Below are 57,671 nucleotides of genomic sequence, written 5' to 3' on the forward strand. Positions count from 1 at the left end.
TCGATCGACACCATACGTGCCTCTGTTCTTTGCTGCTTGGCGCGTTGTTGGGGCTATATATAGCTGGAATGGATTCTGCTTGTTCACAGTGGTGGCGGGAAAGCGGCTGATTAACGTCGATAAAGTGTAAGGGTTACACGGTGCGCTATAAAAAGTTGCAGTAATGAGAATACCCCGACCATGGCGATGCTCGTTGTGATGTGCCTCGACACATCGTAGCTTGTTTTAATGAGAAGTGAATAGTAAGGCTTATATGGCCTTTTACGTCAGAGTCGGCATAGCTGTAATTATGCTTGGCTTTTGTGTTGATGAGCGGCTGATCATGACATTGCAGAAGATGGTGTTGCAACGTCAAAGCAATGGGTGGCGGCGCGCGCCGCCCCCGAATTGCAAGACCAATAATATAGCTTAGGCTGTGTTGACGGCTGTGCAGCATTTTGCCTCAGAGGTGATGATACGTGGATAATCAGACGGAAGTTGCGAACCTGGAGCAGGTGATGGATCGCGTAGTGGAGACCGCGAGGGAGCACGACACCGTAACGGTCGAGGTGATTCTTGGTGCTATCGGCCAGCGCTCTTATGGCCCCGTGCTACTGTTAGTTGGCTTGTTGGTGCTAGCGCCACTGATCGGTGATATTCCGGGGGTGCCAACCTTATGTGCCATTATTGTTTTGTTGTTTTCGGTACAGCTTATGTTGCAGCGGGAGCGCTTTTGGCTGCCCAAGTGGCTGCTCAACCGCTCGGTTAAAAGCAGCAGCTTAACCAAGGCGGTAGAGCTTTCGCGCAAACCTGCGCGCTTTATTGATCGCTTAGTAAAGCCCCGGCTAACGTTTTTAATTCGCGGCTATATTCCCGCCCGCTGTGTGGCACTTTGCAGTATCGTCATAGCGTTAATGATGCCCGCGATGGAGTTTATTCCCTTCAGTGCCAATCTCGCCGGCGCTGTATTAACGTGCTTTGGCCTTGCCCTAATTGCTCGCGATGGCCTGTTGGTACTGCTGGCATTTTTGCTAACCACGGCCGCTGCCGGTTTGGTGCTGTACGGGCTGTGGGGGTAGGGCGGCTGGGTGCGGACGTCTTCACGCTGGCGTCTCGCACCTGTAAGATAAGTGATATAGAAGAGAGCGCATCAGAAGTATAAAAATAACGGTTGTTACGAGTCTATTGTTTCCAAGCCTTTAACCAAGGAGGGTGAAAGTATGCACAATTATCGAGCGCTTTTTAAGTTAACTACCTGCATGGGCTTGTTTGCCGGAATTGTGGTGGGTGTTTTTTACGCGGCCGTGGAGTTCATAAAGGGCAATCTAGTTGATGCGGTGGTGATTTTATTGGTGTCTCCTGTCCTCCATGTGCTTATGTTCGGTTTTTATTTTTTACTGGCTATTCCGGGTTACCGGCTGGCAATTAAAAAATCATTGTTTGGGCTGGATAAAATAGTAATCTCTCAGGAGGACTGATTATGAGCCTTGATAGTAGGCGTACCGCCGGAATATATCTAACAGCCGTGAATGTTGATTGGCTCGTAACCCAGTAATGCAGTAAACAATAAGGAGTGTTGAATGATGTTTAAACCGATGATGGTAGCTGATGTGGCGCTGGCGTTAGCCGCGTGTTCGGGATCTTCAGATACGGGGATCCCCGACATTGAGGAAGATGTTAGCATTTATCAGGGGTTTATGGGCAGGCGGTTATTTATAACGACGTTGCGGGCGAGGATCACTCGGTTGATGACGACTTGGGTATTCGCGCGTTTTACTTTACTCAGTACCACGAGGGTGATTACGACACCCCGATTCTGAGCACTAACACCAATAATCGCGGTTTTTATGAGTTGCCGCTTGAAACGGATACCGAATATTGCGTGTGCGATGATGTGGCGCGATCGTGTGCCAAGGTGAGCGTGGCTGAGGATGAATTGCTAAGGCTTGATTACAGCGTCAACCAAGAGGGTGGCCGCTGGGCTCAAGAGCATGCTCGTTGTGACTAGGGTGTTTGTAGCCAGAGTGGATGTTGGGCGCGAGTGAAAAGACCTAAACTGCCCGGGGTGCGATGGGCTCGAGTTCTGAGTGCTAACAGAGTGACAGCCAGTCTATACGGTGCAGCTTGGCATGGCCGCAATAAAGAAGTTTCCGGTGCTACTCGACACAGAAAAAAGCCGCTCAAAAGAGCGGCTTTTTTGCGTCAAGCTAAGCTGTTTTTACTTAGGCAGCTCGGTGCTGACAACCGCTTTACGATCGGCTGGGTTAGGTGATTGGCTGCTTGCCTCACTTTCACCTTTCCAATCCAGAGTAATGCGGCTTGCTGCTACGCCTTTAGAAACCAAGTATGCTTTAACGGCTTCTGCACGCTCTTTAGACAGACCCATGTTGTACTCTTCAGAGCCCGCGCCATCGGCGTGGCCGGTAACGGTGATCTGAGCGTCAGAGTCGCCCATTTCGCTGAGCAGTTGATCCAGCGCACCGGTGTTGCTGACGGTTGAAGAGTCAAAGTCAAACTGGCTAAGCACGTTAACTGGTTTGGTTTCGGGCTCTGGCTCTACCGGTGCAGCAACGGCTGCTGCCACAGGCTCAGCTACCGGCTCTTGCACGGGGCGGCCTTCAACGTTACCGAATTGCCACAACAGGCCAAGGGTAACGGATTGCACGTCTGGCTCGCGGTTCCAGTCGCTGTTGCCGTAGTCGCTTACGTATTGATACTGCAGGCGAGTTTGCAGGTGCTCAGTTGCGCGGAACACGATACCGGCGCCGGCGGTTGGAGCCCAGCCAGTTTCGTTTTGTGACTGCTCCATAAACAGGTCACCACCTTCTACCATGCTGGCATCGTAATACAGGCCGCCACCACGCACGTAGGCCATCCAGCGATCAGACAGAGGCAAGCCTACCAAAACAGACAGGTCGTAGCCTTCGGCCCAGGTTTTTTCTTTTTTGCCGTTGTTGCCAACGGCGTACCAAGAGGTTGCTTCGCCCAATTCGCGATAGCTACCTTCCAGGGCAAAGTAATCGTTGAAGCGATAGCCGGCAAACCAGTTGTAGGCATCGTCGTCGTCTTCACAGCTAATGGTCATGTCGCGACAGCCTGAACCGTACTCGCTCATGCCGTATTCGCCACCGAGATAGAGCCCCGATTTAGCGTGGGGAAAGTCATCGGCCTGAGCCGCACTGGTCAGAGCCAGCAAAATGCTTAAAATTCCGGACAACCCGTGTTTAATGTTCATGTCTAACTCCTGTAATACTCCAAAAATCGCTATCAAGGCTCAGCTTACCATAGAGCTCTTGCCAGTAAGTGTAGGCCACTTTACTAACATCGGCGATTCATTATGGTAATTATGATGTTGGCCGCTAGGACTAGCGGTGTTGAGGTGCCAGCGAAACCATTTGTGTGGGTATTCGCCCCCTCAGTAATGAACCTACACTAACGGGCCACCACTAACGGCGGATTATACAGTTATATTGAACTTACCACCATCATCGTAACTATAAATTTTACGCCGGCGTAACCAAGTCGGTAAAGACGTAAGCTAGGCTGGGCTGTTACCCCATCAGTGCACCACTGTTGTACGTGTCGTGACGGGCTTTGGATTCGCTCAGTTGCTTGAATATCCGACGCTAGGTTCACTGTGCGACGGGAATAACGGTACCTGTGGTTCGCACCCGGTTAAAAATTAGCCATGGTAAGATGCGCATTTTTCCACAGGCTGTTGGGTATGTTGACTGTCTTTCGTTTATCGCCGTTGTTGGTGTTGTGTTTGGTAACCATCATCTGGGCGTTTAGCTTCTCGCTGATTGGTGTTTATTTAAGCGGTGAGGTGGATAGTTATTTGGCGGTTTTGATTCGAGTATCGCTGGCATTGGCGGTACTGTTGCCATTTTTTAGGCCGAAGCAGGTGCCTGGCCGGGTGATGGTGGCGTTAATTGCGGTGGGCGCTGTTCAGGTGGGGATGACTTACCAATTTCTCTATCATGCGTTTGCTTACTTAAGCGTACCCGAGGTGCTGCTTTTTACTATTTTTACCCCGCTTTGGATCACCTTAATAGATGAAGTGCTTTTGGGTAAACGGCACTTACCGTTGCGCTGGTGGTTGGGATCGGCGTTAGCGGTTGTGGGGGCTGGGATTATTCGTTATCAGGGCATTAGTGGTGATGTGCTCACCGGTTTTTTATTGATTCAGGCTGCCAACCTTTGTTTTGCTTTAGGGCAGGTGGCGTATAAAAGGTTGCCGATTGATAAACCGCAGCAGCAGTTAAACACCTTTGCCTGTTTCTTTTTAGGCGCGGCGCTGGTGTCGGGCATCGGCTGTGTTTTGTTTACGAATTGGCACCAGGTGCCAGATACCAGCGTCGAATGGGCGGTACTGATTTGGCTGGGGCTCGGAGCGTCGGGAGTAGGTTATTTAAGTTGGGCGATGGCGAGTAAGCGCGTGAATACGGGGCAATTAGCCACCATGAACAACCTGCTGATTCCGGTAGGGCTACTGGTTAATGTTATTTTTTGGGGGCAGGGGACGGATTTGCTGCGGCTAGCGTTGGGCGGCGCGGTTATCGGTTTATCTGTGTGGGTGTGCAGTGTCCGGCAAGCGCAGGGGTAAGCTGGATGATGCGCGTCAATGTGGTTAACAACGGGGGTTTATAGTTTTTTCTCTAGGTGCTCTCTAAGCAGCCGGGTATTGCGGGTATTGGCTTTAAAAAATGCGTCAAACACGTCGCCCACCAGGGGGATCAGCCCACCGAGAAAATCGATGCCCATATTGGCCAGTATGCGCAGTTTTACCCAACGGCTGGCGCCGGCGCGGTGCGCCTCAAACAATACATAGCTTGAGAGCAGCAGGCCGGCGGCATCGCCGACGATGGGTAATATGCCAATAATCGCTTCGGTACCGATCCTAAAATTGGTCAGGGGGATGGGTATGCTGCTGTCAGTAAGCCGGCTGAATTTATCCAGCCGCGCTAATATTGCTCGCTGCTCAGCGGTAATTGATGTGGTTGTGTCCTGGGTTTGATTGCTCACTCGGCCTCTGCTGCAATATCCTGAAACGCTTGTACCAGTGTATCGGCTTCCTGTGCGCCGGATATCAGGTACTTGTTGTTGACGATGAACGCCGGTACAGCGCTAACGCCGGCTTGCTGATAAGTGGCCTCGTCGTCGCGCACGGTTTGGGCGTATTCGTCTGAGTTTAATACGGCCCGGGCTTGGGTTGCTTCTAAGCCCACGGTGGCGGCGCACTGAATTAATACATCGTGATTGGATACGTCGTCGGCTCTACCAAAGTAAGCGTCGAACAGTGCTAGCTTCATTTGGGTTTGCAGGCCCTGTTCTCCGGCCCATTTTACCAGCCGGTGGGCATCAAACGTATTACAGGTAAACCGTTCCTGGAGCTTGTCGAAGTTGACGCCCAGCGCGTTGGCAATCTGTATCATTTGATCTTGGTTGGCACGCATTTCGGCCTCGGTGCTGCCGTACTTACGCACCAGTGCCGGTAAAATGGGCTCACCCTCGCCGCTGTGATCCGGGTCTAGCTCAAATGCGCGCCATTGCACGCTAAAATTGTATTCCGGTGCCAGTTGCTCCATGGCCTGTGTCAGGCGCGCATAGCCGATCGCGCACCAGGGGCAAGCAATATCGGAGACGATGTCGATTTGAATATTGTGCATAGAGTGTCCTGTTGCCTGGTCGTGCCGCTTTGGGCCGTGTATGGCTGATCTGTGTATTGCAGAGCACTGTAACATGAAGTCAGTGTTGTGCTCTCAGATTCACCTGTGACTGGTGAGTTCCGTTGTTGGCGGGGCAGGTTGCAGGGCAGTGGTGGCCGGCGCCTTGACACCCTCCGCGCCATCTACGACCCTAGCGCCCCAACGTTTCAAATAAGCAAGCACCGTCATGACCGCCACGTTACCGATTTTATACTCGTTTCGCCGCTGCCCCTATGCTATGCGCGCCCGCCTTGGGTTGCTATTTGCCGGACTACAGGTGGAGCTGCGCGAGGTGGTGTTAAAAAACAAACCGCGCGAGATGCTGGATATTAGCCCCAAGGGCACTGTGCCGGTCTTACAATTAACCAATGGTGCGGTGATTGAAGAGAGCCGGGATATTATGCTGTGGGCGCTTGAGCAAAGTGACCCACAGGGGCTACTGCCAGAGGGGGCCTTGCCCGAGGTCAACAGTCTGATCGAGCAAAACGATACCGAGTTTAAGTACTGGCTGGACCGTTATAAGTACTTCGAACGCCACCCGGGCATGACACAGTCCGAGTACCGCCAGCGTGGGGAAGGTTTTTTGCAGGAACTAGAAGGTCGGCTAAACAAAAGTCGTTTCTTGCTGGGCGAAACCGTGAGTGTCGCCGATATCGGCATTATGCCGTTTGTGCGTCAGTTTGCTCATGTCGATCGCGAGATGTTTTACCGCCTACCGTATCCGCAGGTGCAGCGGTGGCTACAAGACTGGCTAAAGCACCCGACTTTTGTGCAAGCGATGATCAAATACCAGCCATGGCAAGCGGGGGATGAGAGCGTGGTGTTTCCTTTACCGGAATTTCTTGTTCGGGCAAGCCTATAAGCGGGGTGTCAACCAATCTGTAGATCGGCTTGTGTGGCACCTAAAGTTGCACCATAATCAATACAGCCTCTGGGCATCGTGGGGCTAATGGATTTTGTTGTCGCTATAGGATTTGCAACCTAATGCACCGCGTCGCTTTTGATAGATGGTTTGCCAAGGGGCTGTTATTGCTGGCCCTTAGCTTGTTTAGTGGTTTGCTCGGCGCCCAGCCTGTGCCATTAAGTGCCTTGCAAGGTCAGGATGTGTACAGTGTGTTTCCCTCGCAACCTATGCGGTACAGCGCTAATGCTAACCTGGATAACCCTGCCTCATACTCGCCCAGCCCTCCCGCTGCCCCCGGCTATTTCGGCGGTGCTTATAAAATTGAGTTTACGGCTATTAACGATCTGGCTAGCGATACCATAGTGCTCGAACCGGGCGGCAGTATCGTCGAGCGGGTGTTGTTACAGTTTGGCCAAAAGCCTCTTAGCGGTGCCCCCGCGCCTGTGTTGCTGCGCCAGGGCGAGCTCTTCCCCAACGCGTACCCTTTTAGCTACGGCTTTTATCTGCATTGGCCCCAAGGGGAGGTACGACACGTCAGTATTATTGTACAGAGCGATTATATTTATGCCCCCATGCGTCTATGGGTCAACTCCCAGGCGCGTTTTGAGTCGCTATCGCGCCAGGAGTTGGCGGTACAATGGTTGTGCTTAGGGGCGGGGATAGCGCTTAGTATTTACAACTTAATTATCTATTTTGCCAGCCGCCGGCCCATGCACCTTTATTATGCTCTGTTCGCCATCTCTTGGGTGTTTGGTTGGGCGCAAGTGCTACAAGTACCTAAAGAGCTGTTGGGCTGGCAGTGGCCCGGTTTGCATTGGGTTGGGTTTTTGCTGCTACCGCTGACCAGCGCGCTGTTTTTTAGTGATTTCTTAAGCTTAAAGCACTATCTCCCCAAGCTTTATAAGCTCGCTATATACAATGGTACTGTGAGTGCGCTTTTGATTCCGGTGGCAATCAAAGTACCAGGGGCGGGAGTGTTGTTTGCCAGTGTATTTACCGGCCTGATGATGGTGTTGGCGATAACCGCCGGTGTAATCCGCTTGCGGGCAGGCTATAAACCGGCGTGTTATTTTTTGTTGGCGTATTTGATGTTGTTGTTGCCAAATTTAATGTCCAACTTAGTTAACCTTGGGCTTTTACCACCGCCGGCTTTTAATCTTTACCTGTTTGGTTTGATGGGCACCGCGCTCGATGCTTTGCTGCTTGCGTTTGCTATGGCTTATACGCTCCAGCTTATTAACCAAGAGAATATCCGCTTAAAAAACAATTTGGGTGAGGTGGTATCTGCCAGAACCGAGGCGCTTGAGCTGGCACAACATGAGCTGCAAAAGAGCAATGCCCAATTGCGCGCGATGGCCTATACCGACCCGTTAACCGGGTTGATGAACCGACGTTATTTTGAAGAGCGGCTCGCGCAAGAAACCGAACGAAGTTCTAGGTACAAAGATAACTTTTGCTTGCTACTAATAGACTTGGATTACTTTAAAAAAATAAACGATCAGTTTGGTCACAAGGTCGGTGATGAATGCTTGGTTAAAGTGGCTGGCTTGTTAAGGGGTCACGTACGTACGTTAGATGTTGTGAGCCGGTTAGGCGGCGAAGAGTTTTGCGTGTTAATGCCAGGCGCGGATAGGCAAAACGCCATCCAGCTGGCCGAGCGAATCCGTATTACTTTGGCTAATACCCACTTCCCGGGCTGCGACGGATTGAGTTTAACCTGCAGCATTGGTATCTCGAGCTCGGCAAGTTTTGCAAAAGATACGGATCTGATTGATAAAGCCGATAAAGCCCTGTATCAGGCCAAAGCCCACGGGCGGAATAAAGTGATCTTTGCCTAGCAGGTTGTTGTAAAACCCCTCGCCCTACGGGGCGTTCAGGCTGGCCCGTACTCGGCGTTAGCACTTTTCGATGGGTGGACACACACCTTCACAATGGCGCCTAGATTATGACTCAGCCTGAAAATCTGAGCACGTAAGGTTTTTTCAAAAGCCTGCTAGGGGCCGGCCGCCGAAATAGGTGGTTGGTTTATGGCGCCTTTACCCTAACGCCGGCTCCGCACCAAAACGCTTTTCTAAATACGCAATAATATCCGAAGACTCGTACATCCAGGTGGTTGTGCCGTTCTCATCAATCCGCAAGCAGGGCACTTTAACCCGGCCGCCACCTTGCGCTAATTCATTGCGGTAGGGCTTGCCCTGTTGCGCGTCTCGCAATTGAATAGGTAGGTTTAGGCGGTGCAGCGCACGACGGGTTTTAATACAAAAGGGGCAGGCAAAAAACTGATATAGCGACATATTTTTAAGCTCGTTTTCTACCTTGGCCTGCGCTTCTGGGCTGCGTTTTACTTTGGCCGGGCGAGTGAGCCAGCTAATAAAAGCGATGATACTACCAAGGCCTTCACGCAGTATTTTGATGATTAGTTTCATGTTTGTTCCTAAGTTTAGTCTTCGCCGCCACGCAAGGGGTAAATCGCCGGGGAGTTACGCTTGCTTGCCGGTATTCATTGGGGTGGCCGTCGTGTCAGGGCGGCTACCATACCGCATTAGGCCTACCGGTTTCTACCGGGGCTGCTTAAAGACGGCTACCAGAGGGTGCCGCGCGCTAGACGCATTATAGTCATAAGGACTATAATGTTTTGGGTAGCCCCATTCCCACCTGAACCCAATAGCCAATAATAGAATTAGGTGATCATTATGAAGAGCATGCATGTCAAAGCGTTTTGTCAGCTGATAGCGTTTAGTTTACTGGGCGTTAGTGCGTTAGCACTGGCGCAAGACGGCAAGATGTATCCCATCGCTGCGCCGGACGAGCCCACAGCAATAGCCCTGAATACCGGGGGTGTAGATGGGCAGGAGGCCGAAGAATCCTGGTTTCGTCAGTGGGGCGATCCTATGGCGCGCAATATCTCTAAGGCGACTTTGACCCCCGTACTGGCGGACCCGGAAAAAGCCAATGGTGTGTCAGTCATTGTTGCACCCGGTGGCGGCTTTATGTGGTTGTCGATGGGTAATGAGGGTTGGGAAGTGGCCGAGGCATTAGCCGCCGAGGGCATTAATGCCTTTGTTTTAAAGTATCGCCTGCAGCCCACAGCGCCAACTCTGGAGGCCTTTGAAACACAAATGAACCAGCGGTTTGCGCAGGCGGAAAACATCACCGACGATGAAGGTGGCTCCGGGCGACCACGCTGGGATCTCTCTGATCAAATTGCAGACGTAGAAGCGGCGTACGCCATGATATTAAAGCGTGCTGATGAGTGGCAGGTAGATCCGGCGCGCATTGGTATGATTGGGTTTTCGGCCGGAGCCGGCTTAACCATGGCCACCACGCTAGAGTCCGACAAAGTCGACTTAGCCTTTATCGGCCCTATTTATGGTGGGCTTAACGCCGTCGATGTACCGGCAGATGCGCCACCCATGTTTGCCGCGATTGCCAGCGATGACTTTTTATTTCACGGTCAGTTTGGTTTGGTCAGCGCCTGGCATGAGGCGGGGATACCCGTTGAGTTTCATTTGTATCAAAATGGTGGACACGGTTTTGGCCTGGGTAACCCTGATCGCACCAGTAATAAATGGTTCGAATCGTTTATTTACTGGTTAGAGGTGAATGGTTTTTAAGCCGTGTGCGGCACCAGAGCCCCTTAGCCGATAGCCTCTATGAGTAATTTATTGCAGCAGCCTGAGTCTTTGGGGTGTATGTATAAAAGAAAGAAGGGGGAAGGCGTTGTCATAGCGCAGCCGGAAATCCCGCACGTAATGCTGGGCGTATTGAAATGTGCCCGGCTAATCGAGGGTACAGCAAGCTAAACAGCAGAGCTCTTTAACGTTTAAGCAGCGGGCAGTTAGCCGGTAGTATTACCGGAATTGCGGCTGGGCAAACGCTAAAGCGGATATTGTTGCTTTTGATCGGCTCGCCATCCAAATTAATAGGCATCGGCATTTGCGACTGCCACTCGATCCATTCGCAGCTGAAAGCTTTGACGTATTCGTTATCGCTGGCAGGCTGCTGAAGCTCTTTAAGAACTTGCGTAAATGCCTCGGCCGGAAAGCGACGAATTGCCACTGTATTGAGCAGTCCGTCGTCGATTTTGGCGTGCTCTGCCAGCACTTGTCCGCCGCCGGCTTGCGAGCCGTTACATACCGCACTGACGATAATCTCATCATGCCATTCGTTATCGGCGTATTTTATACGGCCTTTGTGAGGTGTAAAACGCAGAGCCTGAACCAAGCCGGACAGTGTATATGCGCCACCGCCCAAACAGTTTTTAAGTGCGGTCGGGGTCGATGCCGTTACCTGTGCGCCAAAGCCGCCGCTGGCTACGTTGATAAAGTACCCCTGGTTAGCCTGAATCACATCAATATCGGTTGGCTCGCCGGTTTGCGCGAGGGTGAGTGCGTGGGCGTAATCGCCCGGGACTTTAGCGGCCGTCGCAAAATCGTTGGCGGTACCCATGGGGATAATGGCAAAGGGGAGGCGCTGCTCGGGGGGCAGTAACATCTGGGCGTTGACCATTTCATTCACGGTGCCGTCACCGCCGGCAATCACTAGGCGTCGGACTCCGTCGGCGCAGGCTTCGCGGACGAGACGCGCTACATCGCCGTGCTCCCAAGTGACGCGGAGCTCCACGGCGGTTTTTCTTCGCGCGCTATATATCGCTGTGCGAAACGCTTCTAGTCCAGCTTTTTTGCCGTTTACAATAACGCGAATAGGGTGCATGTTGTGTCCTTACAAAGTCTTTTACGGCCGTTACCGAGTTTTGCGTTGTGACACGCCCAGGCAAATTGCCAGTTTCCGTGTCAGTGGCGGGTTGCTCGCGCTGATTTGCGCCGTATTTGCCCATCATTGTAGCCGATAAAAAGTGCGTGTGGCTGGCGCGGATGAGTGTTGCCAGCGCGATCGCGTTGCACGCCTCTAACATACCACTGTGAAAAGCGGTATGCTGGTGTGTATCGGTTTTACCATTCTCACTGTTTTTCAACAGGTCAATAGGTCTCTCTCATGTGGTTGCGCGCCAGTTGTGAACTAAGTTTTGATATCTCGGTGCCCACGCCTTTTATTTTAATGTTGCGCCCGCGCAGTGGTGCGCAACAGTGGATAGCGCGTGAGGAGTACAATATCGCGCCCAGTGTGCCGGTTTACGAGTTTACCGATTTATACGGCAACTTGTGCCAGCGCCTGGTGGCGCCGCCTGGGCGATTCTCTGTGAATACCGTGGCGGAGGTAAAAACTGCCGACTCTGTCGATCAAGCCCCTGGGGCGGAGTTTATTGAGGTGCAGTACCTGCCAGACGCGGTGCTGGGTTACTTGTTGCCCAGCCGCTATTGCGAGTCGGAATTGTTTTGCCAAATGGCCACCGAAATTACCGCCGGCTGCAACTTGGGCTACGATCAGGTGGCGGCGATACAGACGTGGCTACGCGAGCGAATCCGTTACGAGCCGGGCAGCAGCAATACTCCGATGTCGGCGGTCGATGTCAACCTCAGACAGGTTGGTGTGTGCCGCGACTTAGCCCACTTAGGGATCGCGTTATGTCGCAGTTTGAGTATTCCGGCGCGTTTGGTGGTGGGCTATTTGCACAACCTTGAGCCTATGGATTTACACGCCTGGTTTGAGGCTTATGTTGGAGGGCGCTGGTATACCTTTGATGCCACTCAGCAAGTGCTGAATGGCGGTTACATCACCGTGGGCTACGGTCGCGATGCCGCCGATGTGGCGGTTTACAGTCAGTTTGGGCCACCGGTGTACCCTCTTGAACAGCGTATTGCAGTGACCGATGTGAGTCATTCTCGCGCTTAATAGACGTGTTTAGTGTTCCGTGCTGCCACTGATCGAATCCAGTTTATTACGTTAAATATTGCCTTTGCTGGCTTTGTATCACTGCAAGAGTCTCGTGATACACCTTGACGCCCCCTTGCCGGATCTTAACGATTCAATACTCTAGTTGCTCGCCAGCCGGTCGATAGTATGTGGTCACCCCACATTCGCGGTACCGGCGGGTGCCTTTTGCATGCTTTTAAGTGTCTGATATTTTGTATAAGATATATACTGGTGGCGCGTAAATCATCCTAGGTTGTGGTGTTTTGGCGGGTGCTCCGCTGTTTTGTGATTATTGGGGGGCGTCAATGCTTTCGGACTTTTTCTTTACTCATCATGACCCGAGCTTGTTATTAAGTGGGGTTTATAACTACAAGCTGGTGGCGCTTTCGGTTTTTACGGCTGTATTCGCCGGCTATTTTACGTTGCATCTGTTGGATCTGGCCCGGTTAACGCCGATCAATAAATACCGCCACATTGCCCGTGGCATGGCCGCGCTTATTATGGCCGGCGGTATTTGGAGCATGCATTTTATTGGTATGCTGGCGTTTTCGTTGTGCCGGCAGATTGAGTACGATCCGCTTGTTACACTGCTTTCTTTTATCCCCGCATTTGTTTCGTGTTTGTACGCCATTTTTCTGTTAAGTCGCGACGGCTCTTTTAAGAACCTTCTGATCGCCTCGGTATTGTTGGGTGCGGGTATTGGCACTATGCATTACAGTGGCATGGCGGCCATGGAGCTGGCTCCTTTGTTGCGATACGACCCCTTAATGTTTGCCTTGTCGATCGTGGTGGCGGTCACGCTATCGTTTATTGGTTTGCTTTCACGATTCTATTTGCACCGGGTTATGCCCGGGTTGAGCAGTGTCCAGAGCCGGTTGATTGGGGCCGTGGTGCTCGGGTGTGGGGTGTCGGGCATGCACTATATGGGTATGGTGGCGACTCGTTTTATCGATACCAGTGCCGCGGCGCCACGCAATGCACTGGTGCAATCTGATTTGTCGTTTATCGCCATTAGTGTTGCCTGTATCACAATAGGCCTAACCTTGGCGGTCGCTGTCATCAACGGCTTGCTGCGTTTTCAGCTGTTGCTTGCCGAAAAAACCGAGCAAGAGTCGCGCCTCAGTGCGATCTTGTCTACCGCGGTGGATGGCATTGTTACTATTGGTGAAGCCGGCGATATTCTTAGTGCCAACGGAGCCGCCGAAGCGATTCTTGGCTATCGTGAAGAGGAACTTATAGGGCAGAGCGCATTGCGCTTAACCGATGATCATCAAGAGCCTCTATCCGTGTGCCCGATAGGTGCTGTGGCGGTAGATTTGTCGGGCTTTGTGGGGCGAAATAAATTTGTGCAAACGCGCCATAAGGATGGGCACAGTGTGCCTATTCGCTTAGGCGTGGGTGAGGTGCGCCTGTCATTACGCCAGCGTATGTATGTGGCATTTTTAACGGATTTAACCGAACAGCACAAATTGCAACAAGAGCTGCTAGAGAAAGAGCGGCAGTATCGCTCGCTGGTGAACAATATTCCTGGGGTGGCATTTCGCTGTGAGGCGACACAACAGTGGCCGGTGATATTTGCAAGCCCCAGTATTCAAGACCTTACAGGCTACAATCTGAGCCAATTTCTGAAGCGAGAGATAACCTTAGCTGACTTAGTTCTCTCGGACGATTTACCCGAGATTGAACGCTCACTGCAGCAGGCGATATCACGTCGAGCGAGTTATTCGATCGAGTACCGTATTCGGCATCGCACCGGTGAGGTTCGCTGGGTGTGGGAGCAAGCCAGTCATCACCTGGACGGGGATGACAAGCCGCTTTGGATTGACGGTGTGCTAATGGATATTACCGAACGTCACGCCTATGAAAACCAACTGAAAGCGGCAAAACAACAAGCCGAACAGGCGGCTCAATCAAAACAGGCATTTTTGGCCAATATGAGCCACGAGATTCGCACGCCGATGAATTCGATTATCGGCTTTAGCGAGGTGATGTTGGAGTCTGAGCTACCTGATGATCAGCGCAAACACCTCAGTACGATTCACTCGTCGGCACGATCGTTGATGCATTTGCTTAACGATATTCTCGACTCAGCCAAACTAGAGAAAGGTAAAGTGGATATTGAGCTTGAGCACTTTTCTCTGTCGGCTTTGCTTGATGGCGTGATTTCGACGTTCTGGCTACTGGCAAAACAAAAAGGCATAGACCTTAATTTGGAGTTGGACGATGATCTGGCCCATGTGTATGTGGGAGACCCAAACCGGATTCGGCAAGTGTTAACCAACCTCTTGGGCAACGCCGTTAAATTTACCGATACCGGATTTGTAACGGCCCGTGTTACTCCGGCGGCTAACAACGACATACTGTTTGAAGTGATTGACACGGGAATTGGTATAGAGGCCGATAGAGCCGAATCGATTTTTCAGGCTTTTGAGCAGGCCGATAGCACCACAACCCGCCGCTTTGGTGGTACGGGTTTAGGTACGACGATCAGTAAGCAACTGGTCGAATTAATGGGCGGGCGCATTGGTGTAACCAGCGAGCCCAACAAAGGCAGCCACTTTTATTTTAGTTTGCCATTACAGGTGGGTGACGAAGCGGAATTACAACGTGATACCCGACGAGCGAATGTTGAGCTGCCACCGCTGAATATTTTGGTGGCCGATGATATTGATACCAATATTGAGCTTTTATTCTTAATGTTGTCCCGTCAGGGGCATCGCGTTATCTCGGCGAGTAATGGGGAGGAGGCGTTTCAACGCTATCGCAACGGTCAGTTTGATATTGTGCTGATGGATGTGCATATGCCCATCTGTGATGGGATTTGTGCCACTGAGAAAATTCGTCAACATGAGCGGGAAAACAGTTTGCCTAAAACGCCCATTATTGCGTTAACGGCAAGTGTTCTTCAGCAGGATCGAGCCACGGCCTATAACGCCGGGATGGACGGATTTGCCAATAAACCGATTAATGTCGATCAGCTTTACAGCGAGATCGGGTGCGCCCTTGGCTTGTCCGATAGACAGATCTTGCCAGAGGAAAATCTCGGGGGGGGCGCCTGTATAGATTTTGAGCATGGCGAGCTGCTGTGGGGCAGCAGGGATCGTCAGTGCCGGGAGATTAATACCTTTTTAGAAAAGAACCGAACTTCCTTTAAAGCACTGGAAGAACCGGGTGTCTATCAAAGCGACCAGAATGCCAAGCTGCTCCATACCTTAAAAGGAGTGGCGGGTAATTTGGGTTTGGCGCAACTTGCACGGTTGTTGCGACTGATGGAGCAGGCGAGCTCGGAGGCTGAATACGAAGCTTTCTGCAGGTGTCTTGCTGATAATGTCAATTCCATTCACGAGTTGCTTGAATTGACGGAGAATGGAGACGATGTATCAACGGGGAGTGCGACGGCAGCTGTGCTAACGCTGGATGAAACGGTAACCATTTTGCAACGACTGAATACGTTAGCCTCGACGTTTGAAACAGATGTAGCGTTGTTAGAATCCTTAAGAGCGGGTGCGAACCTGACTCTGCGAGCTGACATCGATAGGTTGATGAGTGCTTTTGATGACTTTGAGTTCGATCAGGCGAGCGCTATTCTCACTCAGCTGGTCAAGCGAGTTTCGACAATGATAGCCGATATGGACCCCGAAAAGTCATGATGAATACGCCTAGAATATTAGTGGTAGATGACGAACCGACGAACCTAAAAGTTATGCAGACAGTTCTGTCGGGTGAGTATCGGTTAGCGTTTGCTAAATCTGGTGCGGCAGCGCTCGAAGCGGTTAAACAGAACCCACCAAACTTGATTCTGTTAGACGTAATGATGCCTGAGATGAGCGGGTTTGACGTATGTCAGGCACTCAAAGCCGACGTTAGCACGCAACACATACCGATTATATTTGTTACGGCACTGAACGAAGACGATGATGAATACAATGGCTTTTCACTCGGCGCGGTTGATTATATAACCAAGCCTATAACCCCGGCGCTGGTGAGGGCCCGGGTGCGAACTCACCTGTCGTTGGTGCAGGCGAAGCAGCTAAAAAAAGCGCATATTGATTTGGTACAACGGTTAGGTGCGGCGGCCGAATACAAAGACACGGATACTGGCGAGCATATTATCCGTATGAGTTTGTACAGTAAGCGCTTAGCGCTGGCTTATGGTGTAAGTGAAGATCACGCCGAGTTAGTGCGTCAAGCCGCACCTATGCACGATATTGGGAAAATCGGTATTCCCGACGCGATTTTGCTTAAGCCCGGTAAGTTAACTGCAGAAGAGTTTGCCACTATGCGCGAGCATACAACAATAGGCGCAAAGATACTGGAGGGTTCTGAGTCTCCCCTGATTCAACTGGCTAAGGTACTGGCTATGGAGCACCATGAAAAGTGGGATGGTAGCGGTTATCCGCGCGGGCTCAAGGCCGAGGAGATTTCATTAGAGGCGCGCATCGTCGCTATCGCGGATGTGTTTGATGCTTTGACCTCCAGACGCCCCTATAAAGAGGCTTGGACGGCTGAAGAAGCTTTTACACTGATTGAAGATCAGGCAGGGCGTCATTTTGATCCGACATTGGCGCCATTATTTTTGTCGATAAAAAATGAAATTTTAGAGGTCAAAAGCAACTACAGTCGGTAGTTTGAGCTAATAATAGATCGTTAAACCGGGGCTTATGGTGGTTTGCCTGATGTACAGGTGGGCGGTATCTTTGATAGGTAAGATGGATCTGCAGCAATGAGCTCGGGTATAATTTTGGTAAATTCTTACTCAATGCGTAAGGTGATACCGATTAACCTTTTGATCGCAGTCCGGTTGCACGGCCTATTAGGTAGCGCTATTGTTGATGGTCCCGCCCCCTACCAATGGGTTGTTGGGTGCTAACTCGTATGGCGTGGCGCGCGCTCGCTTTATTGTTTGTGGGGTTGGGGCTGATAGGGGCATTGGTGCCAGGTTTGCCCACCACTGTTTTTTTGTTGCTCGGGGCCTGGGCTTCAGGCCATGGCTGGCCGGCACTTAATCGTTGGCTGTTAACACACCCCAAGTTTGGCCCGTCTATAAATCAATGGCAGCAGCACCGCGCCGTTCCCCGGCGGGCAAAATATGCTGCGGCGACGATGATGAGTATCAGCGCACTGTTAATTTGTTTTTCTGGAATGCTCGTTTGGGCAAAGCTGCTGCTAATTGCTGTTATGTTGAGTGTTTTGCTTTGGTTGTGCTTGCGCCCTGAGGTGGGGGATGACGCTAGACGGAGCCATTAAGAACGTATCGTTTTAGGTTGCGAAGGCGGTTGTAAAAGTCTCTGACGGTTGCCCTGATCAGAGACTTTTAGGGGATGTATAAGTGGCCGTTACCACCAGTACGTGCTTAGCTAACGTTATCCAGTGCCTGATCAATATCCGCTAAGATATCGTCGATATGTTCAATCCCTACCGACAAGCGCACGAGATCCTCAGAAACACCCGCTGATTTTAATTCATCTTCATTGAGCTGGCGGTGCGTAGTGCTGGCTGGATGACAGGCGAGTGATTTGGCATCCCCAATGTTGACCAAACGCAAAATCATTTGCAGCGCGTCGATAAAGGTTTCACCTGACTTTTTGCCGCCTTTAATGCCAAAACTTAAAATTCCCGAGGCGTGCCCTGCAGTAATTTTTTTGCACATCGCTTGGTGCGAGCTGTCGGGTAGGGCGGCGTAGTTAACCCAGGTTACTTTGGGGTGCGCCTGTAGGTGTTTGGCAACAGCCAGTGCGTTTTCGCAATGACGCTCCATGCGGATGCCCAAAGTTTCCAGCCCCTGCATAATTAAAAATGCACTGTGAGCCGCGAGGGCTGAACCAGTATTACGCAGTGGTACAACCCGGCAGCGACCAATAAAGGCCGCCTCTCCCAGCGCTTCGGTATAAATAACATTGTGGTATGAAGGGTCCGGCTCATTGAGCATAGGGTAGCGTGTTTTATTGGCGACCCAGTCAAACTTTCCGGAATCAACGATAATGCCACCCACAGTAGTACCGTGTCCGCCAATGTATTTGGTGAGTGAGTGCACAACAATGTCAGCACCATACGCAAAAGGTTTACATAAGAAGGGTGTGGCCACTGTGTTATCGACGATTAAGGCCACGCCGTGCTTATGAGCGATGTTGGCGAGCTTTTCAATGTCTACGATATTACCCGCCGGGTTGCCAATGGACTCACAAAACACAGCTTTTGTGTTGCGGTCTATTAAGCTCTCGAGTTTGTCATAGTCGTCAAATGAGGCCATGCGTACTTCAATGCCCTGGCGGGGAAAGCTATGGGCAAATAAATTGTAAGTGCCGCCATAGAGTTGACTCGTGCTGACGATGTTGTCCCCGGTGCCGGCAATGCACTGAATCGCGTAGGTGATGGCCGCCATGCCGGAAGCTAGGGCAAGGGCGCCAATGCCACCTTCCATGGCCGCTACCCGAGCCTCCAGCACCGCATTGGTGGGGTTCATAATGCGGGAGTAGATGTTGCCTTCTACTTTTAAATCGAATAAGTCGGCACCGTGTTGGGTGTCATCAAAAGTAAAAGACGTAGTCTGATAAATAGGGGTTGTCGCGGCTTTGGTTGTGGGGTCTGAGCTATACCCACAGTGTAGTGCTAAAGATTCGAGTTTCATGTTGGTCTCCTACCGAGAATTAGGTGCGTCGATAAAATGTAGCACACAACGTGGGCGCTAGAGCGTGGCTGGCGGGGCCACTTTATTGACTTGCACGATGGTTTTTTTGCTGGTTGATAGCGGCCAGTCAATCTCAGCCCCTTCTTGCATGCCAATTAGCGCGCTTCCCACAGGCGTTAAAATTGATAATTTGTGCTCACTATCGTCGAGCTCTGAAGGGTAGACGAGTTGATAGGTAAATGTTTTTTGCGTGGATTGCACCGTAAAGGTCACCGTAGAGTGCATGGTAACGACATTGGCGGGTAGCTTCTGTGGTGAAACGATCTTTGCGCGTTCCAGCTCATCCAAAAGTTGCTCGGTGATGTCGTCTTCTGGCACCGAATCAACCAGTGCGGATAAGCTGTTGTAGATTTTTCGAGTAAGTATAATTTTAGGTTTGACGCCCATGACGGTGCCTCCTGATGTTTGGAATAGGGAAGTATAGAAAGCCCTTAAAGCGCAGCTTTAAAAGGCGGGTTGTTTTAGCTTCGGGATAATAAGAGTGGCTTTTGCCTGCATAGACGCTGACAAAAAGCCGACGCTAGCGTGCCGAGTGCTAGAGCAGCACTCTTTAAAGGGGGAAGAGAGGTGTAAGCCTCCACATAAGAAACTGCAAAATACTGCTCACAAAGGCTGCCGCTAAACAGGGAATATGAGCTTGAGATTACCGCAACAGTGTATAAAGTCAATCGCTTAAAGCGCCTATTGCAGGCGTGCCACGCTCTAGCTTGCTATAGTTGACTATTTTAGTCGGGTATTTTTTGTCTTTGCCTGCAGTGGTATAATGACGTTTTGCTGACTCTTCGATTATTAGGACGCTCTATGCCGCCCAAGCTACAAATCTCCGACGCCGCCCGCGACTACTTGATTGACCTGCTGCACGGGCGAGGGGTCGAGGCTGTACGCGTTTTTGTTAACCAACCGGGAACACCACGAGCCGAAACCTGTTTGGCTTATTGCCGCCCTGGTGAAGAGGTGGCTACCGACGTTACGATAGAAAAAGGCGACCTCATCTTGCGCTTAGATAAGCCAAGTTTGCCCTATTTAGAGGGGTTAGATATTGACCTTAATGAGGTTGGAAGCCGCAGTCAGTTGGTGATGCGTGCCCCGAATGCAAAAAAATCATCCAGCGTGCAGGGCCGTGAGGTGGTGTTTGAACGTGAGTGCCCCGTTAAAGTTGTGCCGGCGGGGGATGATTTAATGGTGCCAAAAGGTGCTGAAGCGGTTATAACCCAGGCGTTAGGGGCGAGTTATACGTTGTTGTATCACGGTAACTTGATTCGTATAGATGGCAAAGATGCCGATGCTATTGGGCTTAGCACCAATGCACTGGAGTTTGAGGCCAGAGCCGATGGCTTGATCGATGAGGATCAAGTGTGGGAGGCGCTTGGCATGGTGTACGACCCCGAAATTCCGGTCAATATTGTCAGCCTGGGGCTGGTGTATAAAATGAATATCGAGCAAGCCGCCCAGCGGGTGGATGTGGTAATGACATTAACGGCGCCGGGTTGTGGGATGGGCGATGTGTTGGTCAACGATGTAAAGCGTCGACTTGATGAAGTGCCTAACGTTAAGAGTCATGATGTTGAGTTAGTGTTTGACCCCGCGTGGGACCGCTCGATGATGAGTGAAGAGGCCCAGCTCGAAACAGGTATGTTTTTTTAGTAGAGGCGCATGTGTGCAGCAGCCAATAGTGGGTTATCACCTCGACACAGAGAGTCATTGGGTTGCCGAGCTAGGGTGTGGGCACTATCAGCATGTGCGTCACAATCCGCCTTGGGTGGTGCGCCACTGGGTGACTACCGAGATGGGGCGTGCGGCCATGCTGGGGTGCCCGTTACGCTGTAAAAAGTGCGATGACAAAGCCCCTCGGGATGATCTCCATTAGCGGTTCCTGATGAGTGTCGTTGAGTCAGTTAGCCGCGGCTAAAGCCCACTTTGTTGTCATGCAATTAAGTTGTGTCAGTTACTGCCCCCTCTCGGGGCCGTTGCAGCTTTAAAGTCCATAATCGCAATTCCTTATTTGCGTACGATGCAATTTCTCCTGCCATAAACGCTTGGTTATCTGGGTATTTGCTGACGCCCCCATACCAAATTTCGTTGTTTTTACACCGCATGGCAGCAAAATAAACTTATTTTTTCGTTTAATATTATGAGCTGTAATCGGTTACATTAGCGTTTTGTGACAGCGCTGTCTCTTGTTGGTCATGCGATAGCCCAGCTGGCAGGCGGCTAAGCGGCGAGAGTTGTATATATATACATGTTAAAGGTGCGGTGTATCGAGGCTCTGGTAGCGATAACATAAAATTTACCTGTTTTTTTTAGTTTTCTCTTATTCCGCGCAATCATAAGGGCTTTATGAGGATGATAGCGTGATCATTTTGTCTTGGTGGACTATAACGTTGGTTTTTAATCGAAGGGCTTGGTTAATAAAATAGCTATAAAAAACAATTAATTAGAGTTTTTTATGTTGGTCTCAGGGCGACGCCTGAATTTACCAATGGTTTTGATTTTATTTATGGCCGACAAAAGGTGGGCCATCAATTAGAAAAATGCGTTACTTTCACGTTAATGTTAACAGCGGGGTTGTAACCGTATACATTTTTGGCTTAATAAAATAGCAGTTGAATCCTTAAATTGGTTACCGTAAATTTCTGTAATGCCTGCTGGCGATTGATAATAAATTTTGCGATTCAAATTTTGCGATTAAGCGTCGCGGGACTTCTCTACAACATATTGTCCACTAGGTGCCATTGACTCTGAGGTAAAGGACTATGCTTAGAAAGACCCTGCTGTGTTCTCTAGGTTGCTAAGCGCTATTTCGTTATGAGTGCGGAACTTTTTCGCTGTATGAAAAAAGTCGTTGAAACATCACATTTATTAACGTAAATTTAGCAGATACTTAAAGTCAATAAGACTAAAACGGTGTCGGTGTGACTATGTGTGTCTACGCTGGCATGCACTAGGCGAAGCCCAACGCCTTGAAATTGGCGGTTAATACCCGCTAGCTCTTCTGCCGAATCGGTTGCTAAAACGATTGGGAAAGAAGGCACGCGCTGTACCGGAAATTGATTCCGAATGATAATAAAAGGAGAGACCCATGTATAACAAAGTAAGCTTTAAGCGAAAGTTGATCGCGACCGCGGTCGCGTCTTGTGCGTTGTCAGGCGCTAGTGGCCTGACTTTCGCGCAAGACGATCAAATGCTGGAAGAAGTGGTTGTTACTGGTATCCGCGCATCGCTCGAGCGCTCAATGGATATCAAGCGAGATTCATCGGGCGTTGTCGATGCGATCTCTGCAGAAGATATTGGTAAATTCCCTGACAGTAACCTTGCAGAATCGCTGCAACGTATCACGGGTGTGTCGATCGACCGTCGTAACGGCGAGGGCTCCAACGTAACTATCCGCGGCTTTGGCGGTGAGAATAACCTGGTTACTTTGAATGGGCGTCACATGCCAGCGGCCAGCGCCTATGGTGGCGGTAGTGGCTCTGGTGGTACCCGTAACTTTGGCTCTCGTTCGTTCGACTTTGCAAACCTTGCTTCCGAGGCGGTACGGGGTATTCAAGTTTATAAAACCGGTAAGGCTAATGTGTCTACTGGTGGTATCGGTGGTACGGTCAATATTCAGACTACGCGTCCACTCGACAATCCTGGTCTCTCCCTTAGTGTTGGTGCCAAAGCGCTGCACGACACTACTGTTAGCGACTCTCAAGATGACATCACCCCGGAACTCTCCGGTTTGGTGAGCTGGACGGACGACAACGAAATGTTTGGCGTGTCCTTGTCAGCCAGTTACCAAGAGCGTGATTTTAGCTTTGCCGGTGCGGGTCTTAACGACTGGAATATCGCGACCTGGGATGGTCCTGAAGGTAGCTTGTACTCGTTTGCTGATGACTACGAGCTGGTTAATGCACCAGATCAGGGTCAGCTTTACGCCCGCCCGAACGACATTCGATTAAGCTACTCGGAAAGCCACCGTGAGCGTACCAATGCTCAGCTGACTCTGCAGTTCCGTCCGGTAGATGACATTACCATGACGGCTGACTACACATTTGCCGAGAACCATATTCAAGAGCACCGCGGCGAACAAACCTTTTGGTTTGCAAATGGCCAGAGTGTGGATTATTTAGAATTCGACGATTCAGGCGTGGCAACACCTCTAATCTATTCTGAAGTTCTCACTAACAAAGACAACGGCTACGAGCAGCAGTATCGAGATCAAACCAATACGTTAGAGTCGCTTGGCTTTAATGTTGAGTGGAACGTAACTGATAACTTCTCGGTACGTTTAGATGCTCACGACTCATCTATGGAGAGTCTGCCCACTGCTCCGGGCGGAACGGGCTCGCTTGATGTGAGTGTGGCTGCACCTATTCACGCGTCTCAGCGGGCTTATTTTGGTGCCGATTTGCCAACAGTGGCAACCACCATCAATGATTCTAATACCAATAACAATGGTATGTGGGATCTGAACGACTTTGGTACCCAAATGGGACGTATCTGGTACGCTGACCAGGTAACTGATATTTCTCAGGTTAAGTTAGAAGGTACCTTAGAGTTTGATAATGGACGCTTTGATTTTGGTGTTGAGTCTCGCTCCATGGAAACCACCAGTAAGCAATCTAACAATCAGCTAGTGTTGGGTAACTGGGGGGTGAATGATGCGGGCCAAATCGATGATGGTCTGCTGCGTGAATTTGATATGCGTAGTAAGTTTGAAGATTACGACATGTCAAACCATCAGGCATATGCGGTGCGAGCAACCGACCCCGTTGCCTTGATGACTTGGGCGACCGACACGTATAACTATCCATTTGAAGTGGCTCAGCCATTTACCACCAATAACGACCTTAAAGAAGACACTCAGGCTGTGTTCTTACAAGCATCCTTTGATGGTGCTTTGGGTGATATGACCACCAAGTTAACCGCTGGTGTTCGTTATGAAACTACAGATGTCGATTCGTCGTCACTGGTAGCCGCGCCATTATGGCTGACCTGGAACGATAACAATGATTTCTTGACTGAGACTGATGGTGTAGAGGCGCAGCCTTACTCCGTAGAGGCGAGTTACGACAACTTGTTGCCTAGCCTGGACTTCAGTATCGACCTAACTGATGACGTTGTGAGTCGTTTCTCGTACAGCAAAACGATTGCGCGCGCCGGCTACGGGTCATTGGCGGTGTCCGCCAGTAACTTTGCTACCGTTGGTTCTACTTATTTAGGTACCCAGCCAACTGCACAAGCCTCTAATCCAGGGTTGTTACCACTTGAGTCGGATAACTTTGACGTGTCGTTTGAGTGGTATTACAACGATGCAAGCTATGCGTCTGTTGCGTTCTTTGAGAAGCGGGTAGCTAACTTTATTGGGCAAGAGCAGGTATTGACGACTCACTTTGGCATTAAGGATCAGACCAATGGCCCGCGGATTCGTGCTGCAGCGGACGCGTTGGAAGCCGAAGGTATGGCATTGAACGATACCAACTTGTTCGTGATGATGGGTGTGCTAGAGCATCCCGGTGAGTTTGGTACTCCTTCGGACATTGAGCGTGATGGCAACCAGGTAACCCCTGAATATCAAGGTCAAGTCGTTGATTATGTAGCCGGTTTGACGCCTTATGAGGGGATTATTCCCGCTGATGGCGATCCAGAAATGGAGTTTCTAACGGCAACACCAACCAACAACCGTGAAGCAAAGTTGTATGGTTCTGAGCTTGCTATTCAGCACTTCTTTGGTGAGACTGGCTTTGGTGTGCAGGCAAACTACACCATCGTACGCGGTGATGTAGGCTTTGATGATCTGGCTGACCCCAGTGAATCGCAGTTTGCATTGACAGGTCTGAGTGACTCCGCCAACTTGATTCTGATGTATGAGAATTACGGTGTTTCCGCTCGCTTGGCCTATAACTGGCGTGACGAATTCTTGAATGAAACCAACCGTGGTAACGGCAATAACCCGACTTACGTCGAAGCCTACAGCCAAGTTGATATGAATGTAAGCTATGACATTTCGGATAACTTTACCGTGTTCTTAGAGGGCATCAATATCACGGAAGAAAATACTCGACATCACGGCCGCTCTGAAGCCCAGTTGTGGTACTTGGAGGATATGGGTGCTCGCTACGCTCTGGGTGGTCGTTACACCTTCTAAAGCTAGTTTTTTGCAGTACTCTAAAGCCGCTGATTTTTCAGCGGCTTTTTTATTTTCGCCTCTTTTGTTGCCGCGCTCTGTGTGGTTCAATAAAGGAAAGCATTAATCAATTATTATAATAAGTTTGACTGGAGCGCTTATGACGAAGCATGTAGTGCTGAATAATATTGAACACAAGGACCTTAGAATCATCGAAGATTACTCGGAAAAATACGGAGATGATGTCAATAGCGTCCTTACTTTTCCTACCGAGTTTTCGGATATTCAGCGGAATTACCCAATTTTGTTTAAAAAGAGCGCTGATGCTGGTGTGTATCAGCCTATTGCTTTGCTGGGGCTGGAAAAAAACGAGAATTTATTTTTACATGAGCCGGATTGGCGCGCTAGCTATGTGCCGAGCGTTCAGTCTAGAGGGCCATTTCTTATTGGTTTTCAAGAACGGGAGGCAGATGGCGAAATACGTCGCGAGCCGATTATTCATGTGGATATTGAAGACCCTAGGGTAAATGAAAAATATGGTTCATCTGTTTTTAAAGAGCATGGTGGGAATACCGCTTACCTTGAAAAAATGGTTGGTACTTTACAGAGAATTCATCAGGGGCTGTCAGCCAATAAAGTCATGTCGGCAGAGTTCGAGCGTTTAGAGTTGTTCGAGCCTGTGAGTTTGGAAATTGAGGTTCACAAAGAACATGTTTATAAGATTTCTAACTTTTATACGATTAATACAGATAAGTTGGCGGCGCTACGGGGCGAGACGCTAGAGCGCTTGCACCAATCAGGGTTCTTGCAGTGCGCAACCTTTGCCGTGGCGTCGTTGGCAAATATTAATTCACTCATTGAGTTAAAGCGGAGTAGACTGCTTGAGCAATAAGCTCAAATAGAGGAAGTAATGATGAAGCCGGTTACAGATAAGAGGGCGCGTACGCTAAACGGTGTTGAGTGGGACGCCATCCCTTTTGCTGAGCTTATTGCAGGGCAGCAGCCGGTCGTGTTAAAGGGCGCGGTGCGTGATTGGGAGTTGGTTAAAGCGGCCGGGCATTCATCCGGCAGGGTGGTGGAATATTTAAAGTCATTTTATAACGGGAAAACCGTGGCGACGTATTTGGCGGATGCGTCAGAAAAAGGTCGGTATGCTTATACGCACGATCTTGCGGCCCTCAATTTTTCGACAAAGCGACTGCCTCTGGATGCTGTGCTAGACGAAATTCTGACCCATAAAAATGATCCCGCTCCTCCAGGAATCTATGTTGGATCAACGACGATTGATGCTTGCTTGCCGGGCCTGCGCAAAGAGAATGACTTACTGTTTGATGACATAATGTTTGCAGAGCACTCGCCTTTAGCAAGTATTTGGCTGGGTAATGCCTCACTAATATCGGCCCATTATGATGCGCCTAATAATATTGCTTGTTGTGCAGTGGGTAAACGCCGGTTTACTCTGTTCCCACCTTCACAAATTCACAACCTTTATCCCGGCCCTTTGGAGCCCACGCCGGGCGGACAGGCTATTAGTATGGTGGACTTCGCCAACCCCGACTTTACTAAGCATCCCAGGTTTAAGAGGGCACTTGAGACGGCCCTGGTGGCAGAGCTTGAGCCAGGGGATGCCTTGTTTTATCCGAGTATGTGGTGGCACCAAGTTGAAGCATTAGAGTCACTAAATGTATTAATTAATTATTGGTGGAGTACATCACCTAAATATATGGGCACGCCCATGAACGTTTTGATGCATAGCCTTTTGAGCCTTCGGGACAGGCCGAAAGAGGAGAAGCAAGCCTGGAGGGATGTGTTTGATTATTACATTTTCGGCGACTCCGAAAGTCCTGTGGAACACTTGCCGGAGCATGCCTGGGGGGATCTTGGCCCATTGGATGATGTGAAAGCTCGTAAGTTACGTGCCTACTTATTAAACCGTCTCAACCGTTAATGTTTGCCATAATTAAGAGAGATTACTTTTGCACTCTAAGCCTGTAAGAAAAGTCGTAATTGCCGGTGGTGGAACTGCTGGTTGGATCGCTGCTGCAGCATTGTCTCGCCAGCTTGGTGAGTTGCTGGACATTACGCTAGTCGAATCTGATGATATTGGCACTGTGGGTGTTGGTGAAGCGTCCATACCGACAATGAAGACTTTTCATAAGCTACTGAAAATTAGCGAGCAGGAGTTTATGAGATGTACCGAGGCGACATTCAAGCTCGGAATATCTTTTGAAAACTGGAAAGATGTGGGCAAGTCTTATATTCACTCGTTTGGTAAAACTGGTAAAGAAACCTGGCTCGGAGAGTTTCATCATTTTTGGTTGCGTGCACGTGAGCTTGGCTTTGGTGAGGATTTTGGCGATTATTGTTTAGAGTTGCAAGCCGCCCGCGAGGGTCGCTTTGCAACATCGGAACAATCGGACATTAATTATGCGTATCACCTGGATGCCAGCCGCTATGCCAAGTTTTTACGGGGTATAGCAGAAAAAGAAGGCGTGCACCGTGTTGAGGGTAAAATTTCGCAGGTACAGCAGGATCACGAGACCGGCGACATCGTGGCGTTGCAGTTGGACTCGGGCGAGCGGCTGGAAGGTGATTTATTTATCGACTGCACAGGCTTTCGCGGGTTACTGATCGAGCAAACCCTACACACTGGCTACGAAGATTGGAGTCATTGGCTCCCGTGCGATAGGGCGGTGGCTGTTCAAACAAGCAGCACTCAAGCGGCTGTGCCTTATACAAGGTCCATTGCCCAGGATTCTGGTTGGCAGTGGCAAATACCTTTGCAGCATCGAATGGGAAATGGTCTGGTCTACTGCAGTGCTTACATGTCTGATGAGCAGGCTCAGGCGGCGTTGTTGGCTAACATTTCCGGGGATCGCTTAACGGAGCCCCGATTGATTAAATTTCGTACCGGTCGCCGCCGTAAAGTGTGGAATAAAAACTGTGTTGCGCTTGGGTTGGCGGCGGGCTTCTTGGAGCCCTTAGAGTCGACGAGTATTCATCTGATTATGATTGGCGTGACCCGATTGTTGCAGTTGTTCCCATTTAATGGCTGTCATACGAGCTTGGTGAATCAATTTAATCAGGTTTCAGCCGATGAAATGGAAAAGATTCGTGATTTCATTGTGCTGCACTACAAAGTCACGCAGCGCGCCGATTCGGCTTTTTGGCGTCAGTGTGCTCAGATGGAGGTGCCCGAATCTCTGGCCCATCGCTTGGAGCTGTTTAAGTCTGATGCTCAAGCTTATCAAACCGATAGTGAGTTATTTAGGGTCGACTCCTGGACTCAAGTAATGCTGGGGCAGGGGTTGATGCCAGATGATTATCACCCGGTGGCACGAGCTATGGGTGATGAGTATTTAAAGAAGTTTATGCTTGAGTACCGTCAGTCTTTGCAAAAAATGGTGCAGAGCATGCCTCTGCACCATGAATTTATCGCCCAATATTGTTCCAGTAGTCCCGGCCGGGACTGATGTCATGAACTTTCGGTTACCAGATGACATTACAGTGAAAGCGCTCGAGTTTGGTCGTGAGTGTTCGCCTTTACTGGTTATAGACCAGTGTATTGACCGCCCTGAGGTGTTGGTCGAATTGGCCAGTGAGTGCGAGTTTTCCCCGCCTAAGCAGGCTTTCCCGGGCGTTAGGGCGGTAGCTCCAGAGGCCTATCAGGCGTATTTGGCGCTTACGTTGTTTCCTCATTTGGCTGTTGCTTTACAGCCGTTATTGCAAACCCACTTTTCGCTTACTGGAGATCGGGTCCGGTTTTCAATGTGTCACTATTCATTGGTGACAACGCCCGCGACGCAGTTGGGCATGATTCAACGGATTCCCCACGTCGATTCGTTTGACTCCCAAGGGCTTGCGACGGTGCATTACCTGTTTCGTAAACCTCTGGGCGGTACTGCCTTTTACCGACATCGAAAAACCGGGTTTGAGGTGATAAACGAGTCGCGAAAGCGTGAATACTTTCGTTCTCTCGAGGCCGAGAACGCAGGCCCGGATCTACCAGAGTCTGGGTATATTAACGGTGATACCCCACTTTTTGAGCAAATAACGCGGCAAGAAGCAGTGTATAACCGAATGCTGATTTATCGTCGTAGCTCGCTGCACTCCGGCTGTATTGATCCAGCCTTTGTGCCCGATGCCAATCCGGCTACTGGGCGGTTGTCCATTAATTCATTTATCGACATCCTGTAATCGAGACCACACCGTCAAGTATTGATTTGAGGTGTATGTCGTCACAGCTGGGCCGCAGCTAGCCTCATTGGCTACTATTCAGAAGCCTCGGGTCCGCTGAAAACTGTTTGCCTGAGAAAGCCTCGCACACAGTTCGGCACCTGATGCTCGGATCGACCAATTCTTGATGCTGCCTGAGATACGATCAATTTTGGTCTGTTCAGAGACGGTATTGGCTATTGCGTCGATATGGCTGCCTCTGCGCTTGACACAACTTGACCGTAATTTGCGCGAATTACGGCTACAATAAATAGTGTTTCAAGTATCCCTCTTGGAGGTGCCGCTCCTTACCGGTCAGTTTGGCACATTAGCCACTAAAGTGACTCGCCTCTGTGGTGGGGTTAATTGTGTTCGCCTGCGTCGCCCGTCACGGTAGCGCTGTAGCGCTTACGTCCACCCGTGCGGCATCGGTAAATGGTAGTAGGCTGACGTGTTGGATAAAAAGTGGCGAATGCCACTTTGCACCTTCGCGCGAGGTGGGGCGCACTGGTATCCATTTTTGCAGTAATCTTGGCTCCTGTTCGCTATGGTGGCAAGTAGAACCTTTTTTAACGATACGACGTTGATAAACGATTTTGATAAAACTTATAAGGAGCCTATATGGCTATTAACTCCTTTCAGCGCCTGACTTTGGCTGGGGCCGTGATGGCTGCTCTGGTCGGTTGTCAAACCCAATCTGACTCATCTCAATCAAGCGCTAAAACGACTAAAGTTACCTGGCCCGCCATTGAGAGTGAGGTTCAGAAAGACCCTGCAATTGAGGCCCGAATCGACGAGTTGTTGTCCCAGATGACGCTTGAAGAAAAAGTGGGACAGATGATCCAGCCTGAAATTAAGCAGGTAACCCCCGACGATATCCGCGATTACCATATTGGCTCGGTACTTAACGGCGGGGGCACTACACCGGACAATAACAAGTATGCGAGTGTCCAGGACTGGGTGGATTTGGCGGATAGTTATTACTACGCCTCCATTGATAAATCCGATGGCCGTACCGGCGTGCCCATTATCTGGGGTACCGATGCGGTACACGGCGTGGGTAATGTTGTCGGTGCGACTTTGTTTCCTCACAACATTGCCCTGGGCGCAACCCATAACCCTGATTTATTAGAGCAAATTGGCTGGGTAACAGGCCGCGAGCTTAAAATCACCGGTATCGACTGGAACTTCTCTCCCACGGTTGCCGTTTCGCGCGACGAGCGTTGGGGCCGCGCCTATGAGGCCTGGTCGGAAGACCCAGAGCTGGTTGGGCAATACGCCGGCCGGATGATTCGGGGCTTGCAGGGCGAGCCAAAATCGGACGACTTCCTAAGCGAAGATCATGTTATTGCCACCGCTAAGCACTTTATCGGTGACGGCGGTACGGATAAAGGTATCGACCGTGGCGACACTATCGCCACAGAAGAGCAGCTGCGCGATATTCACGGTGCGGGTTACTTCACCGCAATCGAAGCGGGCGTACAAGTGGTTATGGCATCGTTCACCTCGTGGGAGGGCACGCGAATGCACGGCCACGAATACTTGCTAAGTGATGTATTGAAAGGCCAAATGGGTTTTGATGGCTTTATTGTCGGCGACTGGAGCGGTCACGGCTTTATTCCGGGCTGTACCGCGCTCGACTGCCCACAGGCGGTAAATGCGGGTTTGGATATCTATATGGCGCCCGAGCCAGAGTGGAAGGAGCTGTTTGCCAGCACGGTCAAGCACGCTGAAGATGGCACTATTCCGATGGCGCGGATCGATGACGCCGTGCGCCGTATCCTGCGCGTTAAACTGCGGGCCGGGTTATTCGAAGCGGGCCCACCCTCAGAGCGAGGCATAGCCGGTCGCGACGATTTGTTAGGCGCCCCCGAGCATCGAGAGGTGGCTCGCCAGGCGGTACGTGAATCGTTGGTTTTGCTTAAAAATAACGATGGCCTATTACCCCTGAGCCGTGACATCAATGTGCTGGTGACCGGTGATGGTGCCGATAACATTGGCAAGCAGGCCGGCGGCTGGTCGGTTACCTGGCAGGGTACGGGTAATAAGAATTCGGACTTCCCCGGTGCGACTTCCATTTATGACGGTATTGCCGAGGCGGTAGAGGCTGGCGGCGGCACTGCCGAGCTCAGTGCTAACGGCACTTTTATGGAAAAGCCCGATGTGGCAATTGTTGTGTTTGGCGAAGACCCCTACGCCGAAATGCAGGGCGACTTGACCAACCTGATGTACAAGGGTGGCTCTGAGGCGGACTTAAACCTGCTTAAATCTTTCCAGAAGCAGGATATCCCGGTGGTGGCGTTGTTTATTACGGGCCGCCCGTTGTGGGTTAACCGCGAACTGAATGCCTCGGATGCTTTTATGGTGATTTGGCAGCCTGGTACCGAGGGTGGAGGTGTTGCTGATGTTGTGTTTCGCGCCAACGACGGCTCGATTAACCACGACGCGAAAGGCCGATTGTCGTTCAGCTGGCCTGAGCGCCCCGATCAGTACCTGTTAAACCGTGGTGATGAAGACTACAACCCGCTGTTCCCTTATGGTTTTGGCTTAAGCTACGCGGACAAGGACACCCTGGGTGATGAGCTGTCAGAGAAGGGCCTTAAAAAAGCAGCCACTCAGGATGTATTGGAGTTGTTTAACCGTCGTCCGCTCGATCCATGGGGCATTGAGGCCGTTGGCGCCGAAAATGACCGCGCGGTAATGAACAGTAACACCCTTCAAACCTCAACCGTCTTGGTCGAAGCGGTAGATCGTAATGAGCAGCAAGACGCTCGCCGCGTGGTGTTTAACGGTGAGGGGCCCGGTCATGTCGCGCTGTTTGCTGATGATCGTCAGGATTGGAGCGATTATGTAAAAGCAAAATCGGCCCTGTCATTTGATATCAAAGTTGATAAAGCGCCTACTGAGACGACTTATCTGCGTCTTGGCTGCGGCTCTTATTGCGCTTCTGATATTGATATGACGCAAGGCATGCGTGATCACCTTGCCGGGGCCGGCTGGCAAACCGTAACCGTAGATTTGGCGTGCTTCCCAGATGCGGGTGAAAACTTTGGTTTAAATCAGCCGCAGTCTGAGTACATTACTCAGGTGGTTCGTCCGTTTACTATTTATACCACGGGTGAGCTGGAGATGAGCTTTGCCAATGTACGTTTGCTTAAAGGGCGTGCTGCGAGTGCGATGGTGAGTTGCCAGTAACGGTGTATTTACCATCCCAAAAATGCCACCCTCGGGTGGCATTTTTTTTTGGTTACTAATTGGCGTTGGAAATACTTAACCCATCAAACCACACCTTGGATAAATACGCTGGGGCCCAGTCGGGCGTGTTGCCGCCATGAAACGTTGAAAACATAATGCCCCCGATGTATCCCGCCGGCGTGTCTGTTAAGCGGTAGCTCATATCCTCGCGGTGCAGGATTTGTTTGCCATCAAACCAGACGGTTAGCTCGCCATTTTCCTGGCCTATTTCGTTGATTTTTATTTGCTGTGCCAGGCAGTGGCGTTGGCCGGGAATAAAGCGCGCGCCAAGCTCGATGTCCTGGCCCCACGGCTGTCCGCCGTAACGCCCGTTGGGTGAGGGGGGCAAATAGGCGTAAATAACCGCGGCGCCATTCTCGCGCCACATATAGCGCATCGTCCAGCCGTTACTGCCGTTTGGTTGATTGCCCCCGGAGCGAGACCATGAGTCTTCGGCCCCCATTAGGCCAGGTAGTTTTCCCCCTAGCACAAAATTAAAATCGCTAGAAAACGTAAGGCAGTAATTCAGGCGCAGTGCGGTATAGGAGGGCAATAAATCAGCCTGTTTCGCAAACTCGATGGGAAACTGAACTCCGCTCTGACCCGGGCCCACGCCAGCTTTTGGATAGCTTACCTGCAGCGAATGCTCGCCGGTCGGGTTTTGGGTGACAGTGGTGGTGTCAAGCCGGTCGTTCCAGCGTAGTTGCCATTGCCCTGGCCAGTTGGGCTCCGCAAATGAAAACGTTTTAAGCGGTGCCGCCGTGGCGAGCGGGGGCAATGTGGCGAGAAAAAAGCAGTTAGCGAGTAGGGTAGTCGGCTTCACGTTGCACCCGATTATTTAGGTTTTAGAAGTCTTTACAGGCTTTTGTCAACGCCAGCGATCCCAGGCATCCATGACTTTAGCGGAGTAGCGGTAGCTGCCATAACTGCCGTTATAGCGGGCCAATGCTTCGGCCAGACGGCCATCGGCGATGTCGATATAGTGCTTTAAGATGATGCAGCCGTAACGCAGGTTGGTGGCGGTATCGATCAGGTTGTCGTCGGGGCGGCCGATTTCGTTTTTCCAAAATGGCATAATTTGCATAATGCCCATCGCGCCCACGGGGGATATGGCAAAGCGGTCAAAGTGGCTCTCGGTTTCGATAACGGCCAGAACCAACTCCGGCTTAACCCCGGCCGAGGTTGCCTCACGGTGTACCAGTCGCAGCAGCGCTAAGCGCTCATCGGGCGATTTAATGTATCGCGCCAAGCGCCCATCCATCAACATCAGCCAGGCTTCGGCGTCAAAGCGATCGGTAAAGCTATCGGCTTTTTGAATATGATTTTTAAGCAGGTTGCGCAGCTCGTCGTCAACCGTGGATTGAGGGATGACGGGTTTTTCGGTCACAGGCGTTAAGATGACATTGCCCGCGACGGTTTCAGCATTAAGTGCAGACCAGGGGTAAGCCAAGCTGCACGCAAGCGCCACGGTGGCGGCTGCGTGCAGCTTAGGGAGGGGTGCGTTAAGCTTGGTTAAGCGCATCGCTAATGAGAGCAACAACATGATCGAGGGCAATATCTTGTTTGTCCTGATCGCGACGAGCTTTGTATTCGACATTGCCGGCCTCCAGGCCGCGGTCACCGACGACGATACGATGCGGGATGCCCATTAGGTCGGTGTTGGCCAGTAGCACGCCGAGGCGGGCTTTTTCTTCGTCCATTAGCAAGACGTCGGCGCCGGCCGCCTGTAAGTCGCCGTAAAGTTTCTCACAAGCTTCGCGCACTTGCTCCGATTTATGCATGTTGATTGGTACGATCGCCACCTGGAAAGGTGCAATGGCCGCGGGCCAAATAATGCCGTTATCATCGTAGTTTTGCTCGATCGCCGAGGCCACGACTCGGGTCACTCCAATGCCATAGCAACCCATGATCATGGTTTGTTCTTTGCCGTTTTCATTGAGCACAGTGGCACCCATGGCTTCGGAGTACTTAGTGCCCAACTGGAAAATATGGCCCACTTCGATACCGCGCTTAATTTCGAGTGTGCCCTTGCCACAGGGGCTTGGGTCACCGGCAACGATGTTGCGAATGTCGGCGGCTTCGGCCACGGGTAGGTCGCGTTCCCAATTAACGCCAGTGCTGTGAACACCATCGCTGTTGGCGCCGCAGACAAAATCAGCCAAGGCCAGAGCGCTGTGGTCGGCAATTACACGAATGTTTAAGCCGCAAGGGCCTATCGAGCCTACGCTTACACCCAGCTCAGCTTTAATGCGTTCTTCCGGGGCAAAGGTGAGTGGTGTGGCAATACCGGTTAGCTTTTCGGCTTTGATGTCGTTTAGCTCGTGATCGCCCCGCAGTACCAGCGCTACTAAGGGTTGCTCAGCGCCTTCTTCGGCCGCTTCTCCCAATACAATCAGAGTTTTAACGGTGTGGCTGGCAGCGACGTTAAGAAACTCGGCCACCTCCTCAATGGAGTGTTTGCCGGGAGTCGCCACATCGGCTTTGTCGCGGCTTGGAGCCGGGCGGCTTGTAGCGGGAGGCAGGGCCTCGGCTTTTTCGATGTTGGCGGCGTAATCCGAGCCGTCGCTAAACGCAATGGCGTCTTCACCGCTGTCGGCCAGCACGTGAAACTCGTGCGAAAAGGCGCCACCAATTGATCCGGTATCGGCCAGAACAGGGCGGTAAGCCAGACCTATGCGGCTAAATATATTGCAGTAGGCGCTGTGCATACGCTCGTAGGTTTGCTGTAAACACTCGGCACTGGTGTGAAAAGAATAGGCGTCTTTCATAATAAACTCGCGCGAACGCATTACCCCAAAGCGCGGGCGGATCTCATCGCGAAACTTTGTTTGTATTTGGTAAAAGTTGGCTGGCAGCTGCTTATAGCTGCTAATTTCGCCGCGTACTAAGTCAGTGATGACCTCTTCATGGGTTGGCCCCAGGCAAAAGGCGCGGTCGTGGCGATCGTTAATCCGCAGTAGTTCCGGGCCGTACTGCTCCCAGCGGCCGGACTCTTGCCACAGCTCGGCCGGTTGCACCACGGGCATCATGACCTCTTGTGCGCTGGCGTTGTTCATCTCTTCGCGTACGATGTTTTCAACCTTGCGCAGTACCCGAAGCCCCAGCGGGAGCCAGGTGTAAAGGCCGGAGGCGAGTTTACGGATCATGCCGGCGCGCAGCATTAGCTGGTGGCTGATGACTTCAGCATCGGCAGGGGTTTCTTTTAACGTGGCGATTAAAAAACGGCTGGAGCGCATAGTGTCGGATCTTATGTCAGGGCCAAAGTTTATTGCTGCGTAAATGACTGCGTGTCTACAGTATTAGTCGCTATAATCAGGTTATACCGCCGCATCGGTTGGGCGCGGCTTGGTTAGCGTATTCTACGCAGCTTAGGCCTCGGGGTACAGATATCGAGGTGTAATTAGGTAGGCCCGGGGTGCAGTAGTGGCCTTGGCTGGGGATGCTTATTGGAGGGTACTATGTTTGCACTGGATCACCGCCTGGTCGACGATACGATTATCGTTGGCCGGTTCGAGCTTTCGTTAGTGTTATTGGTAAAAGATGCCAATTATCCGTGGTGTATTTTGGTGCCCGAGCGCGAGAACGTGATTGAGCTATACCATTTAAGTGACACTGATCAGCAGCAGCTGACCCGAGAGTCCTGCCAACTGGCGGAGGTGATGAACAGCCTGTTTGATGCCGATAAAATCAATATCGCGGCGTTGGGTAATAGGGTACCTCAGTTACATATCCACCATGTGGCGCGTTTTGCCGAAGATGCGGCTTGGCCCGCACCTATATGGGGCGCACAACCGGTTAAACCCTATGAGCCCGAGCTGTTGCAAAAACGTATCGTCAAACTCAGCGATGCGCTAACCGGTGAGGGCTTTACGCCACTACCAGCTACAGAGCCCTATCAGCCGAGACCCTCCAATATCCCTAAAATCAATTGCTAATAGCGCCAAATAAATACAAAAAAGCCCGCAGTAGCGGGCTTTTTACATAATACCCAGTTGTTTTACAGGGCCATTTCTTTCAGTTTTTTCAGTGGGCGCACTTTAACCGTGGTCGTGGCCGGCTTGGCTTTAAACATGGTTTCTTCGCCAGTAAAAGGGTTGATACCTTTACGGGCTTTGGTGGCTGGCTTTTTAACGGTTTGAACTTTTAACAAGCCGGGCAGAACAAATTCGCCACAGGCGCGTTTTTTGATGTGTCCTTCGATAACGGCAGACAGCTCGTCCAGCACAGACTGAACCTGCTTCTTGCTCAGCTCAGTGTTTTCGGCAATTTGCGTAACAATCTGAGTTTTGTTATAGCGCTCGCGAACGGCGGTGATTTTGCGCTCTGGTGCCGCTTTAACGGGAGCCTTTTTTACAGCGGCTTTTTTGGCGGGAGCCTTTTTCGCGGGGGCTTTTTTTGCAGGAGCTTTTCTAGCGGCCATGTTGTGATCCTTGTGTTCAGAGTTAATTAAAGTGTCTGCGTTAAGCGTTGTAAATGTTGCCGAGAATAGACTTTGGTTAAGCTCGGCAACACAGTTGAGTCTATATATAAAGGATAAAAAAGCGATCAGCAAGAAAAAAGTCATTTAAACAGGGGGAAAAGCGCAATATTTACATTGTCGGGCGCATTAAGCCTATATTTGATGCTTTATAGCGCTTTATTCAAACGATCAATTTTTATAAAGAGTTTCTTTCCGTTGTCGGGTAACTGGTAGCGTTTGTTGTTGTCCTGCTGGGTTGTTTGCCTGTTTGAGTCAAGTGCCAGCCATTGACCAACCGGGCCAGAAACGCGTGTATACAATTCGTAGGCGTCCTGTTGGATGTTGTCGCCATCGTACTGGTGCGCCGCTAACGCAACCGTTGCGATATTGTCGGTAAGTGTGACCATGGCAAAGATTTCATACCCTTTCGTTACGTGCGATTGGACCTCAAAGCCGCCCCAGCCTATCGGTATCAATTCATTGTGACTGTGCGAGCGGGCGATTTGGGTTGGTTGACCAGTTTGCGTGCGCACTTGTGGGGCATTGCCGGGTGTTTGCGGTGTTTGATAGTGTCGGCTGGTATCGTCAGCGTTGTTGCCTGGGCGAGTAGTGCGGTACAAGACACTTACGGTGATCTCTTCCGGCGGGGTATCAAGCTCTTGTAGCAGTGTTTCTATGTCGGCAATGTTTTGAGCGGTACTGCGAATAACCAGTTGTCGGTTGACGGTGGTAATACTGCCAGGTGGTGGAACCAGGGGGGCGAGCTGTTTAGCCGTTGCGGCCGTATCTAGGTGGTTAACAGGGAGTGTTTTTGTGATTAGTGGGGCTGCGGGTTCAGTACTCGGGTTTGAAATATCGCCCTCTGAAAAACCAAAGTCGGACACCGGTGCACTTGTTGCGTGTAGGCAGAGCACTAAAAAGGAGCTGAGGATTGCCATAGTCAGCGGTTTTGGCCCGTCTTTAAAGTTGCTCATAACAGTATCCCTGTGTGAGGTTTTAGGCCTTATAAATGCAAAATCTGTAGCCCCGGCTCGGGTACGGCGTGCTGCCAAAGGCGTTGATATTCATCGGCAAGGGTTTTTACCTCTTGCGCGGCCCGGAAATTGGCCACTCCGGCTGCCTGAGTGTCGTCACTTTTGTACACTAACAGCTCCCGGTCTGCGGCAATAAACCCCATCTGTTGGTTGTTGGGTTCGATTGTTAATTTGCGCAGATGGACCTTACTGGGGAGCCGTTGGTGTAAGCGTGCCAGTTGGTGGCCGCGTTCTAGTAAGTCCGAGGTGTCCCGTATCAAGATACGGACTTGGCTGTCCCTGGCCCGTCGCGCAAATCGGGAAACCGCGTTAACCACATCGTCCCGGTTGTAAACCAGCGGGTCTAACTGGTGGCTCAGTATATACAAGGTGCGTCGAGCGCGGGATATTAGCGCAAGGGTATGGAGGATGTTGTCTTCCAGTGAATCAAACAGCAGGGATGGGTGAGCGGCGTCCGTTGATTGGTTCACTTTGGCTCCTCAGTGCGGTAATGACTTCAATATTATTGTTGCGAGGCTTTGGCGCTGGCTTTAACCTGCGACGGTGCGCAAAAGCATGGTGCGGTGCTCAATGCCTGCATCCATAAAAGTATCGCCAACGGCGCTAAAGCCCAACATTGTGTAAAACGGTATCACGTCGCATTGGGCGTGTAAAAACACCTGCTCACAATACTTGTAGTCGCTTTGAGATTGGCACCAGTGCAGTAGTTCACGTATTAACATGGTGCCAATGCCGTTACCCCGATATTGCGCCAGTACCGCGACCCGGCCGATATGAAAGTGGTTTTCATCGTTATGGCGCTCTCTGAGGATGCGGGCACAAGCGACCGCCTGACCCAAAGAGTGATGCAAATATGGGGTGGTACAGAGTAAAAAGTGTGTCGCCTCGTGGTCGGCTAACTCCCACTCAAGCTCAGGGGGTACATTTTGCTCTTCAATAAATACCCGCCGGCGAATATGACAAAGCGGGGCAGAGGCTTCGCCCCATGTAACGATATTACACTGAAATTGGTTGGTCGATTTCATCGTAAGCAGTAGCTTTTATCGTGACGCTTTAGAGCTCGTCCGGATCTTCCTCAGTTGGGTCGATTACTATTTTATTCTCTTCTGCCAGTTGCCGTAGTAGTTGTGTGTCTGTGTCATTTTGGCACAGCGCATCGAGCTCAGTGAGTGCCCACTGGCGCCGGTTGCTTAACGCCTCGGCGAGCGCTGAGCTACACGGGTAGCCCTGTCCGTCGACAAATAATGTTGTGCCAGCGCTGTCGTTAACATAGCAAAAGCGTGAGGCAATTTCACGCTCGGCCGGGACGTCTAGCGCCAGCCAGCTTTGCCAGGTTGCTGCGTCTATCTCGGTGGTGTGTTGCTCTTGCGGGTATTTGGCTTCGGTCATATACCGGCCAAACCATTGGGCCACATTGTCGGAGGTAAGGTGTTTGCTTAATGTGGCGACGATTTGCCGCACAACCTCGGCATCGATTGCGCCGGGCGTTTGTGTGGCTTGAATCTGTGGGTCACGGTAGCGTATGTCGTTGCTTAATGACGTACACAAATACTGACCAAATTCGCCGATAATATCGGCCTCTGACGGGGCGCGAAAACCGATCGAAAAGGTCATGCAGTTGTCGTCCAGAGATGTACCCCAGTGGGCCGTGCCGGGCGGGATATAAAGGACATCACCAGGCTTGGCGATATAAGTGGCGCTGGGGGTAAAATCACGCAGGATGTTTAACTCGGTGCCGGATACACGCTCGCTGGTGCTGTCGCAAGCCTGTCCGATTTGCCACTCACGGCAGCCGGCGCCTTGCACCAAAAACACATCGTAATAATCGAAGTGAGGGCCGACGCTGCCCCCAGTGGGGGCGTAACTTACCATGACGTCATCGAGCCGCCAGTTGGGAATAAAACGAAACCGCTCGAGTAAATCGGCTACTTCGGGTACCCAGTGGTCTACCGCCTGTACCAACAAGCTCCAGCGCTCGGCGGGTAGCCGGGTAAAGTCCTGTTCAGTACAGGGGCCGGTTTTTAGCTGCCACGGGGCTTCATCCGAATCAATCACCAGGCGTGATTCGATCTCGTCCTCCAGGGCTAGGCCGGCCAGCTCGTCCGGGCTTAATGGCGAGCTAAAGTCGGGCAAAGCCTGAGGGAGAAACACCGCTTCGCGCTGCCAGTAACGGCTAAGGAACTCACTGATAGGGATTGAGCCCAGATGGGCAAGAGCCGGCGAGGCAGAAGACATACGGAAACCTTAACGAAAAGCCGGCCCCAGGGGCCGGCTAGTAAGTTTAAATGGCGTTGGCTTGCGCGGTGGCGTTGCCGATGTAATTGGCTGGGGTCAGCTCGCGTATGGTTTGTTTGGCGTGTTCCGGAATATCCAGTGTCTCGACAAACTCAGCCAATACCTCGCGCGTGATCGTTTGACCACGGGTAAGGGCTTTGAGTTTTTCGTATGGTTCAGCTACCTCGTAACGGCGCATAATGGTTTGAATCGGCTCCGCCAACACTTCCCAGCTGTTGTCTAAATCTTCGGCCAGACGGGCGCGGTTAATTTCGAGTTTGCCTACCCCTTTAAGGGTAGAGGCGTAGGCGATGAGGCTGTAGCCAAAACCAACCCCCATATTGCGCAATACCGTGGAGTCGGTTAAATCGCGCTGCCAGCGTGAAATAGGCAGCTTTTGCGCCAGATGGCTGAAAATTGCGTTGGCGATACCCAGGTTGCCTTCTGAGTTTTCAAAGTCGATGGGGTTCACTTTGTGCGGCATAGTGGACGAGCCCACTTCGCCGGCAATGGTTTTTTGCTTGAAGTAACCCAGTGAGATATAGCCCCACACATCGCGATCAAAGTCGATCAGGATGGTGTTAAACCGGGCGATGGCGTCAAACAGCTCAGCGATATAATCGTGTGGCTCGATCTGGGTGGTGTAGGGGTTCCAGCTTAAGCCGAGCGAGGTGACAAAGGTTTCAGCATTGGCCTGCCAGTCGATATTCGGGTAAGCGGAAAGGTGGGCGTTGTAGTTGCCCACGGCGCCGTTAATTTTACCCAGCAGTTCCACCTGTTCGATTTGCGCCAGTTGCCGGCGCAGGCGCGCGACCACGTTAGCCATTTCTTTGCCCACGGTGGTTGGCGAGGCCGTTTGCCCATGGGTGCGAGACAACATTGGGTCGGCGGCGTAATCGCGAGCCAATTTTGCAATGCCTTCGCTGATGGCGTTGGCGTCGTTCAGTAAAGCATCGCGACCGCGGCTGAGCATTAAGGCGTGTGACAGGTTGTTTATATCTTCACTGGTGCAGGCAAAATGCACAAATTCTAGTACCGCCTCAAGTTCGGCGTTACCGGCAAATTTTTTCTTGAGAAAGTACTCAACCGCTTTCACATCGTGGTTGGTGGTGGCTTCGATGTCTTTAACGGCCTGGGCGTCGGCCTCGCTGAATTGCGTTACGATGGCGTCCAGCTGTGCGTGAGTGGCGGCGCTAAAGGCCGGTACTTCAGTGACTCCGTCGAGTTCGCTCAAGCGCTGCAACCAGCGTACTTCCACCTCTACGCGGCAATGAATCAAGCCGAATTCACTAAAAATGGGGCGCAGGGCGTTAGTTTTACTGCCATAGCGGCCATCGACGGGGGACACAGCACTCAGCGGGGAAAGTTCCATGGGTGATCTCACAGGTTAGTCAGGTTGAGTTAATCGGCCAGGGGCGTACAGCATATGCGCCATTGCTAGCCAATACGCACGTAAGCTAGCACCCCGGTAATTTAGGGGCGCTATGATACCGGAAAAGCGGTGTTTTTTCAGTCAGTTTATACGCGTAGGTTGCGTAGCAAGTTCTCGGTTTCGGCCAGAATGCGCTTGCGTTGTAGTACCAGATGCAAACGCGTGCCGCCGAGCTGCCGCCAGAGTGTGGCTGAACGGACGGCGGCTAACAGTAGTGCGCGTATTTGATTGGCGACGCGCTGTTGCTGCAAATACCCCGGGTCACCTGACACCTGAATGCGAAACCGAAACTTGCTAAGTGTGTCGCTGTATGTGTCGGCCAAGTTGGCGATGACGTTCTCGTGGGTGGGGCCAAAGTGCAGCGCCTGTTGTGAGGCTTGTTTAAGTCGGCTCGACAGTACGCCCAGCATGTCGCGGCGTTTGCTTAAGCGCCCTTGTAGGTGCAGGATGCCCGCGCTATAACGAACGGTGTTGTTTTGCAGTTGGCGGCTTGAAAGCAGTAAGTCGCGCAGCGTCTCGAGCCCCAGGCGCAGGTTCTCGGGGCGGCCACCGTACACACTTAGGGTGTCTGGAGGGTTTAAGTCCAGCAGGCTGTTGATGCTGCACTCGTAGGCGTCACTGGGCACAAACCCAGTGCGTGCGAGCTGATCCACCAGAGCAGAGGCCTGTAAAATGCCGGCGGCTGCCAATGTTACGTCTTGCCAGTTTTGTACCTTAGCCAATGGAAGTTGCCTTAGATTGAAGTTGCACTGGGGCGGAGTTTATCAGCGGTTTTCACTGTACTCGATGACAGCACCACCAAGACAGATGTCATCTTGGTAAAAAACCACCGACTGCCCGGGAGTGACGGCCCGTTGCGGGGCGTCAAAGGTTACTGCCAATTGGTTGTTGGGCAGCAAGGTGACCTCACAAGCTTGGTCCGCTTGTCGGTAGCGGGTTTTGGCGGTAACGCGGAGTATGTCCGTGGTTGGGGCGCCATTGATCCAGTGAGCTTGCCCGGCACTTAAAAAGTTTGTGAACAGTAAGGGGTGGTCGGTCCCTTGGGTGACCACAAGTTGGTTGTGCTCGAGGTCTTTAGCCACCACAAACCAGGGCTCGTCGGGCGCGCCTTTCACACCGCCAATGCCCAGGCCTTGGCGCTGGCCAATGGTGTGATACATAAGCCCCGCGTGCTGGCCGATGACCTTGCCTTCGGCGGTGACAATATCGCCCGGCTGCGCCGGCAGGTATTGCTGTAAAAAGTCTTTAAAGCGGCGCTCGCCAATAAAACAAATACCCGTGCTGTCTTTTTTACTGTGGGTGATTAGATTGTGTTCCTCGGCAATGCGGCGCACTTCGGGTTTTTCTAGCTCGCCTACGGGAAACAGGGTGCGGGCAAATTCGGCCTCGCCCACAGCGTGCAAAAAATAGCTTTGATCTTTGTTGTTATCGAGCCCGCGTAACAGATAAGTATGGCCGTCACGCTCCGCTCGTCTTACATAATGGCCGGTGGCAATAAGGTCGCCACCGAGCATTTCTGCGTATTCAATAAACACTTTAAATTTGATTTCGCGGTTGCACAGAATGTCAGGGTTGGGCGTACGCCCGGCTTTGTATTCGGCTAAAAAGTGCTCGAATACATTGTCCCAATACTCGGCAGCAAAATTGGCGGTGTGCAGTTTAATGCCCAGTGTGTCGCAGACTTTTTGCGCATCGGCTAAATCTTCTTTGGCGGTGCAGTACTCGGTGCCGTCGTCCTCCTCCCAGTTTTTCATAAAAAGCCCCTCAACCCGGTATCCCTGCTGCTGCAACAACAAAGCCGAGACGGAGGAGTCCACACCGCCGGACATGCCGACGATCACTAAGGGGGCGTTTTTACTGTCGCTTGAGCTTGTCATGTAAAGACCAGACGCTTGGGGTGGGCGGTAGTTCCGAAGGCGGGCATTTTACCTGTCTACGGCCACGACCTCCAGCCCAAATCGGCGCCCGGCGAGGTAATCGTCAATAACGTTTAGCACCATGGGGCTGCGCAGCTTGTTATAAGCCTCGGCTATTTGTTCACGGGTAAGCCATACCGGGCCGATAATACCGTCATCCAGTGCTAACTCAGGGTGGTGTTGCACGGGGTTGCCGATGAAGGTGGTGCGCACGTAGGTCTCACCATTAGCGGGGGCTTTATATAGGTCAACGCCAACAATGCCGGTTAGCGTTATGTCCCAGCCGGTTTCTTCCAGAGTCTCGCGGATGGCGGCTTGAGCAAGCGATTCATCGGCTTCCAGGTGACCCGCTGGTTGGTTGAGTTTCTCTTCGCCGTCAATCAGTTCGCGCACCAGTAAAAACTGGTCGTTGCGGGGGATCACACAGGCGACGGTAACGTGGGGTAAGAAGCGAGTCATGATCGGGGGCGCTTACCGTTGGGGTGGGTTTGCTTGGCCCTTTTTGCCTTAGGGCGAGTGGGGTGGGATCGGTCCGCACACTGACCATTAGCGGTTTTGCCTGGATTGGGCATATGTACGCTTATCGTGCGCGCCTCGCCAGGCTGCAGCTCGTCTAACGACCAGTTGCCAATACGGGCTCTGACGAGCCTTAGAGTCGGGTGATTTACCGCTGCCGTCATGCGCCGGACCTGTCGGTTGCGACCTTCGGTGATGATAATTTCGAGCCACTGAGTGGGGATGTTTTTGCGCTCCCGCACGGGGGTGGAGCGTGGCCACAGCGGGGGTGGGGCAATAGTCTTTACTTTCGCCGGCCGGGTCATTCCATCGTTTAGCATCACGCCCCGACGCAGCGCCGCCAACGCCTGTGCGTCGGGCTCTCCTTCTACTTGCACCCAGTAGGTTTTGGCAAGCTTGTGCCGCGGGTGGGTAATCTGATGTTGCAGGGCGCCGTCGTCGGTGAGTAAGAGTAGCCCCTCTGAGTCCCGATCAAGGCGTCCGGCTGGGTAAACGTTTTTGTCCTGAATGTATTTTGCCAGGGTTTCACGGCCGCTATCGTCGCGAAACTGACATAAAACGTCATAAGGTTTATTGAAAACTACCAATTTGGCCATATAGTTAAGGTAAGCCGAGCTGTGTTGCGTGGGCATGCAGTGTACCGCAGCCTATGCTGCGGTGCGAGAAGCCCGACGTAATAAGCCGGAGTGATGGGCCCTAAGCTAAAGCGAGTTGGACAGGGTCAGCCAGTTTGGGCGCCAGGTTGTGGCAGGTTAATGTCAATCGCGTGTAAACCTTTGTCGCCCTTGGATATGTTGAACGATACGATTTGACCGGCCTTGAGAGTTTTATAGCCCTCCATTTCGATGGCCGAGTAGTGGGCGAAAAGGTCTTCGGAGCCTTCATCAGGGAGGATAAATCCGTAGCCTTTGGCGTTGTTAAACCATTTGACTGTGCCTGTGCGCATATTGTTATTCCTTCTTTATCTAACGAGCGTTCGGCATGCGTGCCGTCACTCCATTTATTATATTGATGTCAGCGCGGTGACCAGTAGCGGGATACGCTCAGTTTTACTAATGGGTTGATAGATGCATCTAAAACTGGCTGTTGCGCCGTACTTACACTAACACCGTAATTATTATTACCGGTTTGTACTGGGTGCTTGTGTCGCTAAAAGTTGTTTGCTCTGATGTTGTGATCTTGCTGTTATTGTGTGCTTACGTAAACGCGGCTATATCACTTGAGCTTTGTAACATTAAACTGTGCGACCTTGTCAAAGTTAAGTGCTAACTCGTTACTGTTGTGGTGAAATTTTGAGCACCAACAGACTTTTTAGCCGACCGCTTAGGCCTTGTCAAGTCTAACACCCGGCAAATTTTTGCCGCTTTGTGGCGCCAGGGGATTTAGGTTGTGCTCGGGTCGATGGGTTACAATGGAGCTTTGGTGCTTAGGCGCTGTAAAAAGTGCAATGACAAAGTCAATATTACGGTCAAAACCATCTATGACTATGGGAAAGTTTGAGAACATTCGTCTAACATTAAATCAGTGGCGCGGTCAGAGCTCTGACGACGAGTATGGCGGCGGCTATGATGAGGGTGTTGCGGTGCAAGAAGCGCCGCCTGAGCTAAAAAGACCCTCGATGTATAAAGTTATTATGCTCAATGATGACTATACGCCGATGGAGTTTGTGGTCGAGACACTCGAAGTGTTTTTTGGCATGAATCGTGAAAAAGCAACTCAAGTGATGCTCACGGTTCATACAGAAGGTCGGGCAACCTGCGGGATTTATACCCGCGATATTGCCGAAACTAAGGCGGCTCAGGTGAATCAATTCGCCAAAGACAATGAGCACCCTTTGATATGCGAGATAGAGGCGACTGAAGGAGACGATGAATAATCGCGGTGGCTAGCTAGAGGCAGTAAGTAACATCAGGTAGATACGATTTGTTCTGCCTGAGAGTTTGGTGCTTGGAGCGCGACACAAGTGATGTCGCACCCTGATTGTAAGCTCCTGATTGAGAGGTACTATTGATGCTGAGTAAAGATCTTGAAGTCACCCTGAACATGGCGTTTAAAGGTGCCCGTAGCAAGCGTCATGAATTTATGACGGTAGAGCACTTATTGCTGGCGCTTATCGATAACGAGTCGGCGGCGATGGTGTTGCGCGCCTGTGGTGCCGACCTGGTGGCGCTGCGCCGCGAGCTGATCGAGTTTGTTGATTCAACCACGCCATTGTTACCAGAAAATGAAGAAGACCGCGAAACTCAGCCAACCCTGGGCTTTCAGCGCGTTCTGCAGCGGGCGGTCTTTCATGTGCAGTCGTCCGGTAAGCAAGAGGTGACCGGTGCCAACGTGCTGGTGGCTATTTTTAGCGAGCAGGAGAGTCAGGCTGTTTATTACCTTAAACAGCAGAGCATCGCTCGCATCGATGTTGTGAATTACATTACACACGGTATCCAAAAGGTGGCCGGGCATGAACACGACAGTGAGGAGCCTTCGCAAGACAGCGTCGATGAAGATTCGCTGGGCGTAGAGCAGCCCTCGCAGAGCCCGCTCGAAAACTATGCGACTAATTTAAACGAGCAAGCCTTGAACGGTCGAATTGATCCGTTAATTGGCCGTGCATTAGAGCTAGAGCGTGTGGCGCAGATTTTGTCGCGCCGACGCAAAAACAACCCATTGCTTGTGGGTGAGTCTGGCGTTGGTAAAACCGCTATCGCCGAGGGGTTAGCTCGTCGCATTGTTGATGGCGAAGTGCCCGACGCGCTGGCCGAAAGTGTGGTTTACTCGCTGGATATGGGCGCGCTGTTAGCCGGTACTAAGTACCGTGGTGATTTTGAAAAACGCTTTAAGGGCTTGTTAGGCGAGCTGAAAAAGCAAGAACACTCTATTTTATTTATCGATGAAATTCACACCATTATTGGTGCCGGAGCGGCGTCGGGTGGTGTGATGGACGCCTCTAATTTGCTCAAACCATTGCTTAGCTCGGGGCAACTGCGCTGCATGGGCTCGACCACCTATCAAGAGTACCGCGGTATTTTTGAAAAAGACCGGGCGCTGTCGCGTCGCTTTCAAAAGGTCGATGTTAACGAGCCAAGTGTGGATGAGACTTACCAAATACTGAAGGGCTTAAAGAAAAATTTTGAAGAGCATCACGGCCTGCGCTATACCGATCCGGCGTTGCGCGCCGCGGCCGAGCTGGCCGAGCGCTATATTAATGATCGCTTCTTGCCCGATAAGGCAATCGATGTGATTGATGAGGCCGGCGCTTATCAGCAGTTGCAGCCCCCGAGCAAACGGAAAAAGACCGTGGGGGTGGGTGATGTAGAGGCCGTGGTCGCGAAGATCGCCCGTATTCCGCCCAAGAGTGTGTCCTCGTCGGATTTGGAGCAGCTGCGCAAGCTGGACGACAACCTGAAAATGACGGTGTTTGGTCAGGATGAAGCGATTGATACCTTGTCTACCGCCATCAAACTGGCCCGTGCCGGTTTGCGCTCGGGCGATAAGCCCATAGGTTCATTCCTGTTTGCCGGCCCCACCGGGGTGGGTAAAACCGAGGTGAGCCGACAGTTGGCCACCTGCCTTGGGGTCGAGTTGATCCGCTTTGATATGTCAGAGTACATGGAGCGTCACACGGTGTCGCGCTTGATTGGCGCGCCTCCGGGTTATGTGGGCTTTGATCAGGGGGGTTTATTGACCGATGCGGTAACTAAGGCGCCGCACAGCGTAGTGCTGCTGGATGAAATCGAGAAGGCGCATCCGGATGTCTTTAATCTGCTGTTGCAGGTGATGGATCACGGTACGCTAACCGACAACAACGGCCGCAAGGCGGATTTTCGTAATGTTATTTTGATTATGACTACCAATGCCGGCGCTGAAGACGTGAGTCGCACCTCCATCGGCTTTACCAAGCAGGATCATTCCAGCGATGGTAAAGAGGCGATTAAGAAAATGTTTACCCCTGAGTTCCGAAATCGCCTGGATGCCACCGTACAGTTTGGCGCATTGCCGCTAAACGTGGTTGAGACAGTGGTGGATAAGTTCTTAACTGAGCTGCAGTCTCAGCTCGACGACAAGAAGGTTACCCTGGATGTGTCGCCCGAGGCGCGTAAATGGCTCGCGGAAAACGGCTACGATGAAAAAATGGGTGCCCGCCCTATGGCCCGTTTAATTCAGGAGAAAGTCAAAAAGCCATTGGCGGAGGCTGTGTTGTTTGGCGATTTGGCGGGCGGTGGAACCGTCTCTGTGACAGTTGCGGAGGATGGCAAGGCTCTAGAGTTGGACTATCACGCCGGCGATTAAGCACCACTTAGTGGGTAACATAACTCTATCAGCAAAATCCCGGCACTTGTCGGGATTTTGCTATTGGGTGTCAGCCAGGCCACCCCGTGATGATGCGCTGCCCCTGGTGTTGCTTTAACCGTGTGCCTTTAGGTTTATGCGGCTGTGCCAGATACGACAAAGCCCCGCGTTGGCGAGGCTTTGTAGGGCCGGGCACCGATGGAGGGCGCGGCGGGCGCTTCGCTTAGCGCGCGCGGTAGGTAATACGACCTTTGGTCAAGTCGTAAGGGGTCATCTCTACTTTGACTTTATCGCCGGTCAAAATGCGAATGTAGTTTTTGCGCATTTTGCCAGAGATATGCGCGGTTACCACATGGCCGTTTTCCAGCTTTACACGAAAGGTGGTGTTCGGCAGGGTATCGATCACTTCGCCTTCAAATTCAATGTTGTCTTCTTTTGCCATTCGGCAGATTCCTCAATTTGGTCTCAAGCACGTATCAGTCTTAAACACGCGGCCACGGGCGCGAGATATTGTCACGGCCACGAAAAGCCGGCAATTGTGCCTGAAATAGACGCGTTAGCCAAGGGTGGGGGCGATATTTTAGCCAAACTGGAGGGAGATAGACCGATTTAATACGTTTGAGTGCTTATTTGACCAGCACCCAGCGCTTGTTGACCAGCATTTGCAGGGGGCGGTATTGGGTTTTATAGGCCATTTTTCGGCACTCACGGATCCAGTAGCCTAAATACACATAGGATAAGCCCATGCGCTTCGCCTGCTCTATTTGTACCAGTATGGCGAACACCCCAAGGCTGCGGGGGGCTAGCTCGCCGGCAAAAAACGTATACACCGCCGACAATCCGTCGATTAATTCATCGCATACGGCAACGCCTACCAAGGTTTCACCGCAGCGGTATTCGATGTAGCGCGTTACGCCCCATTCGCGGCTTAAAAAGGTTTCGTATTGCTCCCGGGTAGGCGGGTACATATCGCCGTCGCGGTGACGGGTATTAATATACTGCTCGTACAGGGCGTAGTGCTCATCGGTATTGATGTTGTCGATAATCGTGACAGTGAGATCCTGATTGCGCTTTAGACATCGTTTTTGGCTGCGACTGGGGCGAAATTGATTCACCGGTATACGGCAGGAGATGCAAGCCTGACAATTAACGCAGTGAGGGCGATAGAGGTGTCCGCCACTGCGACGAAAGCCAAGCTCTGACAATTCGCTGTAGAGTTCGGCGTCCACGTCCGCTTGGGGGTCGATAAAGACAGTGGTCGCTTCCTCGCCCTCTAAATAGCTGCAGGGGTGAGGTGCGGTGGCAAACAACTTTAAGCTTGATAAGTCACTCATGCGGTACCCACTTTAATCCGTCGGTGTCCCGTGTGTGGTTGTTTTATTTACTGTAGAGGAAATACTGCCATTTGTCTGCCCTTGGGCAATGATAAGTTCACGAATGTTACCTGGCCAGCAAGAGGCGCCACTTATGTCAGCTTGACGCTTGAGTTGTTCGGCAAACTCGGCGCGGGGCATCTCAATTGCCCCCAAACTGTTTAAGTGATCGCTACTAACCTGACAGTCGATAAGTGTAAAGCCCCACGAGCGTAAGTGTTGTGCCAGCGTTATAAAGCCAATCTTTGACGCGTTAGTTTGTTTGGCAAACATCGACTCGCCAAAAAAAACTCGCCCCAGGGCTAAACCGTATAAGCCGCCCACCAGTTGGTCTTGATCCCACACCTCTACCGAATGGGCAATGCCACGGTTGTGTAGTTGCAGGTAGGCCTCCTGCATGTCGTCGGTAATCCAGGTGTTGTCGGTTTGCGCCCGGGGTGCAGCGCACTGACTTAGAACCTGAGAGAATGCGGTATCGCAGCTCACCCGATAAGTCGTTTTGCGCAGCGTTTTGTTCATGGATTTAGAAACGTGCACGCGCTCCGGAAAAACGACTGAGCGCGGATTAGGGCTCCACCAGAGGATTGGTTGGTCGTCGTCGAACCACGGAAATATACCCAGACAGTACGCGCGTATTAAGCGGTCCGGGTGCAAGTCGCCACCGCCGGCCAGCAGTCCGTCGGGGTCGGTGAGCGCCATCTCCAGAGGGGGAAACTCTAGAGTTTGTGGGTCTAGCCAAGGTAATTGAATCACGGGGCTATTAAATCACAGAAGAGCAGGTAAGCGTCAAAAGTCGTGAGGCGCAAAAATTATTCAGGCACAAAAAACGGCGGAAACTTCCGCCGTTTTGTTTAACCATTAACCATTAGGTTATAGGTTAGTCGTCCAAAAACTTCTCGGCATCCAGCGCTGCCATACAACCGAAGCCTGCTGAGGTGATAGCCTGGCGATAGATGTGGTCAGAGACGTCACCGGCGGCAAAGACGCCCGGTACACTGGTGGCCGTGGCGTTGCCTTCTAGCCCACTGTTAATTTTGATGTAACCGTCTTTCATATCCAGTTGGCCGTCAAAAATGCCAGTGTTGGGCTTGTGGCCAATGGCGATGAATACGCCGGCAACGTCAATACTGCTTGAGCTGTCGTCGGTGGTGCTGTTCAGTTTTAAGCCTGTCACGCCCGAGCCGTCACCCAGCACTTCGTCCAGCGTGTGGTTCCACAAGATTTTAACGTTGTCTTTAGCAAACAGCTTATCTTGCAGAATTTTCTCCGAGCGCAGCTTATCGCGACGGTGCACCAGAGTGACTTCACTACAAATGTTGGAGAGGTACAGAGCCTCTTCAACCGCTGTATTACCACCGCCGATTACGGCTACTTTTTGATCGCGATAGAAAAAGCCGTCGCAGGTTGCGCAGGCACTGACGCCTTTACCCATAAACGCTTCTTCCGAGGGCAGGCCCAGGTACTGCGCCGAGGCGCCGGTGGCGATGATCAGCGCATCACAGGTATAGGTTTCAGTGCCGTGAAGCGTAAAAGGGCGCTTGCTTAAATCGGTTTTATCAATGTGATCAAAGATAATTTCGGTATCAAAGCGCTCGGCGTGCTGCTGCATTTGCACCATTAAATCCGGGCCTTGTAGGTCGGCAACGCCGCCTGGCCAGTTTTCTACGTCGGTAGTGGTGGTCAGCTGGCCGCCTTGCTGCATACCGGTAATGATGACCGGCTTGAGGTTGGCACGGGCCGCGTAAATCGCAGCGGTGTAACCGGCGGGGCCGGAGCCGAGGATGATTAAGCGATGATGCTTGGGTTGGCTCATGTGCAGAAGTCCTTGTTAAAAAATTCAGGCGACAATAATAAGTCAATGTATGAATGTGGGCAAAATTGTACTCTTCAATACCTTAGATTGGTAAAATTAATCAGCTTAATAGATGATATAGCCGATATTTTCGGGTTGTGCTGCTCAGTACCTAGCCTGGGCGCTGTTGGTAACCGGCCGCCATGCATTACAATACCGGCCTACCGTGACGGCGGTGAGACGTTTTTATAACAGTAAGCAGGTACACGTTTGAGTAAAAAAAATACCAGTAAAGCGTCAGTCGCTCGACCAGAGGCGTCTACCTTAATTTTACGCGTGGTGCGCGAAGGGGCTCTCATAGGCTTGGTGGCCATTTGCGCCTTTGTGCTGCTTACGCTCTTGACCTACGATGTCGGTGACCCCGGCTGGTCGCGCACCGGCGATAACGCCCGGGTGAGTAACGCCGGTGGCCCGGCGGGCGCCTGGTTGGCCGACGTGTTCTTTTCACTGTTTGGTTATCTGGCCTTTTTGTTTCCTGTCATGCTGGGCTATCGCGCCTGGCTGGTATTCCGCGATAGAGCACACCCTGCGGCGTTTGATCCAGTGCTGCTGGGGCTTAGAGCTATTGGTTTAGTATTGGTAATGGTGGCCGGTACTGGTCTCGCGGTATTGCACATCGGTGGTAAAGAGAGTGCGCTGCCTTTTTCCGATGGTGGTATTTTGGGCGTCTCGGTGGCCGATTCGGTGGCCGGGGCCTTTAGTCATACCGGCGGAACCCTCCTGTTGTTTGCGGTCTTCTTTTTCGGTCTAACAATATTTACCGATTTGTCCTGGCTTGGTTTGATGGACGATATTGGGCGCTGGACATTAGAGCTTATCGGTAAAATCCGTGAGTGGTGGGCGAGCTGGCGTGCCAAGCGTGTCAAAAGCCAAGAGGCCAAAGCGCAACAACAACAGCAACAACAGCGCCGGGCGGTTATTGAGACGCGCAACAAAGAAGAGTCGAAACGCGTTGCGCCTACCATTACGGAGCCGGTGAAGAAAAAGCCGGTCGAGAGCGCTCGGGTACAAAAAGAGCGCCAGGCCTCGCTGTTTGACAAAGACACGCCGGTGGTGGGGGAGTTGCCGCCCATTAGCCTGTTAGATCCGGCGGATGCACGCAGCGATAAGGGCTACTCGAAAGAGTCACTTGAAGCCATGTCTAAGCTGTTGGAGCTTAAGCTGAAGGACTTTGGCATCACGATTGAGGTGGTCTCTGTGCAGCCGGGCCCGGTCGTGACCCGGTTTGAGATTCAGCCAGCTCCAGGGGTAAAAGCCAGCCGTATTACTAACCTGGCCAAAGATTTGGCCCGCTCATTGGCGGTTATCAGTGTGCGGGTAGTTGAGGTGATTCCGGGTCGCTCGGTGATGGGGATTGAGATTCCCAACGAACACCGCGAAATTGTGCGCCTGAGTGAGGTCATTGCCTCTGAGCTGTACGATAAATCCCGCTCGCGCCTGACCATGGCGCTGGGGCACGATATTGCTGGCGAGCCAGTCATTGCCGATTTGGCCAAGATGCCTCATTTGTTGGTGGCCGGTACCACGGGCTCGGGTAAATCAGTGGGGGTTAACGTAATGCTGTTATCCCTGTTGTATAAATCCTCTCCCAAAGACGTCCGTTTGATCTTGGTAGATCCAAAGATGCTGGAGCTTTCGGTATACGAAGGGATTCCGCATCTGCTGACGCCGGTGATCACCGATATGAACGACGCGTCAAATGGCTTGCGCTGGTGCGTGGGTGAGATGGAGCGCCGCTATAAGTTGATGGCGGCCATGGGTGTGCGCAACCTGGCCGGTTTTAATCGCAAAATTGAAGACGCGCAAAAAGCGGGTGCGCCCATTCTCGATCCGCTGTTTGTCCCTGACGAGCACTTTGAGGCGGGCAGCGCCGAGGCCAGCGCGCCGGAGCTGGAAACTCTGCCCGCTATTGTGGTGGTGATTGACGAATTTGCCGATATGATGATGATTGTCGGTAAAAAAGTGGAACAATTGATCGCCCGTATTGCTCAAAAGGCCAGGGCGGCGGGTATTCATTTGATTCTTGCTACCCAGCGACCATCGGTGGATGTGATTACCGGCTTGATTAAAGCCAACGTACCGACCCGTATGGCGTTTCAGGTGTCCTCTAAAATTGACTCGCGCACCATTCTTGATCAAGGCGGCGCCGAGCAGCTTTTGGGGCACGGTGACATGCTTTATTTGCCCCCAGGCACCAGTGTGCCGGTTAGGGTGCATGGCGCTTTTGTCGACGATCACGAGGTACATAAAGTGGTCGCCGATTGGAAGCGTCGCGGTGAGCCGGATTATTTGGATGAGATTGTCGATGACAGTACCAACAATATTCCGGTGCCGGGCTTGTCCGGTGGCGATGAGGGCGGCAGTGACGAGGGTGATGCCCTGTACGATGAGGCCGTTGCTTTTGTACTGGACTCTCGCAAAGCGTCTATCTCATCGGTGCAGCGCAAGTTGCGCATTGGCTATAACCGCGCCGCTCGTTTGATTGAAACCATGGAGGCCGCCGGCGTTGTGTCGGGCCCAGGCCACAATGGTAATCGCGAAGTATTAGCGCCCAAATCTTAAGTGGTACTGGAGAAAAAATGTTAAACCGATTAAAGCTCATGATATCAGTTGTGTGGCTGGGCTTGGCGACGGTCTCAGCGGTTTGTGCGGCTGATGAAAGCTCCAGCGTCAATGCTTTGCGCGATACTCTGGCCGCCACAACCAGCTTGAGCGGCAAGTTTGAGCAAACCTTGCGCGACGCCGAAGGTGAGCTGATCGAGACCAGCGCCGGTAACTTTGTGTTGCAGCGCCCCGGGCGTTTTTTTTGGCATACCCTGGAGCCATTTGAGCAACAGCTCATTAGTGATGGCAGCACCATTTGGCTGTACGATCCGGACTTGATGCAAGTGACCGTTCGGCCTGTCACCGATGATCTAAAAAATACCCCGGCAGCGCTGCTTAGCGAAAGTGCCGAGTCGCTTGCCGAGGCGTTTTTAATTACGCGCAGCGTAGGGCAAGAAGGGCGTGTAGTGTTTGGTTTAACCCCAGTGGATGACGATAGCTTATTCGCCCGCCTGGAGCTTGAGTTTGACGGCCAGCAACTGCTGCGAATTGTAGTGCACGATAGCCTCAATCAAACCACCGAATTCAGCCTGTCCAACACCGAGCGCAACCAGCCGGTGGATGCGGCGCAATTTACCTTTAGCGCCCCTGATGGCGTTGATGTTCTAATCGATTAACCAGCCATCGATGTCTGACTTGTTTGCTGAAGAGCCTGGTTACCAGCCCTTAGCGGCCAGAATGCGGCCGCGCTCGCTCGATGACTATATTGGCCAAACTCACATTCTGGGGGCGGGTAAGCCCCTGCGCGAAGCTGTCGATAAAGGCCAGCTGCACTCGATGATTTTGTGGGGCCCCCCTGGGGTGGGCAAGACGTCCTTAGCGCGGCTGTTTGCCGAGCGCGCCGATGCCCGCTTTGAGACATTATCGGCGGTGTTGGCCGGTGTTAAGGATATCCGCGCGGCGGTACAGATGGCGCAGCAAGAGCGCTCGGGCCGGGGCAGGAAGACAATTTTGTTTGTGGATGAAGTGCACCGCTTTAATAAGTCACAACAGGATGCGTTTTTGCCCTATGTTGAGGATGGCACTTTTATTTTTATCGGTGCCACGACCGAAAACCCTTCGTTTGAGCTCAACAATGCCCTGTTATCACGCTGCCGGGTATATGTGCTGCGTTCACTTGCTCTCGCCGATACTGAGGGCGTTGTGCGGCAGGCGCTGGCCGATACCGAGCGTGGCTTGGGCGACTTGCCGCTGCGCATCGACGACGACTCGCTGGCATTAATGGCCAATGCGGCGGATGGTGACGCCCGTAAAGCGCTTAACTTATTAGAACTGGCTGCCGACTTGGCGCGTGATGAGGGCGAGCATCGTGTCATCGATGAGTCGGTGCTGGCCGAGGTGCTCGGCGGCGATGTGCGGCGTTTTGATAAAGGCGGCGACTTGTTCTATGAGCAAATCTCCGCCATGCATAAGTCGGTGCGTGGTTCTTCACCGGATGGTGCACTTTATTGGCTGGCGCGTATGCTTGATGGTGGTTGCGACCCATTGTATATCGCGCGCCGGGTAGTACGTATGGCTAGTGAAGATATAGGTAACGCTGATCCGCGTGCGCTACCTCTTGCGCTGGCGGCCTGGGATACCCAAGAGCGGCTTGGTAGTCCTGAGGGCGAATTGGCCATTGCCCAAGCCATTACCTATTTGGCGGCAGCGCCTAAAAGTAATGCGGTGTATACTGCGTTTAATCAGGCGATGCGGGACGTGCGCAGCACCCCCGGCTATGAGGTGCCGATGCATTTACGCAATGCGCCTACCAAGCTAATGAAGAGCATGGATTACGGCGCCGAGTATCGCTATGCCCACGATGAGCCCGGTGCTTACGCGGCAGGCGAGAACTACCTACCGGCCGAGATGGCCGAGCGACGCTACTACCACCCGGTGGCACGCGGCTTAGAGCTAAAAATTGGCGAAAAAATGCAGCGCTTGCGCGAGCAGGACGAAGCGAGTGATTACCGTCGCTACCGCGACGACCCGTAACCACAACATTAAAGAGGATGTACCATGCAGTGGCTCTTTGTTGCCACCGGCGGCGCTTTGGGGGCGATGCTGCGCTTTTTTATCACCGCGCATTTGTACCCGGTTATGGGAAACCGGTTTCCTTTAGGTACCTTGGTGGTGAATGTGCTGGGCTGCTTTTTAGTGGCGTTGCTTTATATCGTGATCATCGAAAAAGCCATGTTGTCACCCCATTGGCGCCATTTGTTAATTACGGGTTTTTTAGGGGCGCTCACCACCTTCTCGACCTTTTCGCTGGATGCGCTCACGCTTTGGCAGAATGGCGCTCCCGCCATGGCCATACTCTATGTGTTGGCCAATGTGGTGCTATGCCTAGCGGCGGTGACCGCCTCGTGGTATTTAGTTAACTTTGTGTTATCGTAACGGCCCAAAAAATCAGGTGCGCCCGGGCATCTTGATATTCCTTAACCGAACTGAAAAGTCATTGTTATGTTAGATCCTAAACTGATTCGCTCCAACCTCGACGATGTAGCCCAAGCGCTCAAAAAGCGCGGATTTACTTTGGATGTCAGCCTACTGCAAAGCTTAGAAGAAGAGCGCAAGGCCATTCAGGTGAAAGCCGAGACTCTGCAGTCCGAGCGCAACAGTCGATCTAAGAACATCGGCAAGGCGAAGGCGGCGGGTGAAGATATTGCCCCGCTGTTAAAAGAGGTTGATCAGCTTAAGCATGACTTATCCGAGGCCGAGGCCGCGCTGCACGCGGTGCAGCATAAGCTCGACGATTATCTATCGGGTGTGCCTAACATGCCGGCAGACGAAGTACCGGAAGGTGAAAGCGAAGACGATAACGTCGAGGTGCGCCGCTGGGGTAGCCCCCGCGAGTTTGACTTTGAGGTTAAAGATCACGTCGATTTAGGTGCAGATATCGATGGCCTGGACTTTGAAACCGCCAGTAAAATTACCGGTTCACGCTTTGCGGTTATGCGCGGTGGCGTTGCCCGCATGCACCGGGCGCTGGTGCAGTTAATGCTGGATATGCACGTTGGCGAACACGGCTATGAAGAGGTAAACGTCCCCTACATCGTGAATGCCGAGTCACTCTATGGTACTGGTCAACTGCCTAAATTTGCCGATGACCTGTTTAAGTTAAACGACGAGCGCGAATTTTACCTGATTCCTACCGCCGAGGTGCCAGTAACCAATTTGCTGCGTGATACCTTGTTGGATAAAGATGCGCCTTTGCCGTTAAAGTTTGTGGCGCACACACCGTGTTTTCGCTCCGAGGCGGGCAGCCACGGGCGTGACACGCGCGGTATGATTCGCCAG

52 protein-coding genes (1 of these 52 running past the window's edge) are annotated in these 57,671 nt (G+C 51.9%); 27 read left to right on the forward strand and 25 right to left on the reverse strand.

The window, feature by feature from the left end:
* The first annotated feature begins 458 nt into the window (after window positions 1-458).
* From SD69_RS09335 to SD69_RS09345, 3 genes are all read left to right on the forward strand, one after another.
* Entirely contained in the window at window positions 459-1,058 is a 600-nt protein-coding gene (locus SD69_RS09335) for an exopolysaccharide biosynthesis protein (RefSeq protein ID WP_041523002.1), read from the forward strand.
* 141 nt (window positions 1,059-1,199) lie between these two features.
* Window positions 1,200-1,457, forward strand: a complete 258-nt coding sequence (locus SD69_RS09340; protein WP_041523003.1) for a hypothetical protein — start codon at window positions 1,200-1,202, stop codon at window positions 1,455-1,457.
* A 278-nt stretch (window positions 1,458-1,735) separates the two neighbouring features.
* Entirely contained in the window at window positions 1,736-1,987 is a 252-nt protein-coding gene (locus tag SD69_RS09345; protein WP_041523004.1) for a hypothetical protein, read from the forward strand.
* Window positions 1,988-2,197: 210 nt separating this feature from the next.
* Here SD69_RS09345 and SD69_RS09350 read toward each other — a convergent pair whose 3' ends face one another.
* Window positions 2,198-3,214 carry an outer membrane beta-barrel protein gene (locus tag SD69_RS09350; protein ID WP_041523005.1) on the reverse strand — a complete coding sequence of 339 codons (1,017 nt, stop codon included), beginning with the start codon at window positions 3,212-3,214 and terminating at the stop codon, window positions 2,198-2,200.
* 489 nt (window positions 3,215-3,703) lie between these two features.
* Here SD69_RS09350 and SD69_RS09355 point away from each other — a divergent pair, with 489 nt between their 5' ends.
* Window positions 3,704-4,585, forward strand: coding sequence for an EamA family transporter (locus tag SD69_RS09355; protein WP_198144083.1), 882 nt, complete (start codon window positions 3,704-3,706; stop codon window positions 4,583-4,585).
* 38 nt (window positions 4,586-4,623) lie between these two features.
* Here the strand turns inward: SD69_RS09355 and SD69_RS09360 are convergent, their stop codons facing one another.
* Together SD69_RS09360 and SD69_RS09365 are read right to left on the reverse strand one after the other, a co-directional pair.
* Window positions 4,624-5,004, reverse strand: a complete 381-nt coding sequence (locus SD69_RS09360; protein ID WP_052481033.1) for a DUF4112 domain-containing protein — start codon at window positions 5,002-5,004, stop codon at window positions 4,624-4,626.
* Window positions 5,001-5,648, reverse strand: a complete 648-nt coding sequence (locus SD69_RS09365) for a DsbA family oxidoreductase (protein WP_041523006.1) — start codon at window positions 5,646-5,648, stop codon at window positions 5,001-5,003. Before SD69_RS09365 ends, SD69_RS09360 begins: the two co-directional genes overlap by 4 nt.
* Before the next feature lie 226 nt (window positions 5,649-5,874).
* Between SD69_RS09365 and SD69_RS09370 the strand changes: the two genes are divergently transcribed.
* Both SD69_RS09370 and SD69_RS18100 read left to right on the forward strand, forming a co-directional pair.
* Window positions 5,875-6,549, forward strand: coding sequence for a glutathione S-transferase (locus SD69_RS09370; protein ID WP_041523007.1), 675 nt, complete (start codon window positions 5,875-5,877; stop codon window positions 6,547-6,549).
* Between the two features lie 122 nt (window positions 6,550-6,671).
* Window positions 6,672-8,429: a sensor domain-containing diguanylate cyclase gene (locus tag SD69_RS18100; RefSeq protein WP_052481034.1), complete on the forward strand. Its 1,758-nt coding sequence runs from the start codon at window positions 6,672-6,674 to the stop codon at window positions 8,427-8,429.
* 198 nt (window positions 8,430-8,627) lie between these two features.
* On the opposite strand, the gene SD69_RS09380 is transcribed toward SD69_RS18100, so the two are convergent.
* Complete coding sequence (locus SD69_RS09380; protein WP_041523008.1) at window positions 8,628-9,017, reverse strand: glutathione S-transferase N-terminal domain-containing protein; 390 nt, start codon at window positions 9,015-9,017, stop codon at window positions 8,628-8,630.
* Between the two features lie 267 nt (window positions 9,018-9,284).
* Here SD69_RS09380 and SD69_RS09385 point away from each other — a divergent pair, with 267 nt between their 5' ends.
* Window positions 9,285-10,205: an alpha/beta hydrolase gene (locus tag SD69_RS09385; RefSeq protein WP_041523009.1), complete on the forward strand. Its 921-nt coding sequence runs from the start codon at window positions 9,285-9,287 to the stop codon at window positions 10,203-10,205.
* A 202-nt stretch (window positions 10,206-10,407) separates the two neighbouring features.
* On the opposite strand, the gene yegS is transcribed toward SD69_RS09385, so the two are convergent.
* Window positions 10,408-11,304: a lipid kinase YegS gene (yegS, locus tag SD69_RS09390; RefSeq protein ID WP_041523010.1), complete on the reverse strand. Its 897-nt coding sequence runs from the start codon at window positions 11,302-11,304 to the stop codon at window positions 10,408-10,410.
* A 282-nt stretch (window positions 11,305-11,586) separates the two neighbouring features.
* Between yegS and SD69_RS09395 the strand changes: the two genes are divergently transcribed.
* The 4 genes from SD69_RS09395 to SD69_RS09410 all read left to right on the forward strand — a co-directional run bounded on the left by SD69_RS09395 (window position 11,587) and on the right by SD69_RS09410 (window position 17,652).
* Window positions 11,587-12,384, forward strand: coding sequence for a transglutaminase-like domain-containing protein (locus tag SD69_RS09395; protein WP_041523011.1), 798 nt, complete (start codon window positions 11,587-11,589; stop codon window positions 12,382-12,384).
* Window positions 12,385-12,710: 326 nt separating this feature from the next.
* On the forward strand, window positions 12,711-16,055 hold the full coding sequence (locus tag SD69_RS09400) for an MHYT domain-containing protein (protein ID WP_041523012.1): 3,345 nt from the start codon (window positions 12,711-12,713) through the stop codon (window positions 16,053-16,055).
* Window positions 16,055-17,032 (forward strand): response regulator, encoded by a 978-nt coding sequence (locus SD69_RS09405; protein ID WP_269745033.1) that lies wholly within the window; start codon window positions 16,055-16,057, stop codon window positions 17,030-17,032. The genes SD69_RS09400 and SD69_RS09405 overlap by 1 nt, the downstream gene beginning before the upstream one ends.
* A 248-nt stretch (window positions 17,033-17,280) precedes the next feature.
* The gene (locus SD69_RS09410) at window positions 17,281-17,652 is read left to right on the forward strand and encodes a YbaN family protein (RefSeq protein WP_041523014.1); all 372 of its coding nucleotides are present in this window, start codon (window positions 17,281-17,283) and stop codon (window positions 17,650-17,652) included.
* A gap of 106 nt (window positions 17,653-17,758) precedes the next feature.
* Here SD69_RS09410 and SD69_RS09415 read toward each other — a convergent pair whose 3' ends face one another.
* Together SD69_RS09415 and rnk are read right to left on the reverse strand one after the other, a co-directional pair.
* Window positions 17,759-19,033, reverse strand: a complete 1,275-nt coding sequence (locus SD69_RS09415) for an O-acetylhomoserine aminocarboxypropyltransferase/cysteine synthase family protein (RefSeq protein WP_041523015.1) — start codon at window positions 19,031-19,033, stop codon at window positions 17,759-17,761.
* A gap of 57 nt (window positions 19,034-19,090) precedes the next feature.
* A complete protein-coding gene (rnk, locus tag SD69_RS09420; protein WP_041523016.1) occupies window positions 19,091-19,480 on the reverse strand; it encodes a nucleoside diphosphate kinase regulator in 390 nt (129 codons plus the stop codon).
* A gap of 690 nt (window positions 19,481-20,170) precedes the next feature.
* Here rnk and sufT point away from each other — a divergent pair.
* From sufT to SD69_RS09455, 8 genes are all read left to right on the forward strand, one after another.
* A complete protein-coding gene (gene sufT / locus SD69_RS09425) occupies window positions 20,171-20,737 on the forward strand; it encodes a putative Fe-S cluster assembly protein SufT (protein ID WP_052481368.1) in 567 nt (188 codons plus the stop codon).
* A 13-nt stretch (window positions 20,738-20,750) separates the two neighbouring features.
* Complete coding sequence (locus SD69_RS18450) at window positions 20,751-20,960, forward strand: DUF3565 domain-containing protein (RefSeq protein ID WP_084591534.1); 210 nt, start codon at window positions 20,751-20,753, stop codon at window positions 20,958-20,960.
* Between the two features lie 1,212 nt (window positions 20,961-22,172).
* On the forward strand, window positions 22,173-25,223 hold the full coding sequence (locus SD69_RS09430) for a TonB-dependent receptor (RefSeq protein ID WP_041523017.1): 3,051 nt from the start codon (window positions 22,173-22,175) through the stop codon (window positions 25,221-25,223).
* 139 nt (window positions 25,224-25,362) lie between these two features.
* Window positions 25,363-26,094, forward strand: a complete 732-nt coding sequence (locus SD69_RS09435) for a SapC family protein (protein WP_041523018.1) — start codon at window positions 25,363-25,365, stop codon at window positions 26,092-26,094.
* An 18-nt stretch (window positions 26,095-26,112) separates the two neighbouring features.
* Window positions 26,113-27,150 (forward strand): cupin-like domain-containing protein, encoded by a 1,038-nt coding sequence (locus tag SD69_RS09440; RefSeq protein WP_041523019.1) that lies wholly within the window; start codon window positions 26,113-26,115, stop codon window positions 27,148-27,150.
* Between the two features lie 28 nt (window positions 27,151-27,178).
* Window positions 27,179-28,675, forward strand: a complete 1,497-nt coding sequence (locus SD69_RS09445) for a tryptophan halogenase family protein (RefSeq protein ID WP_041523020.1) — start codon at window positions 27,179-27,181, stop codon at window positions 28,673-28,675.
* 4 nt (window positions 28,676-28,679) lie between these two features.
* On the forward strand, window positions 28,680-29,399 hold the full coding sequence (locus tag SD69_RS09450) for a DUF6445 family protein (protein WP_041523021.1): 720 nt from the start codon (window positions 28,680-28,682) through the stop codon (window positions 29,397-29,399).
* Window positions 29,400-30,038: 639 nt separating this feature from the next.
* Entirely contained in the window at window positions 30,039-32,612 is a 2,574-nt protein-coding gene (locus SD69_RS09455; protein ID WP_041523022.1) for a glycoside hydrolase family 3 protein, read from the forward strand.
* A 55-nt stretch (window positions 32,613-32,667) separates the two neighbouring features.
* On the opposite strand, the gene SD69_RS09460 is transcribed toward SD69_RS09455, so the two are convergent.
* Genes SD69_RS09460 through SD69_RS09470 form a run of 3 tightly spaced genes read right to left on the reverse strand, consistent with a single transcriptional unit; the run spans window position 32,668 to window position 35,887 of the window.
* Complete coding sequence (locus SD69_RS09460) at window positions 32,668-33,474, reverse strand: polysaccharide lyase (RefSeq protein WP_052481036.1); 807 nt, start codon at window positions 33,472-33,474, stop codon at window positions 32,668-32,670.
* A gap of 45 nt (window positions 33,475-33,519) precedes the next feature.
* The gene (locus SD69_RS09465) at window positions 33,520-34,194 is read right to left on the reverse strand and encodes a lytic transglycosylase domain-containing protein (protein ID WP_332307916.1); all 675 of its coding nucleotides are present in this window, start codon (window positions 34,192-34,194) and stop codon (window positions 33,520-33,522) included.
* Complete coding sequence (locus SD69_RS09470) at window positions 34,154-35,887, reverse strand: proline--tRNA ligase (protein ID WP_041523023.1); 1,734 nt, start codon at window positions 35,885-35,887, stop codon at window positions 34,154-34,156. The genes SD69_RS09465 and SD69_RS09470 overlap by 41 nt, the downstream gene beginning before the upstream one ends.
* A 222-nt stretch (window positions 35,888-36,109) precedes the next feature.
* Between SD69_RS09470 and SD69_RS09475 the strand changes: the two genes are divergently transcribed.
* Window positions 36,110-36,586: an HIT domain-containing protein gene (locus SD69_RS09475; RefSeq protein WP_052481037.1), complete on the forward strand. Its 477-nt coding sequence runs from the start codon at window positions 36,110-36,112 to the stop codon at window positions 36,584-36,586.
* 62 nt (window positions 36,587-36,648) lie between these two features.
* On the opposite strand, the gene SD69_RS09480 is transcribed toward SD69_RS09475, so the two are convergent.
* From SD69_RS09480 to cspD, 11 genes are all read right to left on the reverse strand, one after another.
* Window positions 36,649-37,071: an HU family DNA-binding protein gene (locus tag SD69_RS09480; RefSeq protein WP_041523024.1), complete on the reverse strand. Its 423-nt coding sequence runs from the start codon at window positions 37,069-37,071 to the stop codon at window positions 36,649-36,651.
* A gap of 206 nt (window positions 37,072-37,277) precedes the next feature.
* Window positions 37,278-38,084: a hypothetical protein gene (locus SD69_RS09485; protein ID WP_041523025.1), complete on the reverse strand. Its 807-nt coding sequence runs from the start codon at window positions 38,082-38,084 to the stop codon at window positions 37,278-37,280.
* A gap of 29 nt (window positions 38,085-38,113) precedes the next feature.
* Complete coding sequence (locus tag SD69_RS09490; RefSeq protein ID WP_052481038.1) at window positions 38,114-38,614, reverse strand: DUF7931 domain-containing protein; 501 nt, start codon at window positions 38,612-38,614, stop codon at window positions 38,114-38,116.
* Between the two features lie 60 nt (window positions 38,615-38,674).
* Window positions 38,675-39,169, reverse strand: coding sequence for a GNAT family N-acetyltransferase (locus tag SD69_RS09495; RefSeq protein WP_052481039.1), 495 nt, complete (start codon window positions 39,167-39,169; stop codon window positions 38,675-38,677).
* Between the two features lie 28 nt (window positions 39,170-39,197).
* Entirely contained in the window at window positions 39,198-40,379 is a 1,182-nt protein-coding gene (locus tag SD69_RS09500; RefSeq protein ID WP_041523026.1) for a cupin domain-containing protein, read from the reverse strand.
* 46 nt (window positions 40,380-40,425) lie between these two features.
* Window positions 40,426-41,790 carry an adenylosuccinate lyase gene (purB, locus tag SD69_RS09505; protein ID WP_041523027.1) on the reverse strand — a complete coding sequence of 455 codons (1,365 nt, stop codon included), beginning with the start codon at window positions 41,788-41,790 and terminating at the stop codon, window positions 40,426-40,428.
* A gap of 146 nt (window positions 41,791-41,936) precedes the next feature.
* A complete protein-coding gene (hflD, locus tag SD69_RS09510) occupies window positions 41,937-42,572 on the reverse strand; it encodes a high frequency lysogenization protein HflD (RefSeq protein WP_041523028.1) in 636 nt (211 codons plus the stop codon).
* 42 nt (window positions 42,573-42,614) lie between these two features.
* Complete coding sequence (gene mnmA / locus SD69_RS09515; RefSeq protein ID WP_041523029.1) at window positions 42,615-43,727, reverse strand: tRNA 2-thiouridine(34) synthase MnmA; 1,113 nt, start codon at window positions 43,725-43,727, stop codon at window positions 42,615-42,617.
* 48 nt (window positions 43,728-43,775) lie between these two features.
* Complete coding sequence (locus SD69_RS09520; protein ID WP_041523030.1) at window positions 43,776-44,225, reverse strand: NUDIX hydrolase; 450 nt, start codon at window positions 44,223-44,225, stop codon at window positions 43,776-43,778.
* Window positions 44,222-44,878, reverse strand: coding sequence for a pseudouridine synthase (locus SD69_RS09525; RefSeq protein ID WP_084591675.1), 657 nt, complete (start codon window positions 44,876-44,878; stop codon window positions 44,222-44,224). The genes SD69_RS09520 and SD69_RS09525 overlap by 4 nt, the downstream gene beginning before the upstream one ends.
* Window positions 44,879-45,003: 125 nt before the next feature.
* Window positions 45,004-45,228 carry a cold shock domain-containing protein CspD gene (cspD, locus tag SD69_RS09530; RefSeq protein ID WP_041523031.1) on the reverse strand — a complete coding sequence of 75 codons (225 nt, stop codon included), beginning with the start codon at window positions 45,226-45,228 and terminating at the stop codon, window positions 45,004-45,006.
* A gap of 540 nt (window positions 45,229-45,768) precedes the next feature.
* Here cspD and clpS point away from each other — a divergent pair.
* Window positions 45,769-46,158 carry an ATP-dependent Clp protease adapter ClpS gene (clpS, locus tag SD69_RS09540; protein ID WP_041524650.1) on the forward strand — a complete coding sequence of 130 codons (390 nt, stop codon included), beginning with the start codon at window positions 45,769-45,771 and terminating at the stop codon, window positions 46,156-46,158.
* Window positions 46,159-46,292: 134 nt separating this feature from the next.
* Window positions 46,293-48,563, forward strand: a complete 2,271-nt coding sequence (gene clpA, locus SD69_RS09545) for an ATP-dependent Clp protease ATP-binding subunit ClpA (protein ID WP_041523033.1) — start codon at window positions 46,293-46,295, stop codon at window positions 48,561-48,563.
* A gap of 223 nt (window positions 48,564-48,786) precedes the next feature.
* On the opposite strand, the gene infA is transcribed toward clpA, so the two are convergent.
* The 4 genes from infA to trxB all read right to left on the reverse strand — a co-directional run bounded on the left by infA (window position 48,787) and on the right by trxB (window position 51,749).
* Window positions 48,787-49,005 (reverse strand): translation initiation factor IF-1, encoded by a 219-nt coding sequence (infA, locus tag SD69_RS09550; protein WP_041523034.1) that lies wholly within the window; start codon window positions 49,003-49,005, stop codon window positions 48,787-48,789.
* Window positions 49,006-49,189: 184 nt separating this feature from the next.
* Complete coding sequence (locus tag SD69_RS09555; protein ID WP_041523035.1) at window positions 49,190-49,897, reverse strand: arginyltransferase; 708 nt, start codon at window positions 49,895-49,897, stop codon at window positions 49,190-49,192.
* Window positions 49,898-49,909: 12 nt separating this feature from the next.
* Window positions 49,910-50,689 carry a leucyl/phenylalanyl-tRNA--protein transferase gene (gene aat / locus SD69_RS09560; protein WP_198144084.1) on the reverse strand — a complete coding sequence of 260 codons (780 nt, stop codon included), beginning with the start codon at window positions 50,687-50,689 and terminating at the stop codon, window positions 49,910-49,912.
* 124 nt (window positions 50,690-50,813) lie between these two features.
* On the reverse strand, window positions 50,814-51,749 hold the full coding sequence (gene trxB / locus SD69_RS09565; RefSeq protein WP_041523036.1) for a thioredoxin-disulfide reductase: 936 nt from the start codon (window positions 51,747-51,749) through the stop codon (window positions 50,814-50,816).
* A 249-nt stretch (window positions 51,750-51,998) separates the two neighbouring features.
* On the opposite strand from trxB, the gene SD69_RS09570 reads away from it, so the two are divergent.
* The 5 genes from SD69_RS09570 to serS all read left to right on the forward strand — a co-directional run.
* The gene (locus SD69_RS09570; protein ID WP_041523037.1) at window positions 51,999-54,350 is read left to right on the forward strand and encodes a DNA translocase FtsK; all 2,352 of its coding nucleotides are present in this window, start codon (window positions 51,999-52,001) and stop codon (window positions 54,348-54,350) included.
* A gap of 17 nt (window positions 54,351-54,367) precedes the next feature.
* Complete coding sequence (gene lolA / locus SD69_RS09575; protein WP_041523038.1) at window positions 54,368-55,009, forward strand: outer membrane lipoprotein chaperone LolA; 642 nt, start codon at window positions 54,368-54,370, stop codon at window positions 55,007-55,009.
* Between the two features lie 10 nt (window positions 55,010-55,019).
* Window positions 55,020-56,366, forward strand: a complete 1,347-nt coding sequence (locus SD69_RS09580; RefSeq protein ID WP_041523039.1) for a replication-associated recombination protein A — start codon at window positions 55,020-55,022, stop codon at window positions 56,364-56,366.
* A 24-nt stretch (window positions 56,367-56,390) separates the two neighbouring features.
* Window positions 56,391-56,768: a fluoride efflux transporter CrcB gene (crcB, locus tag SD69_RS09585; RefSeq protein ID WP_041523040.1), complete on the forward strand. Its 378-nt coding sequence runs from the start codon at window positions 56,391-56,393 to the stop codon at window positions 56,766-56,768.
* Between the two features lie 66 nt (window positions 56,769-56,834).
* Window positions 56,835-57,671, forward strand: partial view of a serine--tRNA ligase gene (serS, locus tag SD69_RS09590; RefSeq protein WP_041523041.1) — the 5' portion only. The gene runs 450 nt beyond the window's last position; only the first 837 of its 1,287 coding nucleotides appear in the window; it begins with the start codon at window positions 56,835-56,837; its stop codon lies beyond the right edge, outside the window.

The organism is Gilvimarinus agarilyticus (assembly GCF_000832015.1).
GTDB classification, from domain to species: Bacteria; Pseudomonadota; Gammaproteobacteria; order Pseudomonadales; family Cellvibrionaceae; genus Gilvimarinus; species Gilvimarinus agarilyticus.

Bases quoted from the DNA above. Each gene is read 5' to 3' on its own strand.
- SD69_RS09465 (WP_332307916.1), bottom strand. From the start codon at position 34,194: ATGTTGTTGCTCTCATTAGCGATGCGCTTAACCAAGCTTAACGCACCC.
- SD69_RS09380 (WP_041523008.1), bottom strand. From the start codon at position 9,017: ATGAAACTAATCATCAAAATACTGCGTGAAGGCCTTGGTAGTATCATC.
- SD69_RS09475 (WP_052481037.1), top strand. From the start codon at position 36,110: ATGTTTGCACTGGATCACCGCCTGGTCGACGATACGATTATCGTTGGC.
- mnmA (WP_041523029.1), bottom strand. From the start codon at position 43,727: ATGACAAGCTCAAGCGACAGTAAAAACGCCCCCTTAGTGATCGTCGGC.
- SD69_RS09495 (WP_052481039.1), bottom strand. From the start codon at position 39,169: ATGAAATCGACCAACCAATTTCAGTGTAATATCGTTACATGGGGCGAA.
- SD69_RS09400 (WP_041523012.1), top strand. From the start codon at position 12,711: ATGCTTTCGGACTTTTTCTTTACTCATCATGACCCGAGCTTGTTATTA.
- SD69_RS09410 (WP_041523014.1), top strand. From the start codon at position 17,281: ATGGCGTGGCGCGCGCTCGCTTTATTGTTTGTGGGGTTGGGGCTGATA.
- SD69_RS09485 (WP_041523025.1), bottom strand. From the start codon at position 38,084: ATGAGCAACTTTAAAGACGGGCCAAAACCGCTGACTATGGCAATCCTC.
- SD69_RS09370 (WP_041523007.1), top strand. From the start codon at position 5,875: ATGACCGCCACGTTACCGATTTTATACTCGTTTCGCCGCTGCCCCTAT.
- infA (WP_041523034.1), bottom strand. From the start codon at position 49,005: ATGGCAAAAGAAGACAACATTGAATTTGAAGGCGAAGTGATCGATACC.
- SD69_RS09435 (WP_041523018.1), top strand. From the start codon at position 25,363: ATGACGAAGCATGTAGTGCTGAATAATATTGAACACAAGGACCTTAGA.
- SD69_RS09395 (WP_041523011.1), top strand. From the start codon at position 11,587: ATGTGGTTGCGCGCCAGTTGTGAACTAAGTTTTGATATCTCGGTGCCC.
- clpS (WP_041524650.1), top strand. From the start codon at position 45,769: ATGGGAAAGTTTGAGAACATTCGTCTAACATTAAATCAGTGGCGCGGT.
- SD69_RS09405 (WP_269745033.1), top strand. From the start codon at position 16,055: ATGAATACGCCTAGAATATTAGTGGTAGATGACGAACCGACGAACCTA.
- rnk (WP_041523016.1), bottom strand. From the start codon at position 19,480: ATGGGCGTCAAACCTAAAATTATACTTACTCGAAAAATCTACAACAGC.
- SD69_RS18100 (WP_052481034.1), top strand. From the start codon at position 6,672: ATGCACCGCGTCGCTTTTGATAGATGGTTTGCCAAGGGGCTGTTATTG.
- cspD (WP_041523031.1), bottom strand. From the start codon at position 45,228: ATGCGCACAGGCACAGTCAAATGGTTTAACAACGCCAAAGGCTACGGA.
- SD69_RS09365 (WP_041523006.1), bottom strand. From the start codon at position 5,648: ATGCACAATATTCAAATCGACATCGTCTCCGATATTGCTTGCCCCTGG.
- SD69_RS09355 (WP_198144083.1), top strand. From the start codon at position 3,704: ATGTTGACTGTCTTTCGTTTATCGCCGTTGTTGGTGTTGTGTTTGGTA.
- SD69_RS09555 (WP_041523035.1), bottom strand. From the start codon at position 49,897: ATGAGTGACTTATCAAGCTTAAAGTTGTTTGCCACCGCACCTCACCCC.
- purB (WP_041523027.1), bottom strand. From the start codon at position 41,790: ATGGAACTTTCCCCGCTGAGTGCTGTGTCCCCCGTCGATGGCCGCTAT.
- SD69_RS09480 (WP_041523024.1), bottom strand. From the start codon at position 37,071: ATGGCCGCTAGAAAAGCTCCTGCAAAAAAAGCCCCCGCGAAAAAGGCT.
- SD69_RS09470 (WP_041523023.1), bottom strand. From the start codon at position 35,887: ATGCGCTCCAGCCGTTTTTTAATCGCCACGTTAAAAGAAACCCCTGCC.
- SD69_RS09430 (WP_041523017.1), top strand. From the start codon at position 22,173: ATGTATAACAAAGTAAGCTTTAAGCGAAAGTTGATCGCGACCGCGGTC.
- SD69_RS09525 (WP_084591675.1), bottom strand. From the start codon at position 44,878: ATGGCCAAATTGGTAGTTTTCAATAAACCTTATGACGTTTTATGTCAG.
- SD69_RS09350 (WP_041523005.1), bottom strand. From the start codon at position 3,214: ATGAACATTAAACACGGGTTGTCCGGAATTTTAAGCATTTTGCTGGCT.
- SD69_RS09455 (WP_041523022.1), top strand. From the start codon at position 30,039: ATGGCTATTAACTCCTTTCAGCGCCTGACTTTGGCTGGGGCCGTGATG.
- SD69_RS09415 (WP_041523015.1), bottom strand. From the start codon at position 19,033: ATGAAACTCGAATCTTTAGCACTACACTGTGGGTATAGCTCAGACCCC.
- SD69_RS09440 (WP_041523019.1), top strand. From the start codon at position 26,113: ATGATGAAGCCGGTTACAGATAAGAGGGCGCGTACGCTAAACGGTGTT.
- SD69_RS09385 (WP_041523009.1), top strand. From the start codon at position 9,285: ATGAAGAGCATGCATGTCAAAGCGTTTTGTCAGCTGATAGCGTTTAGT.
- lolA (WP_041523038.1), top strand. From the start codon at position 54,368: ATGTTAAACCGATTAAAGCTCATGATATCAGTTGTGTGGCTGGGCTTG.
- SD69_RS09500 (WP_041523026.1), bottom strand. From the start codon at position 40,379: ATGTCTTCTGCCTCGCCGGCTCTTGCCCATCTGGGCTCAATCCCTATC.
- SD69_RS09520 (WP_041523030.1), bottom strand. From the start codon at position 44,225: ATGACTCGCTTCTTACCCCACGTTACCGTCGCCTGTGTGATCCCCCGC.
- SD69_RS09340 (WP_041523003.1), top strand. From the start codon at position 1,200: ATGCACAATTATCGAGCGCTTTTTAAGTTAACTACCTGCATGGGCTTG.
- SD69_RS09580 (WP_041523039.1), top strand. From the start codon at position 55,020: ATGTCTGACTTGTTTGCTGAAGAGCCTGGTTACCAGCCCTTAGCGGCC.
- trxB (WP_041523036.1), bottom strand. From the start codon at position 51,749: ATGAGCCAACCCAAGCATCATCGCTTAATCATCCTCGGCTCCGGCCCC.
- clpA (WP_041523033.1), top strand. From the start codon at position 46,293: ATGCTGAGTAAAGATCTTGAAGTCACCCTGAACATGGCGTTTAAAGGT.
- sufT (WP_052481368.1), top strand. From the start codon at position 20,171: ATGCGTGCCCCGAATGCAAAAAAATCATCCAGCGTGCAGGGCCGTGAG.
- crcB (WP_041523040.1), top strand. From the start codon at position 56,391: ATGCAGTGGCTCTTTGTTGCCACCGGCGGCGCTTTGGGGGCGATGCTG.
- yegS (WP_041523010.1), bottom strand. From the start codon at position 11,304: ATGCACCCTATTCGCGTTATTGTAAACGGCAAAAAAGCTGGACTAGAA.
- SD69_RS09450 (WP_041523021.1), top strand. From the start codon at position 28,680: ATGAACTTTCGGTTACCAGATGACATTACAGTGAAAGCGCTCGAGTTT.